This is a genomic window from Methylobacterium marchantiae (genome assembly GCF_042679825.1).
GTDB lineage: Bacteria > Pseudomonadota > Alphaproteobacteria > Rhizobiales > Beijerinckiaceae > Methylobacterium > Methylobacterium marchantiae.
Genome location: NZ_JBHTND010000036.1, coordinates 1 through 40,895, shown reverse-complemented (window position 1 = coordinate 40,895; position 40,895 = coordinate 1). Strand labels below are relative to the sequence as shown.

37 protein-coding genes and 3 pseudogenes are annotated in these 40,895 nt (G+C 65.2%); 26 read left to right on the top strand and 14 right to left on the bottom strand.

Annotated elements, in window-relative coordinates; genetic code table 11:
* Positions 1–319 precede the first annotated feature (319 nt).
* The 3 genes from ACFQ4G_RS19355 (at position 320) to ACFQ4G_RS19345 (ending at position 1,609) form a co-directional block, all read left to right on the top strand.
* Positions 320–505: a YegP family protein gene (locus ACFQ4G_RS19355; protein WP_238205037.1), complete on the top strand. Its 186-nt coding sequence runs from the start codon at positions 320–322 to the stop codon at positions 503–505.
* A gap of 162 nt (positions 506–667) precedes the next feature.
* Positions 668–952, top strand: a complete 285-nt coding sequence (locus ACFQ4G_RS19350) for a hypothetical protein (RefSeq protein ID WP_238205038.1) — start codon at positions 668–670, stop codon at positions 950–952.
* A gap of 252 nt (positions 953–1,204) precedes the next feature.
* A complete protein-coding gene (locus ACFQ4G_RS19345; RefSeq protein WP_238205039.1) occupies positions 1,205–1,609 on the top strand; it encodes an acyl-CoA thioesterase in 405 nt (134 codons plus the stop codon).
* A 24-nt stretch (positions 1,610–1,633) separates the two neighbouring features.
* Here ACFQ4G_RS19345 and ACFQ4G_RS19340 read toward each other — a convergent pair whose 3' ends face one another.
* On the bottom strand, positions 1,634–2,782 hold the full coding sequence (locus ACFQ4G_RS19340; protein WP_238205040.1) for a zinc-binding metallopeptidase family protein: 1,149 nt from the start codon (positions 2,780–2,782) through the stop codon (positions 1,634–1,636).
* A 381-nt stretch (positions 2,783–3,163) separates the two neighbouring features.
* On the opposite strand from ACFQ4G_RS19340, the gene ACFQ4G_RS19335 reads away from it, so the two are divergent.
* Genes ACFQ4G_RS19335 through ACFQ4G_RS19325 form a run of 3 tightly spaced genes read left to right on the top strand, consistent with a single transcriptional unit; the run spans position 3,164 to position 9,866 of the window.
* Complete coding sequence (locus ACFQ4G_RS19335) at positions 3,164–6,433, top strand: transglutaminase family protein (protein ID WP_238205041.1); 3,270 nt, start codon at positions 3,164–3,166, stop codon at positions 6,431–6,433.
* Positions 6,430–8,949: a circularly permuted type 2 ATP-grasp protein gene (locus tag ACFQ4G_RS19330; protein WP_238205042.1), complete on the top strand. Its 2,520-nt coding sequence runs from the start codon at positions 6,430–6,432 to the stop codon at positions 8,947–8,949. Before ACFQ4G_RS19335 ends, ACFQ4G_RS19330 begins: the two co-directional genes overlap by 4 nt.
* Positions 8,946–9,866: a transglutaminase family protein gene (locus ACFQ4G_RS19325; protein ID WP_238205043.1), complete on the top strand. Its 921-nt coding sequence runs from the start codon at positions 8,946–8,948 to the stop codon at positions 9,864–9,866. Before ACFQ4G_RS19330 ends, ACFQ4G_RS19325 begins: the two co-directional genes overlap by 4 nt.
* A gap of 26 nt (positions 9,867–9,892) precedes the next feature.
* Here ACFQ4G_RS19325 and aqpZ read toward each other — a convergent pair whose 3' ends face one another.
* Positions 9,893–10,633: an aquaporin Z gene (gene aqpZ / locus ACFQ4G_RS19320; RefSeq protein WP_238205044.1), complete on the bottom strand. Its 741-nt coding sequence runs from the start codon at positions 10,631–10,633 to the stop codon at positions 9,893–9,895.
* 355 nt (positions 10,634–10,988) lie between these two features.
* Here aqpZ and ACFQ4G_RS19315 point away from each other — a divergent pair, with 355 nt between their 5' ends.
* The 4 genes and pseudogenes from ACFQ4G_RS19315 to ACFQ4G_RS19300 form a co-directional block, all read left to right on the top strand.
* The gene (locus ACFQ4G_RS19315; RefSeq protein WP_238205045.1) at positions 10,989–11,273 is read left to right on the top strand and encodes an acyl carrier protein; all 285 of its coding nucleotides are present in this window, start codon (positions 10,989–10,991) and stop codon (positions 11,271–11,273) included.
* A gap of 4 nt (positions 11,274–11,277) precedes the next feature.
* Positions 11,278–12,780, top strand: coding sequence for an AMP-binding protein (locus ACFQ4G_RS19310; RefSeq protein WP_238205046.1), 1,503 nt, complete (start codon positions 11,278–11,280; stop codon positions 12,778–12,780).
* A complete protein-coding gene (locus ACFQ4G_RS19305) occupies positions 12,773–14,065 on the top strand; it encodes a type III PLP-dependent enzyme (protein ID WP_238205048.1) in 1,293 nt (430 codons plus the stop codon). The genes ACFQ4G_RS19310 and ACFQ4G_RS19305 overlap by 8 nt, the downstream gene beginning before the upstream one ends.
* Positions 14,066–14,148: 83 nt before the next feature.
* Positions 14,149–14,417 (top strand): annotated as a pseudogene (locus ACFQ4G_RS19300) (transposase); the annotation flags it as partial.
* Here the strand turns inward: ACFQ4G_RS19300 and ACFQ4G_RS19295 are convergent.
* From ACFQ4G_RS19295 to ACFQ4G_RS19280, 4 genes are all read right to left on the bottom strand, one after another.
* Complete coding sequence (locus tag ACFQ4G_RS19295; RefSeq protein ID WP_238205050.1) at positions 14,344–15,198, bottom strand: dCTP deaminase domain-containing protein; 855 nt, start codon at positions 15,196–15,198, stop codon at positions 14,344–14,346. The pseudogene ACFQ4G_RS19300 and the gene ACFQ4G_RS19295 sit on opposite strands and share 74 nt — an antisense overlap.
* Before the next feature lie 8 nt (positions 15,199–15,206).
* A complete protein-coding gene (locus tag ACFQ4G_RS19290; RefSeq protein WP_238205051.1) occupies positions 15,207–15,731 on the bottom strand; it encodes a hypothetical protein in 525 nt (174 codons plus the stop codon).
* 95 nt (positions 15,732–15,826) lie between these two features.
* Positions 15,827–16,354, bottom strand: a complete 528-nt coding sequence (locus ACFQ4G_RS19285) for a DUF1643 domain-containing protein (RefSeq protein ID WP_379040870.1) — start codon at positions 16,352–16,354, stop codon at positions 15,827–15,829.
* A 7-nt stretch (positions 16,355–16,361) separates the two neighbouring features.
* Positions 16,362–16,886: a hypothetical protein gene (locus ACFQ4G_RS19280; protein WP_238205053.1), complete on the bottom strand. Its 525-nt coding sequence runs from the start codon at positions 16,884–16,886 to the stop codon at positions 16,362–16,364.
* A 94-nt stretch (positions 16,887–16,980) separates the two neighbouring features.
* On the opposite strand from ACFQ4G_RS19280, the gene ACFQ4G_RS19275 reads away from it, so the two are divergent.
* Entirely contained in the window at positions 16,981–17,577 is a 597-nt protein-coding gene (locus ACFQ4G_RS19275; RefSeq protein WP_238205055.1) for a hypothetical protein, read from the top strand.
* Between the two features lie 49 nt (positions 17,578–17,626).
* Here ACFQ4G_RS19275 and mntR read toward each other — a convergent pair whose 3' ends face one another.
* A complete protein-coding gene (mntR, locus tag ACFQ4G_RS19270) occupies positions 17,627–18,079 on the bottom strand; it encodes a manganese-binding transcriptional regulator MntR (RefSeq protein ID WP_238205092.1) in 453 nt (150 codons plus the stop codon).
* A 66-nt stretch (positions 18,080–18,145) separates the two neighbouring features.
* Positions 18,146–19,081 carry a LysR family transcriptional regulator gene (locus tag ACFQ4G_RS19265; RefSeq protein ID WP_238205057.1) on the bottom strand — a complete coding sequence of 312 codons (936 nt, stop codon included), beginning with the start codon at positions 19,079–19,081 and terminating at the stop codon, positions 18,146–18,148.
* A 70-nt stretch (positions 19,082–19,151) separates the two neighbouring features.
* On the opposite strand from ACFQ4G_RS19265, the gene ACFQ4G_RS19260 reads away from it, so the two are divergent.
* The 8 genes from ACFQ4G_RS19260 to ACFQ4G_RS19225 all read left to right on the top strand — a co-directional run bounded on the left by ACFQ4G_RS19260 (position 19,152) and on the right by ACFQ4G_RS19225 (position 26,782).
* Positions 19,152–19,463 (top strand): FtsB family cell division protein, encoded by a 312-nt coding sequence (locus ACFQ4G_RS19260; protein ID WP_238205059.1) that lies wholly within the window; start codon positions 19,152–19,154, stop codon positions 19,461–19,463.
* Between the two features lie 121 nt (positions 19,464–19,584).
* A complete protein-coding gene (gene pdhA / locus ACFQ4G_RS19255) occupies positions 19,585–20,670 on the top strand; it encodes a pyruvate dehydrogenase (acetyl-transferring) E1 component subunit alpha (protein WP_238205061.1) in 1,086 nt (361 codons plus the stop codon).
* Between the two features lie 135 nt (positions 20,671–20,805).
* Complete coding sequence (locus ACFQ4G_RS19250) at positions 20,806–22,251, top strand: pyruvate dehydrogenase complex E1 component subunit beta (protein ID WP_238205063.1); 1,446 nt, start codon at positions 20,806–20,808, stop codon at positions 22,249–22,251.
* A 187-nt stretch (positions 22,252–22,438) separates the two neighbouring features.
* Positions 22,439–22,729, top strand: coding sequence for a DUF5076 domain-containing protein (locus tag ACFQ4G_RS19245; protein WP_238205065.1), 291 nt, complete (start codon positions 22,439–22,441; stop codon positions 22,727–22,729).
* Between the two features lie 44 nt (positions 22,730–22,773).
* Positions 22,774–24,204, top strand: a complete 1,431-nt coding sequence (locus ACFQ4G_RS19240; RefSeq protein ID WP_379040865.1) for a pyruvate dehydrogenase complex dihydrolipoamide acetyltransferase — start codon at positions 22,774–22,776, stop codon at positions 24,202–24,204.
* Between the two features lie 84 nt (positions 24,205–24,288).
* Complete coding sequence (gene lpdA, locus ACFQ4G_RS19235) at positions 24,289–25,728, top strand: dihydrolipoyl dehydrogenase (RefSeq protein WP_238205069.1); 1,440 nt, start codon at positions 24,289–24,291, stop codon at positions 25,726–25,728.
* 99 nt (positions 25,729–25,827) lie between these two features.
* Positions 25,828–26,061: a hypothetical protein gene (locus tag ACFQ4G_RS19230; RefSeq protein ID WP_238205071.1), complete on the top strand. Its 234-nt coding sequence runs from the start codon at positions 25,828–25,830 to the stop codon at positions 26,059–26,061.
* A 79-nt stretch (positions 26,062–26,140) separates the two neighbouring features.
* The gene (locus tag ACFQ4G_RS19225; RefSeq protein WP_238205073.1) at positions 26,141–26,782 is read left to right on the top strand and encodes a L,D-transpeptidase; all 642 of its coding nucleotides are present in this window, start codon (positions 26,141–26,143) and stop codon (positions 26,780–26,782) included.
* A gap of 448 nt (positions 26,783–27,230) precedes the next feature.
* Here the strand turns inward: ACFQ4G_RS19225 and ACFQ4G_RS19220 are convergent, their stop codons facing one another.
* On the bottom strand, positions 27,231–28,463 hold the full coding sequence (locus ACFQ4G_RS19220) for an SDR family oxidoreductase (RefSeq protein WP_238205076.1): 1,233 nt from the start codon (positions 28,461–28,463) through the stop codon (positions 27,231–27,233).
* Positions 28,464–28,857: 394 nt separating this feature from the next.
* On the opposite strand from ACFQ4G_RS19220, the gene ACFQ4G_RS19215 reads away from it, so the two are divergent.
* From ACFQ4G_RS19215 to ACFQ4G_RS19205, 3 genes are all read left to right on the top strand, one after another.
* Positions 28,858–29,148, top strand: a complete 291-nt coding sequence (locus tag ACFQ4G_RS19215; RefSeq protein ID WP_238205077.1) for a GlsB/YeaQ/YmgE family stress response membrane protein — start codon at positions 28,858–28,860, stop codon at positions 29,146–29,148.
* 117 nt (positions 29,149–29,265) lie between these two features.
* On the top strand, positions 29,266–30,234 hold the full coding sequence (gene lipA, locus ACFQ4G_RS19210) for a lipoyl synthase (protein ID WP_238205078.1): 969 nt from the start codon (positions 29,266–29,268) through the stop codon (positions 30,232–30,234).
* Positions 30,235–30,240: 6 nt separating this feature from the next.
* Positions 30,241–30,696 carry a type II toxin-antitoxin system RatA family toxin gene (locus tag ACFQ4G_RS19205; RefSeq protein WP_238205079.1) on the top strand — a complete coding sequence of 152 codons (456 nt, stop codon included), beginning with the start codon at positions 30,241–30,243 and terminating at the stop codon, positions 30,694–30,696.
* 85 nt (positions 30,697–30,781) lie between these two features.
* Here ACFQ4G_RS19205 and ACFQ4G_RS19200 read toward each other — a convergent pair whose 3' ends face one another.
* On the bottom strand, positions 30,782–31,021 hold the full coding sequence (locus ACFQ4G_RS19200; protein WP_379040861.1) for an ATP-binding cassette domain-containing protein: 240 nt from the start codon (positions 31,019–31,021) through the stop codon (positions 30,782–30,784).
* 646 nt (positions 31,022–31,667) lie between these two features.
* Here ACFQ4G_RS19200 and ACFQ4G_RS19195 point away from each other — a divergent pair.
* On the top strand, positions 31,668–33,167 hold the full coding sequence (locus ACFQ4G_RS19195) for a serine hydrolase (protein WP_238205081.1): 1,500 nt from the start codon (positions 31,668–31,670) through the stop codon (positions 33,165–33,167).
* A gap of 72 nt (positions 33,168–33,239) precedes the next feature.
* Here ACFQ4G_RS19195 and ACFQ4G_RS19190 read toward each other — a convergent pair whose 3' ends face one another.
* Together ACFQ4G_RS19190 and ACFQ4G_RS19185 are read right to left on the bottom strand one after the other, a co-directional pair.
* Entirely contained in the window at positions 33,240–33,749 is a 510-nt protein-coding gene (locus ACFQ4G_RS19190; RefSeq protein ID WP_238205083.1) for a CinA family protein, read from the bottom strand.
* Positions 33,746–35,040 (bottom strand): annotated as a pseudogene (locus ACFQ4G_RS19185) (bifunctional 2-C-methyl-D-erythritol 4-phosphate cytidylyltransferase/2-C-methyl-D-erythritol 2,4-cyclodiphosphate synthase). Before ACFQ4G_RS19185 ends, ACFQ4G_RS19190 begins: the two are co-directional and overlap by 4 nt.
* 133 nt (positions 35,041–35,173) lie before the next feature.
* On the opposite strand from ACFQ4G_RS19185, the gene dusB reads away from it, so the two are divergent.
* From dusB to ntrC, 3 genes are read left to right on the top strand one after another with little or no spacing between them, the layout of a single operon-like run.
* Complete coding sequence (gene dusB / locus ACFQ4G_RS19180) at positions 35,174–36,220, top strand: tRNA dihydrouridine synthase DusB (RefSeq protein WP_238205085.1); 1,047 nt, start codon at positions 35,174–35,176, stop codon at positions 36,218–36,220.
* Positions 36,217–37,356: a two-component system sensor histidine kinase NtrB gene (locus ACFQ4G_RS19175; RefSeq protein WP_238205087.1), complete on the top strand. Its 1,140-nt coding sequence runs from the start codon at positions 36,217–36,219 to the stop codon at positions 37,354–37,356. The genes dusB and ACFQ4G_RS19175 overlap by 4 nt, the downstream gene beginning before the upstream one ends.
* Before the next feature lie 9 nt (positions 37,357–37,365).
* Positions 37,366–38,829 carry a nitrogen regulation protein NR(I) gene (gene ntrC / locus ACFQ4G_RS19170; RefSeq protein ID WP_238205088.1) on the top strand — a complete coding sequence of 488 codons (1,464 nt, stop codon included), beginning with the start codon at positions 37,366–37,368 and terminating at the stop codon, positions 38,827–38,829.
* A 637-nt stretch (positions 38,830–39,466) separates the two neighbouring features.
* Here the strand turns inward: ntrC and oxlT are convergent.
* Positions 39,467–40,741, bottom strand: coding sequence for an oxalate/formate MFS antiporter (gene oxlT / locus ACFQ4G_RS19165; protein ID WP_238205090.1), 1,275 nt, complete (start codon positions 40,739–40,741; stop codon positions 39,467–39,469).
* A gap of 52 nt (positions 40,742–40,793) precedes the next feature.
* Positions 40,794–40,895 (bottom strand): annotated as a pseudogene (locus ACFQ4G_RS19160) (IS481 family transposase); the annotation flags it as partial.

Below are 40,895 nucleotides of genomic sequence, written 5' to 3'. Positions count from 1 at the left end.
GAGCGTCCGGCCGACGGCCAGAACCGTCAGGCCCGTCCCGACCAGCGCGGCGATGCCCGTCCCGCACGCCAGGGCGAGCGCTCGCGCGGCGGCGGTGGCGGCAATGCCGCCGGGGAAGGCCGCGCCATCGGCTGGCTCGACCGCTTCCCGCGTTCCTGATCCGCTCACCCTCGTTTCGATCGCATCGACGCCGCCCCGGTTCCGCCGGGCCGGCGTTTTTGCGTTCGATGAACACCGGAGAGGTGGCGCGGGGCATTGTCGAGCCCAAATGTCGCGCCATCTGACAATCCTGCGGCCTTCGCCGCGAGGGAGACGGGACATGCGTTTCGAGCTGTATCGGGATTCCGGTGGCGAATGGCGCTGGCGCCTCAGGGTCACGAACGGGAACGTCATCGCCGATTCGGGCGAGGGCTATGCCCGGCGCGAGGATTGCGAGCGCGGCATCGCCCTGGTGAAGGGCTCGGCCGAGGCCAGCATCGTCGACATGACCCTCAAGATCGCCTGACCGGGCTCGCCCGGCAAGCCCTCGGAGATCGGTCGTTAAGCGTAACGGTAGAGCGCGTGAAACGCTTTGCAGGGATCGTGCGTTTGCGTGTCGGTCGCCCACGCATTCGGATGCGTGCGGCCCCATCGACACCGTCGCTCGATCACCCGAGGAGTCATGAACGTGCTGAGGAAACTCCTGCTGGCCGCGCTGCTGGCCCTGGGCTTCGCCGCCCTTGCACCGCAGGGCGCGTCGGCCGCGCCCATCGGTCCGGTCCCCGCCCTTCAGAGCGAGGCCGCACCGGCCGTCGCCGAGAAGGCCCAGTACTATTACCGCCGCCGCTTCTACCCGCGGCCCTACTACCGCCGTCCGTTTTACCGTCGCCCGTATTTCGCGCCGCGTCCGTTCTACCGCCGTCCGTATTACGGCCCGCGTCGGTTCTACGGTCCGCGCCGGTTCTACTACTGAGCCCCTAAGCAGGTTCGCAGAAGCGGTCACCGGTTCTGCGACAAAAACCTGCGACACACCAAGGGCTGAGCAGCGTGAAGCGTGGGCTTGCCGACGCGAACCTGCTTAGCGCCGGTATCTGCCGCGGCCCGGTCGCCCCTTTCGGGGCGGCCGGGCTTTTTCTTGACCTGATGCCGGCTGTCGGCCGATGCAGGAGACCAAGCGGAGCCTCGAATCAATGAAGGCTCTGCGTGACGACGGGTGGAGAGCGGAATGGGCGAGACCAGCGAGCCGCGCGGCGACCTCACCGTGCGCACCATCGCGATGCCGGCCGACACCAACGCCAACGGCGACATCTTCGGCGGCTGGGTGATGTCGCAGATGGACCAGGCGGGCGGCATCGCCGGCGTCGACCGGGCGCAGGGCCGCGTGGTCACGGTGGCGGTCGACGCGATGACCTTCATCCGCCCGGTCCGCGTCGGCGACGTGCTCTGCGTCTATACCAGGGTGGAGGGCGTCGGCCGCACCTCCATGAAGATCCAGGTCGAGGCCTGGGCCCGGCGCTTCCGCACCAAGCTGCGCGAGAAGGTGACCGAGGCGACCTTCACCTTCGTCGCGATCGACGACGAAGGACGCCCGCGCCCGCTCCCCGAGGCGGATGCCGCGCCCGGACAATGAAATTGCGTCGGGGCGGAGGAGGGCTCAGGCGTTCGGCGGCGCTACGCGCTGGCGCAATCCGGTGATCACGGCCTTCAGCATGTCCGACTCGGGCTGGTGGCCGGTCGCCGACCGCACGGTATCGACCCGGTCGTGGACGAAGGCGAGCTTGGCGATCACGGCCGGCGTCAGCTTGAACGGGTAGAGCGCCGGCTGCCCCATGCTCCGGCTCAGGGAATTCACCGCATAGGTCAGCGGCAGCCAGGCGGAGACCAGCCGGTCGAGGTCGGGGGTCTGGTAGGGATCGAAGTCGATCACCACCGGCTCCGGCGCCCGGTTGCGCAGGAGCGGCCGCACGTGCAGCTCGAAGGTGCTCGCCGTCTCCACCGTGTCGACGATGTGGAGGTAATGCGCCCAGGTCTCGGCGAAATCCTCCCAGGGATGGCTGGTGGCGTAGGCGCTGACATAGGATTCCTGCCAGTCCGGCGGGGCGCCCCGGGCGTAGTAGCGCTGCAGGGCGCCGCTGTAATTGGCGCGCTCGTCGCCGAACAGCTCACGGAACGCCCAGATGCTCTGGTCGTAGCGCACCAGCACGTTCCAGAAATAATGCCCGATCTCGTGGCGGAAATGCCCGAGGAGCGTGCGGTAATATTCACCGAACAGCGTCCTGCGGCGCTCGCGCTCCACATCGTCGGCCTCGGCGATGTTCAGGGTGATGAGGCCGCTGCGGTGCCCGGTGAGCACGGGCGGCCCGACGCTGTAGCTCTCCGCCGGGTCGACCAGGAAATCGAAGGCGAGGCCCGTGGCCGGGTTCTCGTCCCGCGTCATCAGGGGCAGGTCGAGGCGCAGCAGCGAATAGAACAGCCTGTGCTTGGCCGCCTCGATCTGGCGCCAGCGCGTCAGGTTCCAGCCCAGCGTCAGGTCCGGCACCACCCGGTTGTGCCGGCAGGAGGTACAGTAGCGGTCGGGGCTGTCCTCCGGCACGAGCCAGTTGCAGGCGCTGAAATCCGCATTCGCGCAGAAGCGGTATTTCCGGCCCGGATCGGCATAGGCGTGCCAGACCGGCCCCGACGGTTCGAGCGCCGACATCTCGTGGGAGGCGCAGACATAGCCGAGCCGCCGCTGGCAGCTCTCGCATTGCGTGCTCTCGAAGCTCACCGGCTCGTCGCAGGCCTGGCACTGGAAGATCTTCATCGAGCGCGCAGGCCCGTCGGATGCGGATCCGCGAGGGTCGGTTCCGCGCATGAGGGCGCAGGACGGCGACGCCCCGCGGCACGATGCATGGAATTTGCTTCGTCCCCGGTGACGGGCCGCATCGCCACGCCGTATGTCTGAATTGCCAGGGCCAATCTCGTCACGCGATGAACGTCTTCACCTCCCATCGCCCGGCCGGGCGACGCCGCTGTAGACTAGCACCGAATTCGACTGCCGTCGGTGGCGTTCCCAGCCTATGGTCATTCGGCCTCAAAACGCCGATGACAGCCGAGGAGCGCCACGGCGATGCGCCCCGGCTTCCCGCCGCCGGCGCGCGTTCCCCGCGCGCCCGGCACCATGTCTGAACCAGCGGGAGTCCCCGTGTCCATCAAAGCCGCCCTGCACCACGTCACCCATTACAAGTACGACAGGCCGATCCAGCTCGGGCCGCAGGTGATCCGCCTGCGCCCGGCGCCGCATACGCGCTCGTCCGTGCCGGCCTATTCCCTGAAGGTGCTGCCGGAGAACCACTTCATCAACTGGCAGCAGGACCCGAACGGGAACTGGCTCGCCAGGCTGGTCTTCCCCGAGCGGACCACCGAGCTGAAGATCGAGGTCGATCTCACCGCCGAGATGGCGGTGATCAACCCGTTCGACTTCTTCGTCGAGGATTACGCCCAGACCCGCGGCTTCGCCTACGAGAGCGACCTGACGGCGGAGCTCAAGCCCTACCTCGTCACCGACGATGCCATGGGTCCGGAGATCGACGCGCTCCTGGAGCGGCTGCCGGCCGAGACCAACACGGTGCTGTTCCTCGTGGCGCTCAACGCCATGATCGCCTCCGAGATCACCTACGGCGTGCGGATGGAGCCGGGCGTCCAGACGCCGGCGGAGACGCTGACCCTCAAGAGCGGGTCGTGCCGCGATTCCGCGTGGCTCCTCGTCCAGGTGCTGCGCCGCATCGGTCTCGCCGCGCGGTTCGTATCCGGCTACCTGATCCAGCTCATTCCCGACACGACGGCGGTGGACGGCCCGGCCGGCACCTCCACGGACTTCACCGACCTGCATGCCTGGGCCGAGGTCTATCTGCCGGGCGCCGGCTGGATCGGCCTCGACGCCACCTCCGGCCTCCTCTGCGGCGAGGGCCACATCCCGCTCGCCGCGACCCCGCATTACCAGTCGGCCGCCCCGATCTCCGGCCTCGCCGAGCCGGCGCAGGTCGAGTTCGGCTTCGAGATGACGGTGACCCGCGTGGCGGAAGCCCCGCGCATCACCAAGCCCTTCTCCGAAGAGGTCTGGGCGAGGATGGATGCCCTCGGCGAGCGGATCGACGTCGATCTTACCGAGCAGGACGTGCGCCTGACCATGGGCGGCGAGCCGACCTTCGTCTCCATCGACGATTTCGAATCCGCCGAATGGAACGCCGCCGCCGTGGGGCCGACCAAGCGCGGCCTCGCCGACAAGCTCATCCGCCGCCTGCGCACCCGCTTCGCGCCGGGGGGGATGCTGCATTACGGCCAGGGCAAGTGGTATCCGGGCGAGAGCCTGCCGCGCTGGGCCTTTGCCCTGTACTGGCGCCGGGACGGCAAGCCGATCTGGAGCAATGCCGATCTCGTCGCCGCCGAGGACGGGCCGCGCGACGCCAATGCCACCAAGGCGAAGGCGCTGATCGACGGCGTGGCCCGGCGCCTCGGCCTCGATTCCTACGTGTTCCCCGCCTTCGAGGACCCGATCTACTGGCAGGAGAAGCGGGACGAACTGCCCATCAACGTCACCACCTCGGACGCCAAGCTCCCGAACCCGGAGACCAACGCCCGCATCGCGCGGGTCTTCGAGCGCGGCCTCGGCGAGCCCGCCGGCTACGCCCTGCCGCTGGCTAGCCTGCCTCTCGGCAGGGACGATCCCGACGACCGCCGCTGGATCTCGGAACTCTGGCAGTTCCGCCGGGAACACGCCTTCCTGACGCCGGGCGATTCACCGGTGGGCTATCGCCTGCCCCTGAGCTCGCTGCCCTACGTGCCGCCCGAGCACTATCCCTATTACCAGCCGCAGGACCCGCTGGAGGAGCGCGGAGCGCTTCCCGAAGGCCATCCCGGCACGAAGACCGCGAACGGGTCCGGCGTCACCGGCGTCGCCGTGCGCACGGCCCTCGCGGTGGAGCCGCGGGACGGGGTGCTGCGGGTGTTCATGCCGCCGCTGCAGCGGGTGGACGAATATCTCGAACTGCTCGGCCATCTCGAGATCGTCGCCGCCGAGCTGAAGCAGCCCCTGCATATCGAGGGCTACGAGCCGCCCTACGATGCGCGCCTCAACGTCATCAAGGTCACGCCCGATCCCGGCGTGATCGAGGTGAACGTGCATCCCGCGACCTCCTGGCGCGAGGCCGTCACCATCACCTCCGAGCTCTACGAGGATGCCCGCCAGATCCGCCTCGGCGCGCAGAAGTTCATGACCGACGGGCGCCATACCGGCACCGGGGGCGGCAACCACGTGGTCCTCGGCGGCGCGACGCCCAACGATTCGCCGTTCCTGCGCCGTCCGGACCTGCTGAAGAGCCTCGTGCTCTACTGGCAGCGCCACCCCTCGCTGTCCTACCTATTCGCCGGCCTCTATATCGGCCCGACGAGCCAGGCGCCGCGCATGGACGAGGCCCGGCACGACGGGCTCTACGAGCTCGAGATCGCCCTGGCGCAGGTGCCCAAGCCCGACGAGCCCAACATCCCGCGCTGGCTGGTGGACCGGATCTTCCGCAACATCCTCGTCGACGTGACCGGCAACACCCACCGGGCCGAGATCTGCATCGACAAGCTCTACTCGCCGGACGGACCCACCGGCCGCCTCGGCCTGCTGGAGTTCCGCTCCTTCGAGATGCCGCCGGACCCGCGCATGAGCCTCGCCCAGCAATTGCTGCTGCGGGCCATCGTGGCCTGGGCCTGGCGCGAACCGCAGGAAGGCGGCTGTGTCCGTTGGGGCACGGGCCTCCACGATCGCTTCATGCTGCCTCACTTCCTCTGGACGGACTTCCTCGGAGTTCTGGAAGACCTCCGCGCGGCAGGCTACGATTTCGATCCGGCGGCCTTCCAGGCGCAGTACGAGTTCCGCTTCCCCGTCTTCGGGACGGTGGAGCAGGGCGGCGTCAGGATGGAACTGCGGCAGGCATTGGAGCCTTGGCACGTGCTGGGCGAAGAGGGGTCGATCGGTGGCACGGTGCGGTACGTGGACAGCTCGGTGGAGCGTCTGCAGGTCAAGGTCGAGGGCTTCGTCCCCGGCCGCCACATCATCAGCTGCAACGGCCGGCGCCTGCCGATGACGAGCACCGGCACGGCCGGCGAGGCGGTGGCGGGCCTGCGCTTCAAGGCGTGGCAGCCGGCCTCGTCGATGCACCCGACGATTCCCGCGCATTCGCCCCTCACCATCGACATCCTCGATGCGTGGAGCGGACGCTCGCTCGGCGGCTGCCGCTACCATGTCAGCCATCCCGGCGGCCGCAACTACGAGACCTTCCCGGTGAACACCTACGAGGCCGAGGGGCGTCGTCTCGCGCGCTTCCAGGCCCATGGCCACACCCCGGGCAAGGTCGAGATGCCGGTGGAGGAGATCAGCCGCGAGTTCCCGCTGACCCTCGACCTCAGGACGCCCGCGCCCAAATGACCGATCTGGCCGAGGCGCATGCCGGAGGTTTGGCGACGCGTCTCGCGCGCTGGACCTCGGACTACCAGCCTCGGCCGGGCATCCCGGACGAGTTCGCCGGGGCAGGGGGCACGCGTCGCGGTGCGTGGCCGCGCCTCCTCGACAGGCTCGGGACCCTCAGCGGAACCGAGATCACCACCCGTTTCGCCTCGGCCGAACGGCATATCCGCGACACCGGCATCTCCTACCGGATCTACGGCGACCAGCGCGAACATGCCTGGCCGCTGAGTTCCCTGCCCCTGGTGATCGAGAGCGCCGAGTGGCGGGCGCTCAGCGCCGGCATCGTCCAGCGCGCCGGATTGATGGAATCCATCGTCTCCGACATCTACGGCGACGGCCGGATGGTGTCGGAAGGCGTGCTGCCCGCGGCCCTGGTGGCCGGGAGCCCTGAATTCCTGCGTCCGCTCTCGGGGGTGAAGCCCCCCGGCGGGCGCTGGCTCAAGCTCTACGCCGCCGATATCGGCCGGGGCCCCGACGGGCGCTGGCGCGTCCTGGCCGACAGGACGCAGGCGCCCTCCGGACCCGGCTACGCGCTGGAGAACCGGATGGTGCTCACCCGCGCCTTCCCGGACCTTTATGCCGATCTCCACGTGGAGCGCCTCGCCCCGTTCTTCCAGGCTTTCCGCGACGGTCTGGTCATGGGCGCGCAGCGCAGCGACCCGCGCATCGGCCTGCTCACTTCCGGCCCCCTGAGTTCGACCTATGTCGAGCAGGCGGCTTTGGCGCGCTATCTCGGCCTGCTTCTCGTCGAGGGCGACGACCTCGTGATGCAGGACGGCGCGCTCCACGTGCGCACCGTCGCCGGGCTGAAGCGCACCGACGTGCTGTGGCGGCGCATCGATTCCGACTATGTCGACCCGCTCGAGCTGAACCCGGCCTCGCGCCTCGGGATCTCCGGGGTGCTGGACGCCCTGCGCAACGGCAGCCTCGTCATGGGCAACATGCCCGGCACCGGCATCCTCGAATCGGGGGCGCTCGCCGCCTACCTGCCGCGCATCGCCCGCTATTTTCTCGGCACCGATCTCGCTCTCGAAGGGCCGAAGAGCTGGTGGTGCGGCGACCCCGATTCCCTCGCCCATATCCGCGACGACCTCGACGGCATGACCCTGCGTCCGGTGGCGACGCCGACCAAGGGCATGGGGCGCGACGCCATCCTCGGGCCGCACGCGATCGGCGCCGAGCGCGACCGCGTCCTGGCGGCCCTGCGCGACCGGCCGTTCGACTACGTCGCCCAGGAACAGGCGCCGCTCTCGACCATGCCGGGCTGGGAGCGCGACCCCGAGGGAATGCGCCTCGTGCCGCGTCCCTTCGTCCTGCGCGTCTTCGCGGCGGCGACCCCGGAGGGCTGGCGGGTCATGCCCGGCGGCTTCTGCCGCATCTCCGAGCGCCCCGACGTCGACCCGATCGAGATGCGGGCGGGCATCAAGTCGGCCGATGTCTGGGTGCTGTCGGACGGTCCGGTGGAGCCGGTCTCGCTGATGCAGCAGGGCGCGTCCCGCGTCCGCCGCATCGCCGGGCACCTGCCGTCGCGGGCGGCCGACAGCCTGTTCTGGTTCGGCCGCTACGTGGAGCGGGCGGAGGCGGTGATCCGCCTCGTCATCGCCCATCTCGGCAGCGTCGGCAACGCCGTAATCGCCGACATGGCCGGCGCGGAGACCGCGCCGACGGCCCTGCGCATCCGCGCGCTCCTCGACGAATGGGGCGCCATCGAAGCGCCGGACCTGCCGACGGCGAAGCTCGCCCAGGAGGCGCTCGGCGGCCGCGACACCTACGGCTCGGCGCTCTCCCACAGCCTGTCGGCGCGCCACAACGCGGCCTCCCTGCGCGAGCGACTGTCCAGCGAGGCCTGGCGCGTCCTCGCCGACCTGAAGGACCTCCTCGACCTCGACGATGCGAAGGAACTCGCGGAAGCGCAGCTCCTCGGCCTGGCAGAGCGGGCGTTGAGCCACATCGCCGCCCTGGCCGGCCTCGCCCAGGAGAACATGAACCGCACCGCGGGCTGGCACTTCGTCGATCTCGGCCGCCGCATCGAGCGGGCGATCAACACCTGCTCCTTCGCCGCCAGCTTCGCCGGGGACGAGGCGACGGCCGAGGATCTCGGCGTCATGCTGTCGCTCTGCGATTCGCACGTCTCCTTCGGCGCGCGCTACATGCAGGGCGTGGCGATCGACCCGGTGCGCGACATGGTCCTGCTCGATCCGTTCAACCCGCGCTCCGTCGCCTTCCAGATCGATGCGATCTGCCGGCACCTCGCCGACCTGCCCGCCCTGCGGGTGGACGGCCTGCCCGAGGCGCAATTGCGCCTCGCCCAGAAGCTCGCGGGAGAGATCACCACGGGCGAGGCCTCCGACTTCGACGGCGCCGCCGTGGCCCGTCTCGAGAACGCCTTCGAGGGCCTCGCCGACGCGATCGTCACCCGCTACTTCCCCAACGGCCCGCACGCCATGCGACCGCAGAAGCTGGTGGGTCTCGCGTGATCTATACGCTGCGCCACCTCACCACCTACCGCTACGGCAAGCCCGTCCGCTTCGCCCGCTGCTCCCTGCGGCTGCAGCCGCGGGACGGGGAGGGGCAGAGCGTGCTGTCGAGCGAGTTGACCATCTCGCCGACGCCGCGGACCCGCACGGTGCGGCGCGATTATTTCGGCCTCGACGTGGTGTCGTTCCTGATCGACACGCCGCACAGCGAATTGCGGGTCGAGGCGCTGTCGCGGGTCGCGGTGGAGCGCCCGCCGCTTCCCCCGGCGGAATCCGGCCCGGCCTGGGAGAGTGTGCGCGATACGGCGCTCACGGGCCGGTCGATGGCGCCCGACGCCCCCGTCCATTTCATGTTCCCGAGCGTCCGGGTTCCCCTCGACCCGGACGTGACCGACTATGCCCGCCGGAGCTTCACGCCTGGCCGCAGCGCCTATGGCGGTGCCGTCGACCTGATGCGGCGCATCCGCACCGACTTCAAATTCGACGCGAAGGCCACCGACGTCCACACCCCCCTCGCCAAGGCTTTCTCGCTCAGGGCGGGGGTGTGCCAGGACTTCGCCCATATCATGATCGCCGGCCTTCGCGGGCTCGGCCTGCCGGCCGCCTATGTCAGCGGCTACATCCGCACCATCCCGCCCGCCGGACGGCCGCGCCTCCGGGGCGCCGATGCCAGCCATGCCTGGGTCTCGGTCTGGTGCGGGGAGAGCTGGATCGGCCTCGATCCCACCAACAATATCGGCGCCTGCGACGACCACATCGTCGTGGCGCGCGGGCGCGACTACACCGATGTCTCGCCCATCGACGGCGTCGTCTCGTCCTCCGGCCCGCAGAAGCTCAAGGTCGAGGTCGACGTGATCCCCGACGGCGAGGCCATGCCGGAGGACGCTGTCGCCGGGTCGGAAGCGGAGACGGCCTGATCTCGAGGGCCGGCCTCCTTCGACTCCTACGCCACCGACCGCTTTTCCACGATCGTGGTCTCGACGATCGTGTCCGGTCCGTAGAGCCAGCGCGCCATGGCACCCGCCAGGACGGCACCGAGGATCGGCGCCAGCCAGAACAGCCAGAGCTGACCCACCGCCTCGGCGCCCGCGAACAGGGCCGGGCCGGTGCTGCGCGCCGGGTTCACCGAGGTGTTGGTGATCGGGATCGAGATCAGGTGGATCAGCACCAGGGCGAAGCCGATGGGTATGCCGGCGAACCCGGTGGCCGCCCCCTTCGAGGTCGTCCCGATGATGATGAACAGGAAGAAAAAGGTCGCGAGGCACTCCACCAGGAAGCAGGAGAGCAATCCGTACTTGCCGGGGCTGAGGGCGCCGTAGCCGTTCGAGGCGAAGCCGCCCGGCACCCATCCGGCCTTGCCGGAAGCGATCAGGTAGAGCACGCCCGCGCCGAACACGGCCCCGACGACCTGCGCGACCACATAGGGAATGACGTGATGGTCGGCGCAGCGGCCGGCGGACCACAGGCCGAGGGTGACGGCCGGGTTGAAGTGACCGCCCGAAATGTGCCCCACCGCATAAGCCATGGTCAGGACCGTCAGCCCGAAGGCGAAGGCCACGCCGAGAAAGCCGATGCCGAGCTCGGGATAGGCCGCGGAGATGACGGCCGCGCCGCAGCCTCCGAAGGTGAGCCAGAATGTTCCGAAAAATTCAGCCGCCGATCGCCGGATCGTATCATTGGTCATGACAGCCTCTGCCCGAATGCAGAGGCAGGATCTTTCGGTATTCGCGACCGGAGAATCACTGTTCTGCTTGATGTTCGCGCATCGAAGCTAGGTTTGCGCCGGGCCCTTGGCAATCGTCAATCGACGATCATAGGGTGCCGGACTCATGTCTATGTAGAAAACCGACACCGTCATTTCGGGGCGCCGAAGGCGAGCCCGGAATCCGGAATGACCGAGGAGGTCTTCGACTCTTCGGCTCCCGGTCTGTCGACCCGACGTCACAGCCCTGGCCTCCCGGCCCGCGTCATGGACTTGCCCTGCCGACATCGCTATGGGCGGCGACGGTCGACGGGACGGCCGATGGGAGGACCGGAACGTGGTCGAGACAAAGCCGGTCGAGGCACATGCCGCCGCGCGCGAGGCGATCCTCGCCTTCATCGCCGGCCGCAATCCCGGCCTCGCGCCGGGAGCGGTGACCGACGCGACCTCCCTCGTCACCAGCGACGCCCTCGATTCCATCGGCGTGCTCGACCTGATGATGGAGCTCGGCGACCAGTTCGGTTTCGACATCGAGGAGGATGCGTTCGAGCTCGCGCATTTCGAGAGCGTCGACGCCCTGGCCGCCTTCGTCGAGGCCAAGCGGGTCCGGGCACGGCCCTAGGCCGATGCCGGCACCCGCCTTGCTGCACGACCTGATCGACGGGCCAGCCTGCGCCTCCGAGCGGACGGCGATCGTCGCCGGCACCGGGCGGCTGACCTATGGGGAGCTGCGGGCCGAGGTGGAGGCGCTCGCGGGCCGGTTGCGAGACGAGGGCGCCGGGTCCGGCGACCGGATCGCGATCCTGCTGCCGAAATCCCTGGCCGAATGCGTGGCGATCTTCGCCATCAGCCGGATCGGGGCGGTGTTCGTGCCGATCCATCCGAGCCTGCGCCCGCGTCAGGTCCGGCATATCCTGACCGATTGCGGCGCGACGCTCCTCGTCACCGACGCGACCCTGCTCGCCCCCCTCGACCTCGCCACTATCGACCCTCCCCCGCTACAATCCCCGCTCATCGTCCGGCTGAATCCGGAGTCCGCCACCCCGCCGCCGGCCGGCCTCGCCGCGATCCTCTACACGTCCGGCTCTACCGGGATGCCGAAGGGCGTGATGCTGAGCCACGCCAATCTCCTCGCCGGCACCCGGATCGTGCGCCGCTATCTCGCGATCACGGCGGAGGACCGCATCCTGTCGGTCCTGCCGTTCTCGTTCGATTACGGCCTCAACCAGTTGCTCACCAGCGTCGAGCAGGGCGCCTGCCTCGTCCTGCTCGATTTCCGCTTCGGCGACGAGGTGGTGCGGGCCGTCGAGACGCACGGGATCACCGGGCTCGCCGGCGTCCCGACCCTCTGGACCCTGCTGACCCGGGCGGCACCGCGGCTCGCGAAGGCCGATCTCTCCAGCCTGCGCTATCTCACCAATTCCGGCGGCGTGGTGCCGCAGGAGACCGTGGCGCGCCTGCGCCAGGCTCTGCCGCACACCGACATCGTGCTGATGTACGGCCTCACCGAGGCCTTCCGCTCCACCTACCTGCCTCCGGGCGAGATCGATGCGCGGCCGGGCTCCATGGGCCGCGCCATCCCGGAGACCGAGATCTTCGCCGTGACGGCGGAGGGCCGCCGGACGCGGCCCGGCGAGCCCGGCATCCTGCACCATCGCGGCCCCACCGTGTCCCTCGGCTACTGGAACCGGCCCGAGGAGACCGACCGCGTCCTGGTGCCCGATCCGCGCTTCCCGGAGGACGACGTCCTCGTCTGCCGCTCGGGCGACCTCGTGGTGGAGGACGAGGACGGCTATTTCCGCTTCCTCGGCCGCGAGGACGCGATGATCAAGAGCGCGGGGTTCCGCGTCAGCCCCACCGAGGTCGAGGAGGCGCTGATGGAGACCGGCGCGTTCCGGGCTGTGGCGGTCATCGGCCTGGCCGATGCCGGCCTCGGCCAGCGCATCCATGCCGTGGCGGTGCCGGCGGAGGGCGGAGCCGCCCCGCAGGAGGCGCTGCAGGCGGTGCGCCTGACGCTTGCCCCCCATATGGTGCCGCGCGCCGTCGAATCCGTCCCGGTCCTGCCGACGACGCCCAACGGCAAGATCGACTACAAACGCCTCGTGGCGGAACGGACCAGCTATGTCTGACACGGCCGGCGAAAGCCTCGCGGATCGCCTCGTCGCGGCGAATTTTGCGCGGTGCGACGGCGTGCTCCATGTGAGCGGCCTCGATCTCCGCGGCCTCGCCGAGACCTACGGCACGCCGTTCTTCGTCTACGATGCCGACCTGTTCCGACGCGCCTATCGCGACCTCGCCCAAGCCGTCGAAGGCTTCGCGGTGGTGGATTACTCGGTGAAGGCCAACCCGGTCCCCGCCATCATCCGCGTCTTCCGCGACGAGGGGGCGGGGGCCGAGATCGCCTCCGGCTCGGAATTCGCCGCGTCCTGGGCGGCCGGCATCGAGCCGCGCCACATCCTGTTCGCCGGGCCGGGCAAGAGCGACCTCGACATCGAGGCCACCGTCGCCGGCGGGATCGGCGAGATCCATCTGGAAAACAGCGAGGAGATGGCGCGCGTGGCCGAGGCCGCCGGGCGCCACGGCGTCGTCCAGCGGGTGGCGATCCGGATCAATCCGGGGCCCGACGCGCAGGGCGGCGCCATGCGGATGGGCGGCAAGCCCTCGCCCTTCGGCTTCGACGAGGAGGAGCTCGAGGCCATCGTCGATGCGGTGGAGGCCGAGCCGCGCCTCCGGCTTTCCGGCATCCACCTCTTCGCCGGTACGCAGGGGCTCGCTGCCGCGACCCTCCTGTCGCAATGGGCCTACGGCCTGTCCCTGGCCGAGCGGGTCGCCGGCCGGATCGCGCGGCCCCTGGAGACGGTGGATCTCGGCGGCGGTCTCGGCATCCCCTACTTCTCCGGCGACACGGCCCTCGACCTCGGCGCCATCCGCGCCGGCATGCCGGCGCTCATCGCCCGCGTGGCCTCCGATCCGCGCCTCGCGACGGCGCGGATCGTCCTCGAACCCGGTCGGTTCCTCGCCGGCCCCGCGGGCCTCTACGTGGCGAAGGTGAGGGCGGTGAAGCTGTCGCGGGGCAGCCGTTTCGTCATCACCGACGGCGGCATGCACCACCATCTCGCCGCCTCGGGCAATCTCGGCCAGGTGGTCAAGCGCGACTATCCCGTCACCGCCGTGGTGGACCGGGGCGGGCCGCGCTCGCCCTGCGCCGTGGTCGGCCCGCTCTGCACCCCCCTCGACATGCTCGCCCGCGCCACGCCGCTGCCCGACCTCGCGGCCGGCGATCTCGTCGCCGTGCTGCAATCGGGCGCCTACGCGCTGACGGCCAGTCCCACCGGCTTCCTCGGCCATCCCCGCCCCGCGGAGATCCTGGTGGATGGCGGAACGGCGCGCGAGATCGGCCCCGCTGGGTGGTAGGCGGGCTGACGATCCGGCGGGAGCGGGCGAGCGGGATCGGTGACAATTGTGGTATCAGGCAGCGCGCTTACCGAGCATGCATGAAGAGCTACAGCGACGGCTAGGCCTGCACCCACCAAGCCGAACCGTTCTTCTCCCGGCTGCGTCGCGCTGAGATGAGCGTTCGCACCGCATCAGTGGCGCGTACTTCGGCGCCTACGCTGGGGAGATGGCTTGGCGTGAGGATCACCGTCGCAGGAGCAACGGTGTCCAGTACCTATTGGCGACGAACGCGGCTCTCATTCACCCGGTTTCGCGCCAGTGGAAGGGGTATTGGCAGCGGGCGGCGTTTTTGTCGCCGGTTGATCGCTAGCTGCAGGCGGAGGCTTGGCTTCCTGCGGTTCTTTAGCCAGAGGCGATCCGGATGTTGGTGTCCTCTTGAACACCGTATCTAAGATACGCTCGCTGACCGTCGCGCCGAACCAGGGAGCAAAAACCGAAGCATATAGTCCTGCTACAAATGGAAAGAGGAAAATACCGATAATAAAAGCATAAATCAAAAACTGGTTTTTCTGTCCCTCCAGTTTGCCTACGCTTTTCTCAAGCTCGATTATTCGTGCAGAAAGTGCGAAAGGCGATGGATATGTTCCGTGAAGACGATCAGCCCAATCACGAGGGATAGAATCGTACCCAGTTTTTATGCTGCTTCCCGTTCCACGAAAGTCACTAATCCAAAATCTAAAGAGGGGCTGCCCCCTAAAAATACTGATTGGTGTTGGCCCAGCATTAAAAACAGTAAATATAAGTTTGCCTTCATACCCAGCGTCGACATGGAAACCAGATATGTTTACTAATCCTTTGAGCTTTACGCCCGTTGCTGCGTTGATGAAGCCAATAATGTCTGTGGTTAAAAAGACCTTTTCTTCAGTAATCAAATAGGCAAATTGGCCAGGTAAAAGTTTTAAAACGCCGCCTTGGCATATTTCTCGGTACGCGTCTTCAGAGCCGCTCTCAGAATATCCAGAAGATACAATCGCTTCTCCACCAAGCGTAAGCTTATATGCTCCATCAGATAGATTTTTTGGGTCAAACCCTGAGACATATTGATGAGTGGCACTCGCTGCAATCCAGCTTTCGTTTGCCCAAAAAGCCATGCTCGCTTCTACTCCGCAATGTAAAATTGCCTTTCGGCAAGCATCTTGCGCCGAGCCGCCAATTCAACCGAAATATTTATATTCAGGTCGAAGGAATAGCCGATTGCCCATTGCAGGATATCTACATTTGCCTTCTTAGCTATTCCTACAAATTCTTCCAAGTGATCGATTTTTTCACATGCATCAGCAAAACGACCAGAGGCATCAGCAAAAGGGCGCAATATATCTTTTTGCGCAGTCTGATAGGTAGGAATTGCTGACACGGCATCAAGCCGTTGATGAAGTGTATTGGCAGCACTCAAGCTCACAAGAACGGTGTCAACGACCGTTCTTGTCACAGATTTTTCCTCTTCAGAACCACGGGCGAGCCGTCCCACGTATTTGCAAAAATGCAATCCGTAATGCTTCAACCTATCGTTCTTATGAAGGCTTAAAATATCGCAGTGGTTGCGTCTGTCATGCCGAAATTGCTCTTTTTGCATTTCGAGAACGTCAGCCGAAGAAAGCACGGAACCCTCCCGCCGAATCGCCATCACAGGGCACCTGCATAACGCGCCAAATCGCTATGTGGGCCTTATGGCGGACTTTGAGGTGTGGATAAGGCGAGGGATGGAGGGGGGCTTGCGGCCTACTGTTGCCTGGATGACGCTTCCCAGACAACCGGTACGGTGTCAGCCCGCACGTAGAGAGGATGTTTCGGCGAACCGTTTTGATTGATGGATAAAACGCGCAGATCGCAGCCGGTCGAGCGTATCAGTGTTTCAACCTGCTTGATTCGCTCCTTGGCCATGGAGCGATGTGAGGCTGGTGGATTCACAGCTCCCCATGCCGCTACCATGAAGCCGCCACTCCCGACGCATTCCGCTGACGCAGACAAAATGTGCTCATCACATTCCGGGCCGACTGGGTCAGCCATAAGCCAGAGATCTGAAGGCTTTGTCGCACAACCGGCCCAAGGGTTGACGTAGATTAATCGCGACCCACCCCACGCGGTGACGAAACCAACGCCGCGCCGAGATGTCGGGTCGTCCTTGTCCGCACACGCCGTGCTCGGATTATGCAGACAAAATCCTATTGTGGGTCCACCTAGCATGTCGATGTGGCGGTCAAGCCGGTACCGATAAGCTCCGCATGGCGAGAAAACCGCGCTCCTCATCACTCTTTCACTGCCTCCTCACGCGCCAAAGGACGTTTCCTCGTACATCATTGGATTGCGCTATGGTCCCGCCTTCTTTTAGCAGGCGAAGCGCCTTAGATGCGCGCCTCGTGTGAGCCGTCATGAGCCCCCGGTCCCGCGCATCATGCCCTGACAGCGACAAGACGGACTGTGCCACCTCCCGGCTCGTCATTGGCCCTGTAGCGTCCCCAAGCGTGTCGAGGATGCCCCGGGTTAGTTCGGCCCGCCCGAACAAAGCTTTGCACTTCTGGCAAGGCATGGCGGTATCTTGATCATCCTCGTAGCCGAGCTTTTTCAGCACGCGGTCTATCGCCGCCGTCTCGTTCTCGATCTCCGCCATCCGGTCACGGAGCCGCATGGCCTCGCCGTACAAATTGGCTCGCTTGGTGAGCAGACCGGAGGCGGTACGTTCGAACGTGTCGATGCGAGAGCGGCGGATCGCATCATTCACCCGCGCATTCCAGCCGTAATCAATGCGAACGATGCGCGATAGCCCGCGTGAGCTTGCCACCTGAACCCTCAAATCCGTGCGAGTTTCGCAACGGAGCCGAAACGCCCGCCACCTAGCCTGCCCCGCGTTTCCAGGCGACGCGGGAGCCGAACGAGTGGGACGCGGCCTCGCCGTCAGGCGAAAATCGACGAAGCTCGAACTCCTCCAGCACATCGCCGCCTGCACCAGGGCCGGTCAGGACGGTCTGTCGCCCCTGATGACGAGCGACGACTACGCCCGCGACCATGTCCTGCTGATCTGCGAATCGCTTCAGCTCGGCCTGACCCGGCTGTTCCGGAACCCCGAAGGATACGGCTACGAGTTGCGCATCACCCGCGCCGGCCGGCTCCTCGCGGCGGGCGAGATCGAAGCGGCGGCCACCGCCCTCGACAGGGGCGGAAGCCGCACACGCCTAGCCGGCGAACCGCCGGAAGGCATCCTCGGCACGCTGCTGTCTCCCGGCGGCAAGGGCCTCTCCCTCTACGGCAGTGCCGCCCGGCACCATGCGCCGGAGATGATCCGCGGCGTGGCGACCGGGCATCTCTCCGTGGCGGATGGGTTCATCCATGCCGCCGGGACCACCCTCTCGCGATCACCGGAAACCGCCCGCGATCCGGGTTCTGGAGCCCTGGAATCCCGCACCGAAGGCGCCGCGATCCGGTCATTTCCGACCAGCCGATCCGCCCGAAATATCGCCGTGCGCAAGCCGTGAAAAGCGGGGGACGGGAGCCCGCGGGGGACCGCGCCTTGGCGCTCTTTCGTCAGCCCTGGCGTTCCGTGAAGGCGCGGAAGGCTTCGAGCGTTTCGGCGCTGACATGGTGCTCGATCCCCTCCGCATCGCGCCGCGCGGTCTCGGCGCTGACCCCCAGCGCGCAGAGGAAATGCTCGACGATGCGGTGGCGCTCGCGGCTCTGGACGGCGAGCATGCGGCCGCTCTCGGTGAGGAAGACGCCGCGATAGGGACGCTGCTGCACGAGCCCGTCCTCGGCCAGGCGCTTCAGCATCTTGGCCACGGTGGGCTGGGCGACGCCCAGGCGCGCGGCGATGTCCACCTGCCGCGCCTCGCCGCCATCGCCGATGAGGTCGGCGATCAGCTCGACGTAATCCTCCACGAGTTCGAGGCGGCGTGCCTCCCGGGCCTGCCGGAAGCTCTCCACATGGACGTCCGGATCGACAAGCGGAACGTCGGGCGCGGATCGCGACGAATCCTGCATGATGCCGGGCAATCCTTGCTTCACCGATGTGCCGGACACGGACCATCCGGTGCCCCGAGCCCGTGTTTAACCAAGGCCGGCGCCGGAGGGGAGCCCTAAACCGGGCCGTGTCCCGCCCTCGCGCAGATGAGCGACGAACTCGCGGGCGAAAATCGGCAGCCCTTCGAGGGACCGCAGGCAGATGGTGAGGTCGCGCGCCGCCCAGGGGTCGAGAAGCGGAACGATGTCGAGTCCCATGGAGCGCGCGGCGCGACGGGCCGTCGTCTCGGGCACGATTCCGAGCCCGACGCCGCATTCCACAAGCCGGCACACGGCGTCAAAGCCGCGCAGCTGAACCCTCAGACGCATGGGCGGCCGCCCGGTGCGCATGGCCTTGTCGGCGAGGAAACGGGTGATGGCGCTCGCCCTGTCGAGGCCGACGAGGTCGTAATCCAGGACCTCGGCGAAGGGCACGCCCTCGAGCGCACCCAGCGGATGTCCGGCAGGCAACACCGCCACGAACCGGTCCTGGCGGAACGGGTGAGTTTCCAAGGTTCCGGTATCCACCGTGCCGGAGACGATGCCGAGGTCGGCCGCGCCTTCCGCGACGAGACCGACGATCTCGTCGGAGGTCCGCTCGACGATATCGACGCTGACGCCGGTGTGCAGAGCGAGATAGGCGCTCAGCGCCTCCGGTAGGAATTCGGTGAGCGCATGGGTGTTCGACAGCACCTTAATCTGGCCGATCGCGCCGCCGGAATAGGCGGCAAGATCCCCCTGCATCCGCTCAACTCCCTCCAGCAACGTACGGGCATGGGCGAGGAGCGCGCGACCGGCCGGTGTGAGAAGCACACCCTGCCGGCTTCGGCTAAGAAGTGCTGCTCCGAGAGAGACTTCCATTGCCCGGATCCGGCTCGATGCGGCGGCCAATGCCAAGTTGGCCCGCGCTGCACCGTGGGTGATCGATCCGGCTTCGGCCACGTGCCGGAACAGGCCAAGATCGACAAGATCGAACCGCATCATTGATGAAGCATCGCGGCTGACGGCATCATCCTAAAGACATCCTTAACCCTGTGGCGCGATGGTCCTCCCCATGGTGGTTCGTCGTCGCGTCCGTTCAGTTCTCATGCCGCTCGGCCTCTACGCCGTGTCCGCGCTCGTGGTCGGCTATTTTGTGCATCAGGCTGAGAGCGGCAACCGTGGCCTCGAAGCCAAGCGCGCTCTCAAGATCCAGGCCTACGGCTTGAACCAGGAACTCGCCACTGCCAAAGCGGACAGGGCAGTCTGGGAGCACCGGGTGGCACTTCTGCGCAGCGAACAGATCGATCGCGACCTCTTGGAAGAACGCGCTCGCGTGGTGCTCGGCCGGGTTCATGCGAACGATGTGGTCATCATCAATCCCTGATCGTGTTTTCCAGACTTTTCTTCCTGACAACTCAGCCGATCTGTCGACGGGACGGCCTCGCTTTCCTCAAAACCCTGTCCTAGAACCGGTTTTAGAAAAGCCGTTCACGGGAGGAAAGCCGATGGATGCCGCCAACGAAGCGGGTCAGGCGAAAGCCGATTCGGCGAAAGGTTTGGCTCAGTTGGGAACAGTGTCCGGTGACGCACCGACGCATGCTCCCGCACCGAACACGCCTCAGTTCACGCGGGAAGAAGACCTCCACGCCTATCATGAGATGCTGCTGATCCGACGTTTCGAGGAGAAGGCGGGCCAGCTCTACGGTATGGGTCTGATCGGCGGGTTCTGCCACCTCTATATCGGCCAGGAAGCTGTCGTCATCGGTATGCAGATGGCCTCAGTCGAGGGCGACCAGACCATCACCGGATACCGCGACCACGGCCACATGCTCGCCTGCGGCATGGACCCTAAGGGCGTGATGGCCGAGCTGACTGGTCGGCGCGGCGGGTATTCCCGCGGCAAGGGCGGCTCGATGCACATGTTCTCCAAGGAGAAGCAGTTCTTCGGCGGCCACGGCATCGTCGGCGCACAAGTCTCGCTCGGCACCGGCCTCGGTTTTGCCGATGCCTACAAGAAGAACGGCAAAGTCAGCCTTACCTATATGGGCGACGGCGCGGCCAACCAAGGCCAAGTCTACGAAAGCTTCAACATGGCTCAGCTGTGGAAGCTGCCCGTGGTCTACGTGATCGAGAACAACCGCTATGCCATGGGCACGTCGGTGGCCCGCGCCTCGGCGCAGACGGATTTCTCAAAGCGCGGCATCTCCTTCGGCATCCCAGGCGAGCAGGTGGACGGCATGGACGTCCGCACCGTCCGCGAGGCGGCGAGCCGCGCGGTGGAGCATGCCCGCTCCGGCCAGGGCCCCTACATCCTCGAGATGCAGACCTACCGCTATCGCGGCCACTCGATGTCCGATCCGGCGAAGTATCGGACCAAGGACGAGGTCTCTAAGATGCGCGACGAGCACGACCCGATCGAGATGGTGCGCAAGCGCCTGATCGAGATGCACGGAGTGCCGGAAGCCGACCTCAAGGCCACGGATGCCAAGGTCCGCGAGACCGTCAACGACGCGGCCGAGTTCGCCACGCACGATCCCGAGCCGGATCCGTCCGAGCTCTGGACCGACATCCTGCTGGAAGCCCGCGCTTAAGGCCAACCTCGCGACGCTCCCCCATACGGGACATCTCCCGTGCCATGACGGCACGGGGAGAGCCGCAGCGAGGGACCGAGAAGCCGCCGCTTCCTCTCCAGAAGGCCGCCCGCCAACCTACGGATCAGAAACCTCATGGCGACCGACATCCTCATGCCCGCGCTGTCTCCGACGATGGAGGAAGGCAAGCTCGCCAAGTGGCTCAAGAAGGAGGGCGACCCGGTCAAATCCGGCGATGTCCTCGCCGAGATCGAGACCGACAAGGCGACGATGGAGGTCGAGGCCATCGACGAGGGCATCCTCGCCAAGATCCTCATCGAGGAAGGCACAGAGGGCGTGAAGGTCAACACGCCGATCGCCATCATCGCCGGTGAGGGCGAGGACGTGGCCGCGGCGGCGGCGGGTGGCGGTTCGAAGCCGGACGCCGCGGCCCCGGCGCAATCGGCCCCGACCCCGACGATGCAGGCCGAGGGCCAGGCCTCGGCACCGGCCGCCACGGCGAAGTCCGGCGACGACAAGGCGAACGCGCCGGCGGCTCCGGCCGTCATCACCAACAAGTCGCCCGCGCCGGTGATGGACGAGTTCCCGCCCGGCACCGAGATGGTGACCATGACCGTGCGCGAGTCGCTCCGCGACGCCATGGCCGAGGAGATGCGCCGCGAGGATTCCGTCTTCGTGATGGGCGAGGAAGTCGCCGAGTACCAGGGTGCCTATAAGGTGACCCAGGGCTTGCTGCAGGAATTCGGTGCCCGCCGCGTGGTCGACACGCCGATCACCGAGCACGGCTTTGCGGGCATCGCGGCCGGCGCGGCCTTCACCGGCCTGCGCCCCATCGTCGAATTCATGACCTTCAATTTCGCCATGCAGGCGATCGACCATATCATCAATTCGGCGGCCAAGACCCTCTACATGTCCGGCGGCCAGCTCGGCTGTCCCATTGTGTTCCGCGGCCCCAACGGTGCCGCCGCGCGCGTCGGCGCCCAGCACAGCCACGATTACTCAGCTTGGTATTCCAATGTGCCGGGCCTCAAGGTGATCGCCCCCTACACCGCCTCCGACGCCAAAGGCCTACTCAAGGCCGCGATCCGCGACCCGAACCCGGTGATCTTCCTCGAGAACGAGATCCTCTACGGCCAGAGCTTCCCGGTGCCGAAGCTCGACGATTTCGTGCTCCCCATCGGCAAGGCGCGCATCCACCGCACCGGCAAGGACGTGACGATCGTCTCGTTCTCCATCGGCATGACCTACGCGCTGAAGGCGGCGCAGGCCTTGGCCGACGAGGGCATCGAGGCGGAGGTCATCGACCTGCGCACGATCCGCCCGATGGATACCGACACGATCGTAGAATCGGTGAAGAAGACCGGCCGCTGCGTCACGGTGGAAGAGGGTTTTCCGCAATCGGGAATCGGCGCCGAGATCATCGCCCGCCTGATGGCCGATGCCTTCGACTTCCTCGACGCTCCCGTCCTGCGGGTCACCGGCAAGGACGTGCCGATGCCCTACGCCGCCAATCTCGAGAAGCTTGCCTTGCCGAACGTCGCCGAGGTGATCCAGGCGGTGAAGGCCGTCTGCTATCGGTGAGCCTGTGATGATCGCGGACTGACCATCGTCCTAACCAAAGCCTCATCCTGAGGTGCCCGCATACGAGGGCTCCGAAGGAGGGCTCAAGTATCAGCAGTTCGAACTGGAGGGCTCCTTCGAGGCCTCCGCTCCGGCGCCTTAGGATGAGGTCTCGGGTCGGAGTACGGGCTCGGAGGAGTTGAGCACCATGACCGACAAGTTCCAGGAACTCTCCGCTCCCCCTGACGCCCTGCACAATGGCGGCATCGAGGTCGTGCGCGCCAGCGTAGTGGACGGCGCTGTGAGCGTGGCCCTGCGCCGCTCCTTCGACGATCCCTATACCTGGGGCCGTCTTCTCATCGATCTCGCCCGTCAGGCAGCGCGGGTCTACGCGCTCGAGACCGAGATGTCGGAGGAAGAGGCGTTCGAGCGCATCCGCGCCGGCCTCGATTCCGAGAGCTTCGACCCCGACTTGCCGCCCGGCGGCACACTTAACTGACTGCCCCGCCCACGCCCATCCGCTGACGATCAGGATTCACACCGATGCCCATCAACGTCCTGATGCCCGCCCTGTCGCCGACGATGGAGAAGGGCAACCTCGCCAAATGGCTGAAGAAGGAGGGTGACGCGGTCAAATCCGGCGACGTCCTGGCCGAGATCGAGACCGACAAGGCGACGATGGAGGTCGAGGCCATCGACGAGGGCATCCTCGCCAAGATCGTCGTGGCAGAGGGCACCGCCGACGTGCCGGTGAACGATCTCATCGCCATCATCGCCTCCGAGGGTGAAGACCCGAAGACCGTCGGGGCTTCGGGCGATGGCGGCGCAAAAGCGGAGGCTCCCAAGGCAGACGCTCCGAAGAGCGACACGCCCGCACTGAACACCACTCCCGGCGACGGCCATAAGTCTTACGCGCGAGTCGACGCGGCGCCGGACGGAGCCAAGCCGGACGGAGCCAAGCCGGACGGCGCTCCCGCGCCCCAGGCCGGGCAGGGCGGTCGCATCGTCGCCTCGCCGCTGGCGCGCCGCATCGCCAAGCTCGAAGGCATCGACCTGTCGGCCGTCTCGGGCTCCGGCCCGCATGGCCGCGTGATCGAGCGCGCCGACCGCGCCGCCATCGCCAGCGGTTCGGCCAAGGCCGGCGCACCGAAGGCAACCGACCCCGCCGCAGCGCCGGCGCCCGCTCCGGCGCCCGCTGCGCCAGCGCCCGCACCAAAGGCCGCCGCACAGGGGCTCACCACCGATCAGGTGCGCGGCTTCTACCAGAAGGGCACGTTCGAGGAGGTTCCCCTCGACGGCATGCGTAAGACCATCGCCAAGCGCCTCACCGAGGCGATGCAGGTGGCCCCCCACTTCTACCTCACCGTCGATTGCGAGCTCGACGCGCTGATGGCCCTGCGCGAGCAGCTCAACAAGAGCGCGGGCACCACCAAGGACGGCAAGCCGCTGTTCAAGCTCTCGGTGAACGACTTCGTCATCAAGGCCATGGGCCTCGCGCTGATGCGGGTGCCCGCCGCCAACGCCGTCTGGGCCGAGGACCGGATCCTGCGCTTCAACAATGCCGAGGTCGGCGTGGCTGTCGCCATCGACGGCGGGTTGTTCACGCCCGTGATCCGCAAGGCCGACCAGAAGACGCTGTCCACCATCTCCAACGAGATGAAGGATTTCGCCGGCCGGGCGAGGGCCAAGAAGCTCAAGCCGGAGGAGTACCAGGGCGGCGTCACATCGGTGTCGAACCTCGGCATGTTCGGCATCAAGCACTTCACGGCAGTGATCAACCCGCCGCAATCCTCGATCCTGGCGGTGGGTGCCGGCGAGAAGCGCGTGGTGGTAAAGGACGGCGCCCCGGCGGTGGTCCAGGTGATGACCGCCACCCTCTCCTGCGACCACCGCGTCCTCGACGGAGCGCTCGGCGCCGAACTGATCTCGGCCTTCAAGAGCCTGATCGAGAACCCGATGGGGATGCTGGTGTGACCGGAATCCACTGACCCGTCCCCAGCCCGGCAATCACCCACCCCCGGCCCCTCCCTACAAGGGGGAGGGGAGTAGGAGCGCGCCATGTCCAACACCTACGACATCCTCGTCATCGGCGCCGGCCCCGGGGGCTACGTGGCCGCGATCCGGGCGGCGCAACTCGGGTTCAAGACCGCGGTGGTGGACCGCGAGCATCTCGGCGGCATCTGCCTGAACTGGGGCTGCATCCCGACGAAGGCACTGCTGCGCTCGGCCGAGATCTACCACTACATGCAGCACGCCTCCGATTACGGCCTGTCGGCCGAAAAGGTCGGGTTCGACACCTCGGCAATCGTCAAGCGCTCGCGCGGCGTCTCGACCCGGCTCAATGGCGGCGTCGGCATGCTGCTCAAGAAGAACAAGGTCGACGTGATCTGGGGAGAGGCCACCATCGAGGCCGCGGCCAAGGGCAACGAGCCCGGCAAGGTCACGGTGAAGGAGACGAGCCGCGGGCCCGCGCCGAAGGGTGCGCTCGCCGCCGGTTCCTATTCGGCCAAGCACATCATCGTTGCCACGGGCGCCCGCCCCCGCGCGATCCCCGGCATCGAACCGGACAAGAGGCAGATCTGGACCTATTACGAAGCCATGGTGCCTGAGACGATGCCGAAGTCGCTCCTCGTCATGGGCTCGGGCGCCATCGGCATCGAGTTCGCCTCGTTCTATCGCACCATGGGGACGGAGGTGACGGTGATCGAGTTGCTGCCGCAGATCCTGCCAGTGGAAGATGCCGAGATCGCCGGCCTCGCCCGCAAGCGCTTCGAGAAGCAGGGTATCAAGATCCTCACCGGCGCCAAGGTGACGAAGGTTGAGAAATCGGCCGATTCCGTCACCGCCACCATCGAGACCACAGATGGCGAGAGCCAGCAACTGACGGCGGAAAAGCTGATCTCGGCGGTGGGCGTCGTCGGCAACATCGAGAATCTCGGCCTGGAGAGGCTCGGCATCGGCATCGAGCGCGGCATCGTCGTCACCGACGGCCTCGGTCGCACCAACGTGCCGGGCGTCTACGCCATCGGCGACGTCGCCGGACCGCCGATGCTGGCCCACAAGGCGGAGCACGAGGGCGTGCTCTGCGTGGAGACGATCAAGGGGCTTCACACCCACGCCATGGACAAGGCCAAGATCCCCGGATGCACCTATTGCCAGCCGCAGATCGCCTCTGTGGGCCTCACCGAGGCCAAGGCCAAGGAGCAGGGCTTCTCGGTCAAGGTCGGCCGCTTCCCCTTTGCCGGCAACGGCAAAGCCATCGCGCTCGGCGAGCCGGACGGCCTGGTGAAGACGGTGTTCGACGCCAAGACCGGCCAGCTACTCGGCGCGCACATGGTGGGTGCGGAAGTCACAGAGCTGATCCAGGGCTACGTCGTCGCCATGAATCTCGAGACCACTGAGGAAGACCTGATGCACACGGTCTTCCCGCACCCCACTCTCAGCGAGATGATGCACGAGAGCGTGCTCGATGCCTACGGAAAGGTGATCCACAGCTGAGTCTCGCCCTATCCACAGGCTTGTATGAGTCGCGGTAAGGTCTCGTTAACCGTCGTCGCATGTTCTATCTTCGTTCTCATCGCGAGTCGGAGACGAGCCATGCTGAAGACGTTGCACAGGAACTGGGACGAGGCCGATGTCGTGCCGGGCCATTCCTGCCCGGTCGAGGAGATAGACCAGGCCTATCTCGGCACAACGCAAGGCAATGCCGACCTCGCCCTGCGCTGTGCCATCGCCGATGCCATGTCGGATTTGCTCCAAGCGGAGCACCGCGTCTGCGAGAAGAGCCGCCTGATCTCACGGGGCTATGTCCGCTCCGGCGTGGCGGTCTGAAGCGGGCTTTAAGCAGAACGCATCGGTTGAAGCGCGCCCCCGCTGGTGCATGGTACCGTGCATCACAATGAGGACGATCATGCGCCGCTGTCTCACCGTCCTTCTTTCGGGCCTTGCCGTCGCGGCGTCGGCGACGGCATCCCTGGCCGACCTACGCGTCTCGGTCGACAAGGACAGGCAGCGCATGAGCGTCGCCGTCGACGGCGAGATCCGGCACGTTTGGCCGGTCTCGACGGGGCTGTCGCGCTACGACACGCCGAACGGCACTTACAAAGCTTTCCGGATGGAGAAGACGCATTTCTCCCGCGAATGGGACAATGCACCGATGCCGCACGCGATCTTCTTCACACCTGCCGGCCACGCCATCCACGCCACCAACCAGACCCGTCATCTCGGCCGCCTGGCCTCCCATGGCTGCGTTCGCCTCTCTCCGCGCAACGCCGCGACCCTATTCGCTCTGGTCCGGCAACAGGGCCTCGGGCGCACACGCATCGACGTGGAGGGCAGCACGGCCGCCACCGTCTCTGGCCTCCATCGCTCACAGCCGGTCCGCGCGGCGCGGAGCGGCGACCGCAATGCCCGCTTCGCCGCCCAGACAGCGCGGGACAAAGCGTGGGAGCAGGAGAACTACTACGGGGCGCCGGTCAGGCAGATGTCTCGTAACCCGTTCGAAGCGGGGTATGGCTATGCGCCGGTGGTAGTCTACGACGGTGACTATTGATGGCTGGAGTAGTCGATCGCTGTCCGATCTCGTCTTGCATGGATCGACGAAGTTCATACGTTCGGTCTTCGCAAGATCGGCTCGGCAACCAGCGCGTCGCCGTTGCGCAAGAGGTACATTCAGCGGGGATGCTCGAACGCTTCGGTACAAGCTGTGACCTGAAGGCCAGCGGCGGATTTTGGCTTGGCGCCCTACTCTCAGCGGGTAACGTTCGCATATTGAACGTTGGCCTTGAGGTCGGATTAGAATCTGAAAGAGTGAAGATCGCGCCGATTCTCGCCGAAGCCCCGAGATTTGCCTTCTCAAAATATACAGTAAGCCCTGGAGAAGGGGGTCCCCGCCGAGGAGCACGGGGCCAGGACAGCGAGGATTTGAACCTGCGACGCTCTCGACGGAAGCCCGCTCAAGACAAATGCCGACGTGGAATTTAGCTCCGGTGAGAAAAAGATCAGGCAGAAGCCGTCCCGCGCCTCGCTATGTTTCGGCCAGCAGTGCCGTCGAGCACGGCCGCGCCATCAGTGAGAGGCAGCCGCGTACGCGGTAGCCGCTCACCCCGAGGCACGGGCGCAAGAGCGAGGTTGCCAAAATCCTCGTGGAACTGGTCGATAATGTCGCCGGATGTCTCGATGCAACGGCCGATATAGTCCGATAGCGGTGGTGGCGCCGTGAACCCTTCAGACAGAAGACGCGTGTTATCGAAGGTCACGTTGAGTTCGCAGAACCGGTAATAAGCCTGTAGCGCCCTGAACATGGCGACCTTGATCGCTTCGTCCATCCCAAATACCGCAGTGTAGCGTGCCAACAGAGCCGCCCGGTCGCTAGCATCGAACTCGTCGTAATGGCGCGGAATGTCATCCGGATCGACGATGTCGAGGGTACGGCCAAGGTCGCTCCAACGGGTACGACTTTTGAGACCGGCGGAGAGATGATAGGTCTGGTGAGCGAGATCGGGCCTCGCCAACATCTCCACCAGGGTTTTCGCTACCCAGTCGATGGGAACGATGTCGACAGTCCCGTCCCGGTCGCCAGCCACGAGGCGCAGGCGGTCGCAGGCGCGGATAACCCATAGAATGCTGGAGCCTGGCCGCGCGCCCAGCGTCGAGTGCCCGAGCACGATGGAAGGGCGGGCCACCACTAGAGGCATGTCCGCGAACCCGGCCATGAGCGATGTTTCGGCAGCGGCTTTCGAGGCGCTGTAATGCACGAGATGAGCGGCCTCGGGATCGGGATATCGAGTCTCGTCCAAGATGGCGGGCGGTCCGCTGCCGCAAATCATCGCCGTGCTGACATGAAGGAAGCGGTCCAGCCGCTTCATCCTCATCGCGCGACGGGCGAGAGACAAGGTACCGCCATGGTTGGTCCGGTGGACCTTCTCATGCGCCCACCACGACGTGTCGGCGGCCAGATGCAGCAGTTGCGTCACTGAATCGAGGCGCGGATCGGCCATCTGGTCGGCCTGGGTAAAATCTCCAACCACAATTTCCACGCGCTGGGCGAGGCGCTGCGCGTTCAACGTGCTCGTGAAGCGCGACAGCCGCGCCGCGATACGCTGGCGGCCGGCTTCTTCATCGGAGGCTCGCACCAAACAGACCCATTCCGACACTGGTCTCGACGTCAAAGCATGGTGAAGGACGGCACCGCCAATCAGTCCCGTCGCTCCAGTCAGAAGAATTCGGCTCACGGCACACGCTCCTCAAGCGCCGATTCCGACAAGAAGACCGGCGAGCAGAAAGAGATTTAAGCAACTCCTAACAGCACCATGGCAATAATATAAAAAATTATAAGTAAAAACTTATGTTATTATAGTAAAGATTTATAGTTAATTTTTGCTTTTCTGCATCTTGCGCCTTGCCGCTTTATAATTTCGGCTGAAATCGAGATACACCACTCAAGGTAGGCTATCAGCCCTATGACCGGCAGATAGCCTCGCGAGGCTTCTCACAACAGCGCCATCCCGGCGAATGAAGGTTCGACCGACATTGAACATGATGGCTTGATCCCGCCGCGGAGATGTCACAGGTCGAGAAAGCGGCAGGGCCCGAGGCTTTTCCCTGTCACTGAATGGAGCGACAGCGATGGATAGTGAAGTCTACGGCGCGCTGGGTCAGCCTGGCATGGGATTGTTCATGGCGATCGTCATCGGTGCCCTGGCGGGCTGGCTCGCTGAGCAATTCACATCGGCGAATATGGGCCTCATCGCCAATATCGTGATGGGCATCCTCGGCGGTCTGCTGGGCAATTACCTTGCCTCCAAGCTCCACATTCCGATTTACGGGTTCTGGCGCAATCTTCTCTCGGCCACGGTCGGCGCAGTGATCATCATCACCATTTACCGAGCCATCCGCGGACGTGGAATGAGCTACTGACCTCGGCGCCTGACAGGTTCGACGTATCGTTTCCCGATCGTTTGCGATGCGAGACCCGAGCCATTAAGTCTCAGTTTCAGCGTCGGCCTGTCGCCGGCGCATTGCCTGCGGTATGCCATGGCCGTCGTCCTCGATCTCCTGCGAAACGACCAGCGACCCCGGCACCCGGAAAAGGCGCATCGCCCCGACAATCCGATCCAGCGCAAGCCCGATTGGATTCGCGTAAAGGCACCTGGCTCGCCCGGATGGAATGCGACCCGTTCAATTGTGAAGGAGCACGGCCTCGTCACAGTTTGCGAGGAGGCCGGTTGCCCCAATATTGGCGAGTGCTGGGAGAAGAAACACGCCACCTTCATGATCATGGGCGATACCTGCACCAGGGCCTGCGCCTTCTGCAACGTCCGCACCGGAATGCCCAATGATCTCGATGGAGATGAGCCGGCCAAGATCGCCGATTCGGTAGCTAAGCTCGGCCTAAACCACGTGGTGATCACTTCAGTGGACCGGGACGATCTCGCCGATGGCGGGGCTATGCACTTTTCCCGAACCATCCGAGCCATCCGCGAGCGCAGCCCGATCACAACGATCGAGGTGCTCACCCCGGATTTTCTGCGCAAGGATGGTGCCCTGGAAATCGTTGTCGAGGCCAGGCCCGACGTGTTCAACCACAACATGGAGACGGTGCCAGGCAATTACCTTACCGTCCGCCCAGGAGCGCGCTATTTCCATTCGGTGCGCCTGCTGCAGCGAGTCAAGGAACTCGAGCCAACCATCTTTACCAAGTCGGGCATCATGGTCGGCCTCGGAGAGGAGCGGAACGAGATCGTTCAACTCATGGACGATCTGCGCTCGGCGGATGTGGACTTCTTGACCATCGGGCAGTACCTGCAGCCGACGAAGAAGCACCATGAGGTGAAGCGCTTCGTGCCGCCGGACGAGTTCAAGACGTTGGAGACGACGGCCTATTCCAAGGGTTTTCTTCTCGTTTCGGCGACGCCCCTGACCCGCTCCTCGCATCATGCAGGCGAGGATTTTTCACGATTGAAGGCAGCCCGGCTTGCTCGCCTGATGCCTGCCAACGCCTGAGGGCCGATGCCTTCCTTCCGTATCAACCGCGCGGTGCGCCACACGCCGCAGCAGATGTACGACCTCGTAGCCGATGTGGAGCGCTATCCCGAATTCCTTCCGCTCTGTGAGTCCCTGCGTGTTCTGCGCCGCCAACCCGGCGCTGACAGCACGGAAATCCTCGTCGCTGAGATGGGTGTGGGCTACAAGGCGATCCGCGAGCGCTTCACGACGCGCGTCACTCTCGACCCAAAGAACCTACGAATCGTCGCTGAATACATCGACGGGCCCTTCCGGCATCTAGAGAACCGCTGGGGCTTCAAGGACAGTGCGGCCGGCGGCTGCGACGTCGATTTCTTCATCACCTATGAGTTCAAGAGCCGCACCCTCGGCCTCCTCATGGGCACGATGTTCGATCGCGCCTTCCGCAAGTTCACTGACGCGTTCGAGGGCCGAGCGGACCTAGTCTACGGGGCTTCATAAGAGTTGAAGCGTTGGAGGAGGCCTTTCCGGATGCACAAGCGATGCCTTGAAGACGATGTTCTTGGTGGCAGACAATCAACGATCTTCACAGACGCATCAGTTCAGGCTCCGTGAACGTGTGATTGTCGTAATTCCCAGACAGGCCAAGCATCCGCTTATCAGTCGCCACACCATCTATTTGGATCAGCACCCCCGATTTGGAATCAAGCCTGGACGTCGCCTCGTCGAGGATCAGGATTCTCGTATTCGCTACTAGCGCCCGCGTAGGATCTACACGCTGGCGCTCACCGCCGGAGAGCTTCACGTCGGGCTCGCCCATCAGCATGAAGTTATCTCTTGGCAACCGCGCGTTGGTGCCATGCTGATGATGGTTTTGCGCAGGGCAAGTAGCAGATCGAGTTGGCAGCGCCGCTCCAGGTCACCGCATCCAGGTGCGTCGCGTGCGCTTCACCCCCTTACTGAGAATGCTGGCGAGGGGCGTATCCTCCCGAGGCCTCGGCGCCGAAGAACGTCACTGCTGCCTCGCTGCCGATTGGCTCGCTGAGTTTCGTGTTCCTGCCGTTGGACAAGTGCGCCGCTGGCGCGATCACGTGTGTCGCGAGCATGATGCTGCTGGCGAAATAGCGGCTCACCCGGCGGGTAGCAGGGAAGGAAAATGCATACTCTATGCAACCTTTCCATACGCTCGAGGACACCCGGATGGCGCGACTGGCAGAACAGCGAATGATTTGCAAACCGCCCATGGGAAAAACCATGTCGGGTCTCACCGCTCGATCGATCATGTCGATGACCCTCGATTGATCTGCGGCTCCTTGGCGTGGCTAGACTGATACTGGCGCGAGGCCGCGATTCGATGGATTTCCACAGCGTCGTCCCTTCGCTTACCCCGGCATTACAGAGGCGAAGGTCAAATGAATTGGTCTCTATCGCATCGACTCACTGGATTTACAGCTCCGCTACTCGGCCTAATAATGGTGGGACCAGGATTTGCCCTGGACCGGACGATCACGCGCGCGCAGGTCGAGGCGAGGCTTCCTGTACTCGAAGAACTGGCACAACGGGCTATCGACACAGGTGAGGTACCCGGTCTAGCGATTGCCGTCGTCCTTGGCGATGAGACGATCTTCCTGAAGGGTTTCGGGCACCGAGAGGTCGGAAAGCCGGACATCGTCGATGCCGATACGGTCTTCCAAGTCGCGTCTCTGTCAAAGGCCGTCACCTCGACCGTCGTGGCGACCCTCGTGAGCGAAGGTCTGGTCGACTGGGATTCGCGCATTCGTGATCTCGATCCCGCCTTCCAGCTTCTCGACGCTTATCCGACCTCACAGGTCACCGTACGGGATTTTCTCAATCATCGGAGCGGTCTGCCGGGCAGTGCCGGGAACGACCTCGAAGATATCGGGTACGGTCGCGACGAGATCCTTCACAGGCTGCGCTTGGTTCCACCGTCCTCGAGCTTTCGCGCCGGCTACTCCTACAGCAATTTCGGTTTCACGGAGGGCGCCATCGCGGCCGCCAAACCGACCGGCAGACACTGGAACGTCGTGGCCCGCGACAAGCTCTTCGGCCCGCTGGGGATGACGTCCACGAGCACGACACACGACGATTTCCTGGCACGTGGCAATCGCGCGGCGCTGCATGTCAGGGCCGATGGCGCATGGGCTGCCAGGATCGATCGAAATGCCGATCCGCAGGCACCGGCCGGTGGCGTCAGTTCGAATGTCGGTGACCTTGCCAAGTGGGTGAGGCTCGAAATCGGCAATGGGATGTTCGAGGGACAACAACTCGTGTCTGCGACGGCTCTCGCTCAGACGCATGTGCCGCTCACCGCACGCGGCAACAACCCCGTCTCAGGGGGCGCTTCCTTCTACGGACTCGGCTGGAACGTCGAGTACGGCCGCCACGGCCTCGTCTGGGGACACGCCGGCGCTTTCAGCGTCGGCGCACAGACACTGGTCTGGATTCATCCGAAAGCCAAGCTCGGCATTGTCCTCCTCACGAACGCGTTCCCGACAGGCGTACCGGAAGGGCTTGCCGATAGCTTCGCCGACCTCGTCTTCGACGGGTCGATCGGAAAGGAATGGTTGAAGGAATGGGGCGTGGCCTACAGGGACATGTTCGCGGTCGGCATCGCTGCGAACAAAGCCGCCCATGGAAAGATTCCAATCCATGCGACTGCTCCCCTCACGCTTGCAGCTTATACTGGACGATACGCCAATGCCTATGTCGGTCAGGCCGTCGTGAACGAGGCGAAGGGTACCCTTTCCCTGTCGGTCGGACCCGGCGGAGCTCGGACTTACCCCTTGAGTCACTTCGATCGCGATCTGTTTCTGTACTTTCCCGATGCTGAAACGCCCGACAATCCAGCGGCTATTCGCTTCACTATCGACAGTAATGGTAAGGCCAGTCAGATGATAGTGGAATCATTAAACAGCAATGGTCTGGGCACTCTCGAGCGAGCGGAGGAATAGGCGCAGAATCGAAATTATGTTTCCCAAATACGTCTTGATTGCCGCGGCACAGGAAAAACCTGGCCGAATGGATCAATTTCCCGCCGCGGGCATCACGAAGCGCTCGAGCAGGCCGAGCGCCTCCTTCACGGCGAGGCGGCGGATTTCGGCCCGATCGAGATCACCGTAGCGTCTCTCGATATGCCGAGTCGCGGTGTTGCGGCGCGCGAGTCCGAAATGGACGAGGCCCACCGGCTTCGTCTGGCTACCGCCGCCAGGCCCGGCAATACCAGTGATGGAGACGGCGATATCAGCGTGCGAATGGGCCAACGCACCCTCCGCCATGGCGCGAGCCACCGACTTGCTCACCGCACCATGGGTCTCGATGACATCGGCGGACACGCCGAGCATCTCTACCTTGGCTTCGTTGGAGTAGGTGACGAAACCACGCTCGACCACGGACGACGAACCCGGGATAGCGGTTAGAAGACCGGCGACGAGGCCGCCTGTGCAGGACTCGGCACTCGCCAACCGAAGTCCAGCGGTGGCATAAGCCGCAACCAGCGTTTCTGCACGGGCAAGGAGCACAGGGTCGTCGATCAAACCGCGTCGAGCCCATCGGCCTCGGGCAGGCGGATCGTCGCCGCAGCTTGGGCGGCAAGCCCTTCGGCGCGACCGACGAAACCCAGCTTCTCGGTCGTCGTCGCTTTGATCGAGACCGAGTTCAGCGGCACGCCGCAGATCTCCGCGATACGGAGGCGGATAGCCTCGCGATGGGCGCCGATGCGCGGAGCTTCCGCGAGAACGGTGATGTCGAGATGATCGATCTTACCGCCTCGCTCGCGGACCAGCTTCACTGCATGGGCCAGGAAACGATCGGACGACGCACCACGCCATTGCTCGTCGCTGGGCGGGAAATGCGTGCCGATATCGCCGTCGGCGATCGCGCCGAGGAGGGCATCGGTGAGAGCGTGAAGCGCCACGTCCCCGTCGGAATGGGCCAGGACCCCGCGATCGGCGGGGATCTTCACCCCACCAAGCCAGACATGATCGCCCTCCGTGAAGGCGTGAACGTCGAAGCCGGTCCCAAGGCGGGTCACGTAGCTCGTCATGGAAACGGTCTCTGGTTCGAAGAGTCGGGCATCGCCGCCGGAAAAGCGCGATCAGCGTCGATCAGGTCTGAGGGCTGGGTGATCTTGCGATTGCGCGGGTCGCCCTCGAAAACCACGACGTCGAGCCCGGCCCATTCGGCAAGCGCCCCATCGTCGGTGAAGCCGTGGAGTTCGGCCTCCGCGGCCCCGCGGTGGGCGGCGAGAAGCGATGCGAAGGCGAAGGCCTGCGGGGTCTGGACCGCGCGCAGTGATTCGCGAGCGGGCGTCTCACGCACGCGGGCGATGCCGGGTCCGACCTCTTCCACCAACTTGATCGTATCGGTGACTGCGATGCCGGGTACGGCCGCGCCGTATTGTCTTCCTGCCGCGAGCGCCCTGTCGATCAGTGCGTCGTCCACGTGCGGACGCGCAGCGTCGTGGACCAGGACGAGGCTAGGCGGGCTTCTTCTAAAAGCGGCGTTCGTCGAAGCCTCTTTCGCCAAGGCCTCGAGGCCGGCCCTGACGGATTGCTGGCGCGTGACACCACCCTCGACTGGCGTGGCCAGCTTGTCCCTGAGAGCGGGGTCGAGTTCGGTGAGGCAGGCGTGGTAGAATGACGCTGCATCTGCCGCGATCACCGGTTGGATCACCGCCAGATCGGGGTGGCCCGCCAGCGCGGCAAGGGTACGTGTGAGGACTGCGCGTCCACCAACGCTGCGATATTGCTTCGGAACGTCACCGCCGATGCGGATTCCGCGGCCGGCCGCAACGACTACCGCTGCGTTCCACGCAGTGCCGGACATTGAAGATCGCTCCCGCGCATTCCTAGGGTGGCACGCATTCGTAGGTGGGGTTCCGTTTAAGCGGGGCATAGCGTGAAATCAAATCCCGCAAAGCGCTTGCGTCGCTCCTGCGATTGTCTATTTGTTGGGCAGAATGAAAGCTGATGATTATTTGAGCGTTCTGCGCTCGGAAAAGGGTCCGGTAGCGATCCGAAACGGGACGTGTGGCGCCGCTTCGGTGCCCGTCCTGCTCGCGCCCCTGTCGGGTGTCACCGATCTCTACATGCGTCGCATTGCCCGGCGCCTGGGTGCGAGCGCCGTCATCTCAGAAATGGTGGCGGCAGCCGAATTCGCCCGCGGCGCAGAAGAGGCACGCCTCCGAGCCGAGGGAGGCGGAATCGATCCCCACGTGGTCCAGCTCGCGGGCTGCTCCCCCCAATCGATGGCGGAGGCCGCAAGGCTCGCGGAGGCCAACGGCGCCGACATCATCGACATCAACATGGGTTGCCCCGCCAAGACCGTCACCGGCGGCGAAGCAGGGTCCGCGCTCATGCGCGATATCGAAGGGGCTACCCGCATCCTCGCCGCCGTCCGCGGGGCAGTGACGATTCCTGTCACCGTGAAGATGCGGCTTGGCTGGGACGATGCAAGCCTCAATGCCGCCGACTTGGCCAAACGCGCCGAGAGCCTCGGCCTCGCGGCGGTGACGGTACATGGCCGCACCCGCCAGCAATTCTACAAGGGCCAAGCCGACTGGGCCGCCATTCGCGCGGTAGTGGAAGCGATCTCGATTCCGGTCATCGCCAACGGTGACATCACCGACCTTTCCAATGCGGGAGCCTGCCTCGCTGCATCGGGTGCCGCAGGTCTGATGATTGGCCGGGCGGCGGTCGGGCGTCCCTGGCTCGTGGGCGAGATCGCCGCCGGGCTGGCGGGCCTCCCCATTCCCTCACTCAGCGCCGAGCAGAAGGCCGCTCTGGCACTGGAGCATTACGAGGGATTGATCGCGCTCTATGGTCCCGCCATGGGCGTGCGGCACGCGCGCAAGCACTTGGCCGCCTACGTCGATGGGTCGGGCGCCCTTGCACCGGAAGACAGGATGCGTCTCCTCACCACCACAGATCCATCGATCGCCGCCAGCCTTCTCCTGAGGGCGCTGCGGATGCCGTGCACATCGTCCATCACCGAGGAGGCAGCGTGAGCGTGGACAAGGAATACGGCACCCGAACTCGCGCATTGCCCACGAGTGAGGCAGTGATCAATGCCCTGCCGTTGCCGGTGCTGACCATCGGCGCGGACGACCGCATCCTCCACGTGAACCACGCGGCTGAAACCTTCTTCGACCACTCTGCCCGGTTGATGCAGCGCCGGCAATTGCGTGACATCATCCCGTTCTCGTCGCCGATCAGCGCACTCGTGTCCGAAGTCCGCCGTCGCAAGGCAAGCGTCAGCGAGTACGGTGTGGAACTCGTCCAGCCGCGCTCCGGCCTGGAGCGCAACGTCGACGTGTTCGCGACGCCGCTGGGTGACGAGGAGGACGCCGTCGTGATGATGCTCCAAGAGCGGACCATCGCGGACAAGATGAACCGCCAGCTCACACATCGTGGCGCGGCCCGCTCGATGGTCGCCCTCGGGGCCATGCTGGCCCACGAGATCAAGAACCCGCTCGCCGGCATTCGTGGGGCAGCGCAGCTACTCGAACAATCGGGCACGGAGGACGACCGCCTCCTGACCCGGCTGATCTGCGACGAATCCGACAGGATCGTCCGCATCGTCGAGCGGATGGAGCTGTTCGGAGACGAGCGGCCGGTGGAGCGGGGTCCGGTCAATGTCCACGGCGTGCTCGATCAGGTGAAACGCTCCGCCCAGTCCGGCTTCGCCCGGCACATCCGTTTCGTCGAGACCTACGACCCGTCGCTGCCGCCGGTACTGGGCAATCGCGACCAGTTGATCCAAGTCATCCTCAATCTCGTGAAAAACGCCGCAGAGGCAATCGGCGCCGATGCGGTGGACGGCGAGATCATCCTCTCTACCGCCTTCCGCACAGGCCTGAAGATGCAGGTTCCCGGCTCGCGGGAGCGCGTCAGTCTGCCCATCGAAGTCGCGGTGCGGGATAACGGACCTGGCGTAACGGCCGAGCTTCTACCCGACCTGTTCGACCCCTTCGTGACCACCAAAGCCCAGGGTTCCGGCCTCGGACTTGCATTGGCTGCCAAGATCATCGGCGATCACGGCGGTATCGTCGAATGCGATCCTGTGCCCCGCCGTACTACCTTCCGCCTCCTCCTTCCTATGTCGAGCGCCCGCGACGGGCGCGAATCGGTCGTGGAGCTTTAGAGTCGCGTCATGCCCAACGGCCACATCATCGTCGCGGACGACGACGCTGCGATCCGCACCGTCCTCAACCAAGCCCTGTCGAGGGCGGGATACGAGGTCCGCTCTACCGGCAACTGCGCCACACTTTGGCGCTGGGTCGCGCAAGGGGAGGGCGACCTCGTCATAACCGACGTAATGATGCCGGACGAGAACGTCTTCGATCTGCTGCCGCGCATCAAGCGCGTGCGGCCAGAACTACCGATCATCGTGATGAGCGCGCAAAACACGTTCATGACCGCGATCCGCGCCTCGGAGCGTGGTGCCTACGAGTATTTGCCGAAGCCCTTTGACCTGAAGGAGTTGATCGCCATCGTCGGCCGCGCCCTCTCGCGGCCTCGCGGAACACCGGCACCCGGTGCCGATCCCGGCAACGAAGATATTCCGCTGGTCGGCCGTTCGCCTGCCATGCAGGAGATTTATCGGGCGCTCGCCCGCTTGATGCCCACCGACCTCACGGTGATGATCACCGGTGAATCCGGCACCGGAAAGGAGCTTGTGGCCCGCGCGCTGCACGATTACGGCCGTCGACGTTCGGGACCGTTCGTACCGGTGAACATGGCGGCGATCCCGCGCGACCTGATCGAATCCGAGCTGTTCGGCCATGAGAAGGGCGCCTTCACCGGGGCGCTCTCCCGCTCGGCCGGCCGGTTCGAGCAGGCCGAGGGTGGCACGCTGTTCCTCGACGAGATCGGCGACATGCCGATGGAAGCGCAGACGCGCCTTCTGCGCGTGCTCCAGCAGGGCGAGTACACTACCGTCGGCGGTCGCGTACCGATCAAAACCAATGTCCGCATCATCGCGGCCACCAACAAGGACCTTCGCGTCTCGATCCAGCAGGGTATCTTCCGCGAGGACCTGTTCTTCCGGCTCAACGTCGTGCCGCTGCGCCTGCCGGCCCTGCGCGAGCGTTCGGAGGACGTGCCGGATCTGATCCGCCACTTCTTCATCCTGGTGGAGAAGGAGGGTCTGAGCCGCAAGCAGCTCGACGGCGAAGCAATGGACCGCCTGAAGCGCTACCGCTGGCCCGGCAACGTCCGCGAACTGGAAAATCTTGTCCGCCGCCTGGCGGCTCTCTACCCGCAGGAGACGATCACCGGCCCGGTGATCGAGGCCGAGCTCGATACGCTGCCCCTGGCGCAGCCGCAGGGCAATGGGTCCGGTACGCGCAAGGCCGGCGCGGCGGACAACGAAACGCTATCGGCGGCGGTGGAGCGACATCTGGCCGAGTATTTCGGTGGTTATCGCGACACGCTGCCTCCACCCGGCCTCTACCACCGCATCCTGCGCGAGATCGAAGGTCCGCTGATCGGCGCGGCCTTGGCCGCCACCCGCGGCAACCAGATTCGCGCGGCGGAGCTTTTGGGAGTCAACAGGAACACCCTGCGTAAGAAGGTGCGGGACCTCGACCTACAGGTGTTCCGCAACGCCCGGTGATTCCATTGCAGTTTCGCCCCCTGGGCGGCTGTTCCATGTCAGTGAAGACCCGAACATCCGGGTCTTCGAGCCGGAGCCGGTTCGGATCGTGCTGGATCGCAACCCGGTCGAAGCCCTGCTGAACGGGCCACCGGTCACCGGTCCGAGCGATCTATATCGAGCGGCGCCGGCTGCACCTCTTCCATCTTGCTGCTGGCGCATTGTAGTCTCGACGAACGCAGGAATTTCGTCGGTAGACTAGGTCCTATGCTTCGGGACAGCGACAGTCGTGCCGATACTTGTGGAAGAATTTTGGCAGTATCCGATCCAGACCAGCTTAATCTATCGCAGCCACCGGCAGCCAGAGCTCTTCAGGTCGTTCAACGATATCGGCTTCTGAGGGTCGCGAAAACGCCGTTCTATCGGAACTGCGGGCAGCCATACGACGGAGAGAATGAGGCTTTGCTACTCCCACGACTAACGTCACTTGTACCGACCGAGCCTACGACCCGCTAGCGAGCGGAATATTTCTAAGCAATGCGCAAGATTGCCTCGTGCCGGATTGCGGTTCCCCGACGCCGATGCACGTCTCGCATGAAACGCGACACGCGGACAGATTGCTCCGTCCGCGCGCCTCGCTTTCAATACAACCGACCGCTCAAGCCATGGCGGGTTTGGCCGTCATCGCCCGCTCGTCACCAAGACCGAGCCAAGTCCGGCGCATCGGCTTGAGCACGAAATAAGCGAGGATCGCGGTCAGTACGTCGAGGGTGATGATGATCGCGAAGACCGGGAGCCAGGAGCCCTGGACGAGATAGATCCAGGCCGCGATCGGGCCGCCGAAGAGCGAACCGATGCCCTGCGCCATGTACAGGAAGCCGTAATTGGTGGTGGCGTGCTTGGTACCGAACGTGTCGGTGAGGATCGAGGGGAAAAGCGAGAAGATCTCGCCCCAGGCGAAGAAGACCACACCCGAGAGCAGGGCGAAGGCATAAGGATTTTCGCGGAAGACGAGCAGCAGCGCGATGGCCGCCGCCTCGGCGGCGAAGGCGATGCCCATCGTGTTCTCGCGGCCGATCTTGTCCGAGACCCAGCCGAAGAAGGGCCGGGTGAGGCCGTTGGTGATCCGGTCGAAGGTGAGCGCGAAGGGCAGGGCCACGAAACCGAAGATGATTGCGTCGGCCACACCGAAGTCGCGGGCGAAGGAGGCGAAGTTCGCCACTACCATGAGGCCGCCGGTGGACATCATCGTCATCATGGCGAACATCAGCCAGAACAGCGGCGTCTTCAGCATCTCCTTCGGGGCCGTGTCGTGGACGCATGTCGAGAGGTTGCGGGCGGGGACCGGCAGGACCTCGTCGGCGCGCGGCGCCCGCAGACCCAGGGCGGCCAGGGCTCCGATGGCACCGAGCACGATTCCGAACACGGTCAGGGTGTGGCGGTAGCCGGAAGCCGTTAGCATGTCGCTGATCGGGAACGTGCTGAGCATTGCGCCCATGCCGTAGCCGGCGGCGACGACGCCCACCGCGAAGCCGCGGCGATCAGGAAACCATTTTACCATCAGGCCGACGATGCCGACATAGACGATGCCGGTGCCCAGACCACAGAACAGGCCGTAGGTCGCATAGACACCCCAGAGCGTATCGACACGCGCTGCGAGCACCCAGCCGAGTCCCGACAGAATGGCGCCGACGGCGATCATCAGCTTCGGACTGAAACGTTCGATCAGGTAGCCCTGAACCGGCGAGAAGAAGGTCTGCAACACGATCAGGATCGTGAAGGTCCATTGCAGCTGCGGCAGGGTGGAACCCGTCGTCGCGATGAGAGGCTTTGTGAACAGGGTCCAGACGTATTGGGGACTGGAGATCGCCATCATGGCGACAAGACCGAGGGCGAGTTGGACCCAGCGGTGACGGGAAACGGTCGTATCCATTATGCACTCCATGCTGCATGCACGGAGACGCAAAGTGTATACCACGTAGTGCCTAGGTGTGGAGCATCAACAGGTTGTCCTCGGAGAGGCGGAGTCGGCTGATGGGTGTTTGTCGGTTGATGCCCATGTGAGGGCGCTGCCAGTTGTAGCGGAA

Coding starts and splice junctions, on each gene's coding strand:
- mntR (WP_238205092.1), bottom strand. CDS start 18,079: ATGCAGGATTCGTCGCGATCCGCGCCCGACGTTCCGCTTGTCGATCCG.
- lpdA (WP_238205069.1), top strand. CDS start 24,289: ATGTCCAACACCTACGACATCCTCGTCATCGGCGCCGGCCCCGGGGGC.
- ACFQ4G_RS19330 (WP_238205042.1), top strand. CDS start 6,430: ATGACCGATCTGGCCGAGGCGCATGCCGGAGGTTTGGCGACGCGTCTC.
- ACFQ4G_RS19305 (WP_238205048.1), top strand. CDS start 12,773: ATGTCTGACACGGCCGGCGAAAGCCTCGCGGATCGCCTCGTCGCGGCG.
- dusB (WP_238205085.1), top strand. CDS start 35,174: ATGAAAGCTGATGATTATTTGAGCGTTCTGCGCTCGGAAAAGGGTCCG.
- ACFQ4G_RS19355 (WP_238205037.1), top strand. CDS start 320: ATGCGTTTCGAGCTGTATCGGGATTCCGGTGGCGAATGGCGCTGGCGC.
- ACFQ4G_RS19240 (WP_379040865.1), top strand. CDS start 22,774: ATGCCCATCAACGTCCTGATGCCCGCCCTGTCGCCGACGATGGAGAAG.
- ACFQ4G_RS19205 (WP_238205079.1), top strand. CDS start 30,241: ATGCCTTCCTTCCGTATCAACCGCGCGGTGCGCCACACGCCGCAGCAG.
- ACFQ4G_RS19290 (WP_238205051.1), bottom strand. CDS start 15,731: ATGGCGATTCGGCGGGAGGGTTCCGTGCTTTCTTCGGCTGACGTTCTC.
- ACFQ4G_RS19225 (WP_238205073.1), top strand. CDS start 26,141: ATGCGCCGCTGTCTCACCGTCCTTCTTTCGGGCCTTGCCGTCGCGGCG.
- ACFQ4G_RS19260 (WP_238205059.1), top strand. CDS start 19,152: ATGGTGGTTCGTCGTCGCGTCCGTTCAGTTCTCATGCCGCTCGGCCTC.
- ACFQ4G_RS19230 (WP_238205071.1), top strand. CDS start 25,828: ATGCTGAAGACGTTGCACAGGAACTGGGACGAGGCCGATGTCGTGCCG.
- ACFQ4G_RS19250 (WP_238205063.1), top strand. CDS start 20,806: ATGGCGACCGACATCCTCATGCCCGCGCTGTCTCCGACGATGGAGGAA.
- ACFQ4G_RS19265 (WP_238205057.1), bottom strand. CDS start 19,081: ATGATGCGGTTCGATCTTGTCGATCTTGGCCTGTTCCGGCACGTGGCC.
- aqpZ (WP_238205044.1), bottom strand. CDS start 10,633: ATGACCAATGATACGATCCGGCGATCGGCGGCTGAATTTTTCGGAACA.
- ACFQ4G_RS19345 (WP_238205039.1), top strand. CDS start 1,205: ATGGGCGAGACCAGCGAGCCGCGCGGCGACCTCACCGTGCGCACCATC.
- oxlT (WP_238205090.1), bottom strand. CDS start 40,741: ATGGATACGACCGTTTCCCGTCACCGCTGGGTCCAACTCGCCCTCGGT.
- ACFQ4G_RS19340 (WP_238205040.1), bottom strand. CDS start 2,782: ATGAAGATCTTCCAGTGCCAGGCCTGCGACGAGCCGGTGAGCTTCGAG.
- ACFQ4G_RS19285 (WP_379040870.1), bottom strand. CDS start 16,354: ATGAGGAGCGCGGTTTTCTCGCCATGCGGAGCTTATCGGTACCGGCTT.
- ACFQ4G_RS19245 (WP_238205065.1), top strand. CDS start 22,439: ATGACCGACAAGTTCCAGGAACTCTCCGCTCCCCCTGACGCCCTGCAC.
- ACFQ4G_RS19295 (WP_238205050.1), bottom strand. CDS start 15,198: ATGGCTTTTTGGGCAAACGAAAGCTGGATTGCAGCGAGTGCCACTCAT.
- ACFQ4G_RS19215 (WP_238205077.1), top strand. CDS start 28,858: ATGGATAGTGAAGTCTACGGCGCGCTGGGTCAGCCTGGCATGGGATTG.
- pdhA (WP_238205061.1), top strand. CDS start 19,585: ATGGATGCCGCCAACGAAGCGGGTCAGGCGAAAGCCGATTCGGCGAAA.
- ACFQ4G_RS19310 (WP_238205046.1), top strand. CDS start 11,278: ATGCCGGCACCCGCCTTGCTGCACGACCTGATCGACGGGCCAGCCTGC.
- ntrC (WP_238205088.1), top strand. CDS start 37,366: ATGCCCAACGGCCACATCATCGTCGCGGACGACGACGCTGCGATCCGC.
- ACFQ4G_RS19195 (WP_238205081.1), top strand. CDS start 31,668: ATGGTGGGACCAGGATTTGCCCTGGACCGGACGATCACGCGCGCGCAG.
- lipA (WP_238205078.1), top strand. CDS start 29,266: ATGGCCGTCGTCCTCGATCTCCTGCGAAACGACCAGCGACCCCGGCAC.
- ACFQ4G_RS19200 (WP_379040861.1), bottom strand. CDS start 31,021: ATGCTGATGGGCGAGCCCGACGTGAAGCTCTCCGGCGGTGAGCGCCAG.